The 41,498-nt window shown below is 59.5% G+C and carries 38 protein-coding genes and 1 tRNA gene; 21 read left to right on the top strand and 18 right to left on the bottom strand.

Annotated features, from left to right (window positions below; genetic code table 11):
- Positions 1 to 528: hypothetical protein (locus tag AC5RK6_RS05115; protein ID WP_493926375.1), on the bottom strand; the 528-nt coding region annotated here is incomplete at its 3' end.
- Entirely contained in the window at positions 525 to 1,151 is a 627-nt protein-coding gene (locus AC5RK6_RS05110; RefSeq protein ID WP_320753078.1) for a heme-binding beta-barrel domain-containing protein, read from the bottom strand. The genes AC5RK6_RS05115 and AC5RK6_RS05110, both read right to left, overlap by 4 nt.
- Before the next feature lie 383 nt (positions 1,152 to 1,534).
- Here AC5RK6_RS05110 and AC5RK6_RS05105 point away from each other — a divergent pair, with 383 nt between their 5' ends.
- Both AC5RK6_RS05105 and AC5RK6_RS05100 read left to right on the top strand, forming a co-directional pair.
- Entirely contained in the window at positions 1,535 to 2,161 is a 627-nt protein-coding gene (locus AC5RK6_RS05105; RefSeq protein ID WP_016442266.1) for a DUF47 domain-containing protein, read from the top strand.
- Between the two features lie 2 nt (positions 2,162 to 2,163).
- Entirely contained in the window at positions 2,164 to 3,174 is a 1,011-nt protein-coding gene (locus AC5RK6_RS05100) for an inorganic phosphate transporter (protein WP_126135450.1), read from the top strand.
- Positions 3,175 to 3,326: 152 nt separating this feature from the next.
- On the opposite strand, the gene pstB is transcribed toward AC5RK6_RS05100, so the two are convergent.
- From pstB to AC5RK6_RS05065, 7 genes are all read right to left on the bottom strand, one after another.
- The gene (gene pstB / locus AC5RK6_RS05095) at positions 3,327 to 4,106 is read right to left on the bottom strand and encodes a phosphate ABC transporter ATP-binding protein PstB (protein WP_274778621.1); all 780 of its coding nucleotides are present in this window, start codon (positions 4,104 to 4,106) and stop codon (positions 3,327 to 3,329) included.
- Positions 4,107 to 4,129: 23 nt separating this feature from the next.
- Positions 4,130 to 5,239: a phosphate ABC transporter permease PstA gene (pstA, locus tag AC5RK6_RS05090; protein WP_241227614.1), complete on the bottom strand. Its 1,110-nt coding sequence runs from the start codon at positions 5,237 to 5,239 to the stop codon at positions 4,130 to 4,132.
- An 11-nt stretch (positions 5,240 to 5,250) separates the two neighbouring features.
- On the bottom strand, positions 5,251 to 6,363 hold the full coding sequence (gene pstC / locus AC5RK6_RS05085) for a phosphate ABC transporter permease subunit PstC (RefSeq protein WP_016442261.1): 1,113 nt from the start codon (positions 6,361 to 6,363) through the stop codon (positions 5,251 to 5,253).
- 41 nt (positions 6,364 to 6,404) lie between these two features.
- Positions 6,405 to 7,517, bottom strand: a complete 1,113-nt coding sequence (gene pstS, locus AC5RK6_RS05080) for a phosphate ABC transporter substrate-binding protein PstS (RefSeq protein ID WP_039898602.1) — start codon at positions 7,515 to 7,517, stop codon at positions 6,405 to 6,407.
- Positions 7,518 to 7,759: 242 nt separating this feature from the next.
- A complete protein-coding gene (locus tag AC5RK6_RS05075; protein WP_016442259.1) occupies positions 7,760 to 8,713 on the bottom strand; it encodes an NUDIX hydrolase in 954 nt (317 codons plus the stop codon).
- A 129-nt stretch (positions 8,714 to 8,842) separates the two neighbouring features.
- Positions 8,843 to 12,082 carry an RNA degradosome polyphosphate kinase gene (locus AC5RK6_RS05070; protein ID WP_435730766.1) on the bottom strand — a complete coding sequence of 1,080 codons (3,240 nt, stop codon included), beginning with the start codon at positions 12,080 to 12,082 and terminating at the stop codon, positions 8,843 to 8,845.
- A 193-nt stretch (positions 12,083 to 12,275) separates the two neighbouring features.
- The gene (locus AC5RK6_RS05065) at positions 12,276 to 12,902 is read right to left on the bottom strand and encodes a hypothetical protein (protein WP_320757228.1); all 627 of its coding nucleotides are present in this window, start codon (positions 12,900 to 12,902) and stop codon (positions 12,276 to 12,278) included.
- A gap of 191 nt (positions 12,903 to 13,093) precedes the next feature.
- Between AC5RK6_RS05065 and AC5RK6_RS05060 the strand changes: the two genes are divergently transcribed.
- The 4 genes from AC5RK6_RS05060 (at position 13,094) to AC5RK6_RS05045 (ending at position 15,099) form a co-directional block, all read left to right on the top strand.
- Positions 13,094 to 13,170 (top strand) — tRNA-Lys (locus AC5RK6_RS05060).
- 408 nt (positions 13,171 to 13,578) lie between these two features.
- On the top strand, positions 13,579 to 13,812 hold the full coding sequence (locus tag AC5RK6_RS05055) for a helix-turn-helix domain-containing protein (protein ID WP_039898247.1): 234 nt from the start codon (positions 13,579 to 13,581) through the stop codon (positions 13,810 to 13,812).
- A 16-nt stretch (positions 13,813 to 13,828) separates the two neighbouring features.
- Positions 13,829 to 14,377 (top strand): hypothetical protein, encoded by a 549-nt coding sequence (locus AC5RK6_RS05050; protein WP_155875807.1) that lies wholly within the window; start codon positions 13,829 to 13,831, stop codon positions 14,375 to 14,377.
- The gene (locus AC5RK6_RS05045; protein ID WP_435730767.1) at positions 14,371 to 15,099 is read left to right on the top strand and encodes a hypothetical protein; all 729 of its coding nucleotides are present in this window, start codon (positions 14,371 to 14,373) and stop codon (positions 15,097 to 15,099) included. Before AC5RK6_RS05050 ends, AC5RK6_RS05045 begins: the two co-directional genes overlap by 7 nt.
- 35 nt (positions 15,100 to 15,134) lie before the next feature.
- Here AC5RK6_RS05045 and AC5RK6_RS05040 read toward each other — a convergent pair whose 3' ends face one another.
- Entirely contained in the window at positions 15,135 to 15,791 is a 657-nt protein-coding gene (locus AC5RK6_RS05040; protein WP_284905864.1) for a DUF6037 family protein, read from the bottom strand.
- A 152-nt stretch (positions 15,792 to 15,943) separates the two neighbouring features.
- Positions 15,944 to 16,261 (bottom strand): hypothetical protein, encoded by a 318-nt coding sequence (locus tag AC5RK6_RS05035; protein WP_284905862.1) that lies wholly within the window; start codon positions 16,259 to 16,261, stop codon positions 15,944 to 15,946.
- Between the two features lie 303 nt (positions 16,262 to 16,564).
- Between AC5RK6_RS05035 and AC5RK6_RS05030 the strand changes: the two genes are divergently transcribed.
- The 5 genes from AC5RK6_RS05030 to AC5RK6_RS05010 all read left to right on the top strand — a co-directional run bounded on the left by AC5RK6_RS05030 (position 16,565) and on the right by AC5RK6_RS05010 (position 24,289).
- On the top strand, positions 16,565 to 17,032 hold the full coding sequence (locus AC5RK6_RS05030; RefSeq protein ID WP_274733711.1) for a hypothetical protein: 468 nt from the start codon (positions 16,565 to 16,567) through the stop codon (positions 17,030 to 17,032).
- Positions 17,025 to 18,533 carry a hypothetical protein gene (locus tag AC5RK6_RS05025; protein ID WP_284905860.1) on the top strand — a complete coding sequence of 503 codons (1,509 nt, stop codon included), beginning with the start codon at positions 17,025 to 17,027 and terminating at the stop codon, positions 18,531 to 18,533. The genes AC5RK6_RS05030 and AC5RK6_RS05025 overlap by 8 nt, the downstream gene beginning before the upstream one ends.
- 69 nt (positions 18,534 to 18,602) lie before the next feature.
- Entirely contained in the window at positions 18,603 to 19,619 is a 1,017-nt protein-coding gene (locus AC5RK6_RS05020) for a hypothetical protein (RefSeq protein WP_284905859.1), read from the top strand.
- 382 nt (positions 19,620 to 20,001) lie between these two features.
- Complete coding sequence (locus tag AC5RK6_RS05015) at positions 20,002 to 22,797, top strand: VaFE repeat-containing surface-anchored protein (RefSeq protein WP_284905857.1); 2,796 nt, start codon at positions 20,002 to 20,004, stop codon at positions 22,795 to 22,797.
- A 184-nt stretch (positions 22,798 to 22,981) separates the two neighbouring features.
- Entirely contained in the window at positions 22,982 to 24,289 is a 1,308-nt protein-coding gene (locus AC5RK6_RS05010) for a hypothetical protein (RefSeq protein ID WP_493926374.1), read from the top strand.
- On the opposite strand, the gene AC5RK6_RS05005 is transcribed toward AC5RK6_RS05010, so the two are convergent.
- Positions 24,247 to 24,498: a hypothetical protein gene (locus tag AC5RK6_RS05005; protein ID WP_284905854.1), complete on the bottom strand. Its 252-nt coding sequence runs from the start codon at positions 24,496 to 24,498 to the stop codon at positions 24,247 to 24,249. The genes AC5RK6_RS05010 and AC5RK6_RS05005 overlap by 43 nt on opposite strands.
- 103 nt (positions 24,499 to 24,601) lie before the next feature.
- Here AC5RK6_RS05005 and AC5RK6_RS05000 point away from each other — a divergent pair, with 103 nt between their 5' ends.
- From AC5RK6_RS05000 to AC5RK6_RS04955, 10 genes are all read left to right on the top strand, one after another.
- Complete coding sequence (locus AC5RK6_RS05000) at positions 24,602 to 25,186, top strand: DUF6668 family protein (protein WP_284905852.1); 585 nt, start codon at positions 24,602 to 24,604, stop codon at positions 25,184 to 25,186.
- Between the two features lie 10 nt (positions 25,187 to 25,196).
- Positions 25,197 to 25,493, top strand: coding sequence for a hypothetical protein (locus AC5RK6_RS04995; protein WP_284905850.1), 297 nt, complete (start codon positions 25,197 to 25,199; stop codon positions 25,491 to 25,493).
- A gap of 45 nt (positions 25,494 to 25,538) precedes the next feature.
- Positions 25,539 to 26,270, top strand: coding sequence for a DUF8175 domain-containg protein (locus AC5RK6_RS04990; protein ID WP_435730769.1), 732 nt, complete (start codon positions 25,539 to 25,541; stop codon positions 26,268 to 26,270).
- A complete protein-coding gene (locus tag AC5RK6_RS04985) occupies positions 26,258 to 27,832 on the top strand; it encodes a hypothetical protein (RefSeq protein ID WP_284905846.1) in 1,575 nt (524 codons plus the stop codon). The genes AC5RK6_RS04990 and AC5RK6_RS04985 overlap by 13 nt, the downstream gene beginning before the upstream one ends.
- A complete protein-coding gene (locus AC5RK6_RS04980; RefSeq protein ID WP_284905844.1) occupies positions 27,829 to 29,322 on the top strand; it encodes an SCO6880 family protein in 1,494 nt (497 codons plus the stop codon). The genes AC5RK6_RS04985 and AC5RK6_RS04980 overlap by 4 nt, the downstream gene beginning before the upstream one ends.
- On the top strand, positions 29,319 to 30,785 hold the full coding sequence (locus AC5RK6_RS04975; RefSeq protein WP_284905841.1) for a putative type IV secretion/conjugal transfer ATPase: 1,467 nt from the start codon (positions 29,319 to 29,321) through the stop codon (positions 30,783 to 30,785). The genes AC5RK6_RS04980 and AC5RK6_RS04975 overlap by 4 nt, the downstream gene beginning before the upstream one ends.
- Positions 30,778 to 32,541: a type IV secretory system conjugative DNA transfer family protein gene (locus tag AC5RK6_RS04970; RefSeq protein ID WP_284905840.1), complete on the top strand. Its 1,764-nt coding sequence runs from the start codon at positions 30,778 to 30,780 to the stop codon at positions 32,539 to 32,541. The genes AC5RK6_RS04975 and AC5RK6_RS04970 overlap by 8 nt, the downstream gene beginning before the upstream one ends.
- A 43-nt stretch (positions 32,542 to 32,584) precedes the next feature.
- The gene (locus tag AC5RK6_RS04965; RefSeq protein WP_284905839.1) at positions 32,585 to 33,364 is read left to right on the top strand and encodes a hypothetical protein; all 780 of its coding nucleotides are present in this window, start codon (positions 32,585 to 32,587) and stop codon (positions 33,362 to 33,364) included.
- Positions 33,365 to 33,463: 99 nt separating this feature from the next.
- Positions 33,464 to 34,504 carry a DNA cytosine methyltransferase gene (locus tag AC5RK6_RS04960; protein ID WP_284905838.1) on the top strand — a complete coding sequence of 347 codons (1,041 nt, stop codon included), beginning with the start codon at positions 33,464 to 33,466 and terminating at the stop codon, positions 34,502 to 34,504.
- Between the two features lie 30 nt (positions 34,505 to 34,534).
- Positions 34,535 to 36,265 carry an ATP-binding protein gene (locus AC5RK6_RS04955; RefSeq protein ID WP_284905836.1) on the top strand — a complete coding sequence of 577 codons (1,731 nt, stop codon included), beginning with the start codon at positions 34,535 to 34,537 and terminating at the stop codon, positions 36,263 to 36,265.
- 1 nt (position 36,266) lies between these two features.
- On the opposite strand, the gene AC5RK6_RS04950 is transcribed toward AC5RK6_RS04955, so the two are convergent.
- The 6 genes from AC5RK6_RS04950 to mobC all read right to left on the bottom strand — a co-directional run.
- Positions 36,267 to 36,875: a hypothetical protein gene (locus AC5RK6_RS04950; protein WP_284905834.1), complete on the bottom strand. Its 609-nt coding sequence runs from the start codon at positions 36,873 to 36,875 to the stop codon at positions 36,267 to 36,269.
- Positions 36,876 to 37,020: 145 nt separating this feature from the next.
- Positions 37,021 to 37,458, bottom strand: coding sequence for a DUF4913 domain-containing protein (locus AC5RK6_RS04945; RefSeq protein WP_284905832.1), 438 nt, complete (start codon positions 37,456 to 37,458; stop codon positions 37,021 to 37,023).
- A gap of 22 nt (positions 37,459 to 37,480) precedes the next feature.
- Positions 37,481 to 38,239 (bottom strand): hypothetical protein, encoded by a 759-nt coding sequence (locus tag AC5RK6_RS04940; protein ID WP_284905830.1) that lies wholly within the window; start codon positions 38,237 to 38,239, stop codon positions 37,481 to 37,483.
- Positions 38,236 to 39,102: a DNA-processing protein DprA gene (locus tag AC5RK6_RS04935; RefSeq protein ID WP_435706437.1), complete on the bottom strand. Its 867-nt coding sequence runs from the start codon at positions 39,100 to 39,102 to the stop codon at positions 38,236 to 38,238. The genes AC5RK6_RS04940 and AC5RK6_RS04935 overlap by 4 nt, the downstream gene beginning before the upstream one ends.
- Positions 39,103 to 39,201: 99 nt before the next feature.
- Positions 39,202 to 41,082: a relaxase/mobilization nuclease domain-containing protein gene (locus AC5RK6_RS04930; protein WP_284905827.1), complete on the bottom strand. Its 1,881-nt coding sequence runs from the start codon at positions 41,080 to 41,082 to the stop codon at positions 39,202 to 39,204.
- A partial coding sequence (gene mobC, locus AC5RK6_RS04925) for a plasmid mobilization relaxosome protein MobC (RefSeq protein WP_493926159.1) occupies positions 41,079 to 41,498 on the bottom strand: 420 nt, incomplete at its 5' end. The genes mobC and AC5RK6_RS04930, both read right to left, overlap by 4 nt.

Raw genomic sequence — 41,498 nt, 5'->3', positions numbered from 1 at the left:
CCAGGCAAATAAACCTACCGGGCTCATGCCGGCCGCTTGCCCGGCCCGGGCAAGTACCTCAATATCCTCGACCAGGAGGATCACAATATCGCTATCCGGCCACCAGTCTTCCCAGAAAACAGTGGATAGCCCCGGCCGACCGTGCATGGCCGCACGGAGGCGCTCGGCTCCCTGCGTCGTCGTACCTATCGCGATATAGCTGGCCGGGCACATATGAGAATCGAGTCCACCCGGTGGGCTCAAGAAAACATCTTCACGACTACCCGCACAGCGCAGCAGAGCACCACGAATCCGCCCCCGGCTATCGCATTCCAGCACTTCGCGCGCGTGATGCGCGCCCGGGCACTCACTCGGCCAAGCGCCCGGCCTGCCGCGCACCACCCGCCAGTGCGAGAGGTCCACGAAGCCGCGCCCGGCCTCCAGCTCGCGCTGCTCCACATAGGGATTGGTGTAGAAAGCAGCCACCCCGGCCGCGTCCCCTTCCCCGGGAACCGCACCGGGCCAGCGCAGCAGCGGGCTGGGTTTCACGATTCCGGTTGCGCTTCGGATGGCGCAGACTTCGGCTCCGCTTCCGGGCAATCGCTCTGGCGCTGGAGGCGGCCGGCCATGTAGCTGCGCATCGGAACCCCGAAGGCGGCCATATCGTAAGCGTAGAAAAGCTCCGATTCCACGTAACCGCCCATGATTTGGCCGCCGGTATAGCTCGCGGCGGTGGGGGTGGCGGCGATGGCGTCCGCGACGATCTGGAATTGCGGGCCCTTAATGAAACCGGCCCAGGTCATGGCGTGGCCAGCGGAGGTGGCGACCATCCCTTCCAGAACGAAACGCCCCTCCGTGCCCCGGAGGTTATTCGGCGAGACACGCAGGTAGCCCTCGAAGCTGGACCACAGCTGGCCTTTGGTGAGGGCCGCGTACATCCGCCCGCCGGGAACTTCGCGATCCACCGCCCCGGCCGGCTCTTGGGAAAGCCAGGTCGCGGAGCGCAACCGCAGGTAGGGGCCGTGGTCATCATTATCGATGCGCAATTCGTGAAGGTAGCCGGCCGCGTCCACACCTTCGTATTCGAGAAGACCGGCGCCGCGCCACGTATCGACGAGCCAGGCCATCGGATAGGTTTCCGGACTGAGATTTTCAGGTATTGCAAAGACCATATGCTCAGGGTACCTGCCCCGGCCGGGTGCCGCCCACAGATCCGGGCACGCGCGACCCGAGGCGGCCGGAGCCCATAGCTAGTGATATTTTCCCACGTCGGAGCAAAAAAGTCTTCATTTTTCACGCTTGGCCCGAAAGCGCGAAGAAAAGTTTCCGATTGCCCGCACTCTTGTTATTCTGAAGCCACGGTGCCGGACCTTGAAAGCCCCGGGCTCCAACTAGCGCCGCTACGAGCGGCATTCGCGCCGTCAGGCGCTCTCAGGTCCGGCACCCTTTTCTTGCCCGATCTCACCACCGGGAAATACACGTTTCGCCCCGTAATGAACTATCCTTGAAACGAGTCGTTCATCGATTGTTCATGTCCCCGAAACGAGGAATTCACGTGGGGTTATTCTCTAAATTCTCGCGTTCCACGCGGGTTTTCGACCTTATTGGCGCCCAGGCAGCGCATCTTCCCATCGCCGCCGCGGGCCTCGCGCAGCTCATGACCGCACCGGTTCACGAGCGCGGAGAGTTGCAACAGCAGCTGCACACCATCGAAAACAATGCAGATGAGTCAAATCACGCACTCCTCAAAGTAGTAAATAGGTCTTTTGTCCTCCCTTTCGACAGGGAGGATCTTTATGCCCTGACCACCGCTATCGACAATTGCGTGGACCTCATGGACGAGGTGGGGGAAAACGTGGCCTTTATGCGCCCCCTCACCCTTCCCGATAGCGCGCCGACGGTGGTGGATATTCTTAAGACCTGCGCTCGGCTATCCTCGGATATTCTCGCGCATTTCAACCCGACGTCCCCGGATACCCGCGAATACTGGGTGGAAATTAACCAGCTGGAAAACAAGGGCGATTCCCTCTACCGTTCCACCCTCGCCTCGCTCTTTGAAAACGCCACCGACGCCATTGAATTGCTGCGTGTCAAACTGGTTGTGGACACTCTCGAGGACACCGTCGATGCTTTCGAGACGCTCGCAGCCGTGGTCGAGCGCATTGCCCTCAAGGAGTCCTGATTTTGTCCGAGTTGCTCTTTTTGGTGGGCACCGTCGTCGTCATTAGCCTCATTTTTGACTTCACTAACGGTTTTCACGACGCCGCAAATGCCATCGCCACCTCGGTAGCCACCCGCGCATTGACGCCCGGCGTGGCCCTCGCGATGGCGGCGGTCATGAACTTCCTCGGCGCGATGCTCGGCACGAAAGTGGCCGAAACAATCGGCTCCGGCATCGTTGATATTACCGAGCTGGAAAAAATAACCGGCCTGACCCTGGTACTCGGCGGGCTGGCCGGCGCGATTGGCTGGAATCTTATTACCTGGTGGCGTGGGCTGCCCTCCTCTTCTTCGCACGCGCTTATTGGCGGGCTGGCCGGCGCCGGCATCGCCTCTCTGGCCACCGTGCACTGGACGGTTATTTTCGACCGCGTGGTGGTGCCGATGGTTGTCTCCCCCGCGGTTGGTTTCCTACTGGCCTACCTCATTATGAAAGTGGTGCTGCGCCTACTGACGGAGGCTCCCTACCACACCACGATGCATCGCTTCCGTTACGCCCAGACGGTTTCCGCCGCCATGGTGGCTCTCGGGCACGGCCTCCAGGACGCCCAGAAAACCATGGGCGTGATCGTGCTGGCCCTCACGGCCGGCGGCTTCCATAATCTTGAGGACGGGATCCCCACCTGGGTGAAACTGGCTGCGGCAGCCGCTATTTCTTTGGGGACCGCGACCGGTGGCTTCCGTATTATGAAAACGCTCGGCTCAAAAATTATTGATTTGGATCCGGCCCGCGGTTTCGTTGCGGAAAGCGTGGCCGCGAGCGTTCTTTATACGACGGCGTTCGTGTGGGCCGCCCCCATTTCGACAACGCATACCATCACCTGCGCCATCATGGGTGTTGGAGCCACGAAGCGGCGCTCGGCAGTGCGCTGGTCCGTGGCCGGAAATATTGCTACCGCCTGGATCCTCACCATCCCGGCCGCCGGCGCCCTGGCAGCGGTTGCCACGTGGCTGCTGCGGTTAGTTCTCATCTAGACCGCTTCGCCGCTAACCGAGCGCTGCGTAAAAGCGAGGCGGCAGGCCGGCGCTGCGGCGTCGTGCTTATTTCGCCCCCACAACACACTGTGCCGCGCAGGATCATTCCCGCGCGGCACAGTTCGCAAGGTAAACGCTGAAATGTAGCCGGTTTAGCCGAAGCGCCCGGAGACGTAGTCTTCGGTTTCCTTATGGGTCGGGTTGGAGAAAATCTTTTCCGTCTCGTCGAACTCCACGAGGTGCCCGGGCTTGCCCGTCCCGGCGATATTGAAGAAGCCGGTCATTTCCGAGACGCGCGCAGCCTGCTGCATATTGTGCGTCACGATCACGATCGTGTATTCCTCTTTGAGGCTGTTCATGAGGTCCTCAATCGCGAGGGTGGAAATCGGGTCAAGGGCCGAGCAGGGTTCGTCCATGAGGAGCACCTCGGGCTTGACCGCAATGGCGCGGGCAATGCACAGACGCTGCTGCTGACCACCGGAAAGTGAGGACCCCGGCTTATCGAGGCGATCCTTCACTTCCTCCCAGAGGTTAGAGCCGCGCAGCGAACGTTCCACGATCTCATCGGCATCAGATTTCTTGATCTTCTGCGAATTGAGCCGCATCCCCGCGAGCACGTTGTCGCGGATGGACATCGTGGGGAAAGGATTAGCACGCTGGAACACCATGCCCACGTGCTGGCGGACGGTCACCGGGTCCACCCCGGCACCGTAGATATTATTGCCGTCGATGAAGACATCGCCGGTCACGTAAGCACCGTCGATCACTTCATGCATACGGTTGAGGGAACGCAAGAAGGTGGACTTGCCACACCCGGACGGCCCGATAAGCGCGGTCACCGAATTCGGTTTGATATCCACATTGACGTTCTCCACGGCGAGGAAATCACCGTAGTAGATGTTCTCGTTACGAACACTAATTCCCTGAGGCACTGTTTTTCCTTTCGGCTGCCGCGTTAGCGGCCCTTCGGGGCGAAGATATGAGCAATCAAGCGCGCCAGCAAGTTGAATACCAGCACGATAAATACCAAGACGAGCGCGCCGCCCCAGGCCAGCTCGAGGTTATTGGCCTTGAACTGCGAGTAGACGAAGACCGGGAGCGTCATCATCGGGCCGTTGAACAAGGAGTAGTTGAACGTATCCGAGACGGAGGCGGTAATCATGAGCGGTGCCGATTCACCGATCACGCGAGCGATGGCGATCACGCAACCGGAAACGATACCCGGAAGCGCGGTGCGCAGCACCACCTTGATAATAGTGCGGGACTTCGTCACGCCCAGCGCGTAAGAAGCTTCACGCAATTCGTTGGAGACGATGCGCAGCATTTCTTCGGTATTACGTACCACGATCGGCGTCATCAAAACGACGAGCGCGACGGCGCCCATGATGCCATTGCGGAAACCGAGCGCGGGGGCAAGCACCGGAACAATCGCGGCGGCGAAGAGGCCCGCCACGATGGAGGGGATACCCGTCATAATATCGACCAGGAAGGTCACCGAGCGCCCGAACCAGCCGCCCCTGTTGTATTCCACCAGGTAGATGGCCGTCAGAATACCGAGCGGGATGGCGATAAGCGCCGTAATACCGGTAATAATGAGCGTGCCCACGATGGCGTGGCCGAGGCCGGGCTGAGCGCCCGGTAGAGACATGCCAAGGGTGGAATTGTTGAGGAAGGAGTAGCTGAGAACCGGGAGAGCTTCCACAATCACCGTGTACAGCAGTGAGAGCAGCGGGAGAACCGCGAGCGCGAAGGCACTGGTGATGAGCACTGTTGCCATGCGATTGGCACCGCGGCGCGGGCCTTCCACCGCGTATCCGACAATGCGGATGACGAGGAAGAAGAGAATAAGACCCACCAGGACCGCACCGAAGAGCGACTCCGCTTTGAAACCGAAGTGGAAAAGCAGCCAGGAGGCCAGCATGCACACAACGAGCACGGCCCAGTTGAAGAACTTGGGCAGGCGGCCGTATTCGGAGGCGAAGATCGGAGTGCCTTCGCTGACAGCCGGCTCGGCCGGAATCGCGTGCGCGCCGCCATCGGGCTGGCTGGCTGGGTTCTGTGTCACGTCAGTACTCATTAGGCATTCGCTCCTGAGAATTCTGCGTACCGGGCCAGTACGCGCCGCGCCAACCAATTGACCACGAAGGTCAGGGCGAAGAGCATGAGGCCGATACCGATAAGGACCTGGCGCTGCAGACCGGGGTGAGCTTCAGGGAAGTTCAGGGCGATCTGGGAGGCGATGGTGGAATGCTGGCCCGGGGAGAAGAGGTTGAAGTTCACCTGCAGGCCGGCCGAGAGCACCATGAGAAGCGCCATCGTTTCACCCAGGGCGCGCCCCAGGCCCAGCATCGCCGCGGAGACGATACCGGAACGCCCCACCGGGAGCACGGTCATCTTGATCATTTCCCAGCGGGTGGCGCCCAGGCCAAGGGCCGCTTCTTCCAGTAGCTTCGGCGTCTGGAGGAACACTTCGCGGCACAGCGAGGTGATAATCGGGAGGATCATAATGGCCAGTACCAGGCCGCCCATCATGATGTTACGGGCCGGCGGCGTGAAAGCCACCAGGCTGGGCTGCAAGGGCCACCAGTCAAATTGGGCCAGTCCGCCTTCTTCACCCATGAATGGAACGTGATCCACCCACCACTGAAGAGGCGGGGTGAGCACATTGGAGACCCATTCGAAAACGGGGCGCACAATCGGTTCGAGAGTGCGGATACCCCACAGGCCGAAAACCACCGAGGGAATGGCCGCGAGCAGGTCAATAATGTAACCGAGGACGGAGGCGAAGCGCCGGTGCGCGAAATGCGAAATGAACAGCGCAATCGCCACCGCGAAGGGCACGGCAAGGGCGAGAGCCAGGAGTGCGGAAAGCACGGTGCCGAAGAGGGCTGCCCCGGCGTATTGCCAGAACCCCATCCCCTTCGTAAAATCTGCTGTCCCTGAGATTTCTTCCTTACCGGCAATGAATGCCGGATATGACTCGAGGAGCAGGAAGATGAAAACGGCACCCAGGATGAGGATGATGAATGCTCCAGCACCGATGGCTAGGCCGTTGAAGGTTGTGTCTGCAACGCGGCGACGCGCGCGTTTGCTCGGGCGGGCCGGCACTGCAGTCTGACCCACCTCCGGGGAGGTTTCCTGAGCATTACGCTCAAGAACCTCCCCGGCTGCGTTATCTCGTTCAGTCATATCGACTTTCAGATAGAGGTATTCGGTTGTCTAACCGGTGCTTACTTGATGGTATCGATGACGGCCATAGCCTGCGTGCGCAGGGTTTCCGAAATCGGGGCGTTACCACCGTTGGCGGCGAAAGCGGCCTTCTGGCCCTCTTCAGAGACGACGTAGGTGAAGAACGCCTTGACCAGTTCACCGGTGGAGGCATCCTTGTATTCCTGGCAGCCGATGAGGTAGGAGAGCATGACGACCGGGTAGGCACCCTTGACGGAGCCGTCACGCTTGAGGTCCTTGTTGAGGAGGGTATCCGTAGCACCTTCGGCGGCCGGGGAGTCATCCACCACGCGGGCGGCGGCTTCCGGTTCGGGACCGATGAACTCATCGCCAACCTTGACCTTCACCGGGGTGAGAGTTTCAATCTGGGAGTAGTCGGCGTAGATGATTGAGTTCGGGGTGGAAAGCGCCAGCTGGACCACGCCGGAGGTGGATTCGGCGGACTGACCGCCCTGGATCGGCCAGGTTTCTTCCGAGCCGTAGGTCCAGACCTCAGGGGCAGCTTCTTCCAGGTAGGACTGGAAGTTACCGGTGGTGCCGGACTTTTCCGCGCGGTGGATCGGAATAATGGTTTCGTCCGGGAGCTTGACGCCGGAGTTGGTGGCGGCAATCGCCGGGTCGTTCCACTTCTCAATCTGGCCGGAGAAGATCTTCGCGATGGTGGGGGCATCGAGCTTGAGCTCCTTGACGCCTTCGAGGTTCACGGCGATCGCGATGGGGGAAATGTAGACGGGCAGTTCCACGGCCACATCGGTCTTGCAGGCGTTGGAGACCTTGGTAAGTTCTTCGGCTTTGAGGGCCGAGTCGGTGCCGGCGTACTGCACCTGGCCGGAGAGGAACTGCTGGCGGCCGGTGCCCGAGCCGGTGGGCTCGTAATTGACGGTCACGCCCGAGTTAGCAATGGTGAAGTTATCGCGCCAGGCCTGCTGCGCCTTCTGCTGCGAGGAGGCACCGGAACCGGAGATAGTACCCGAGAGGTTCGAGCCGCTATCCGCGGCCTGGGTGGTGGTGTCACCCTTGGCGGCTTCGGTGGTGGCAGAAGTCGTTGCGTCCCCGCCACAGGCGGAAAGGGTCAGAGCAAGAGCGGTGGCACCCGCAAGTGCCGAGATCTTCATGGTCTTCACTGTTTAATCCTTGCGTGTTCAGGAACGCCCGTTTCGGCGCTCGCTGGTTCGAGCCTAGGAAGCGTGGGTTACGGTGACCCGCACCGGAGGTAAACAGAAGGTTAACGAGCTTGTAGCATGTCTCACAGGGCGCTCTGGGTATGTGGATGGCTGTGCGGGCCCGTTGGACACACGGGGTACGCAGGGCACGCTCACGGGAACAGCCTGCACGCTGGTCGCTAGACACACGGCCGCTAAAGCTCGGTGTGGACGGGGCGGAAGCGTTCGACGTCTACCGCGTGCTTGTCTTTCATATGGACGACGAGGATTTCTCCGGTTTTGAGGTAGGGGTCTTCCTCGGGGAGCTTTTCGCGCACGTGGTGGCCGCCGTGTTTTTTAACGACGTCGATAACAGTGCTCAAGGTGGGGCGATGCAAGCTGACCGCCGCGGGAGCGCCGCTGTCTGTTAGTACCCCTTCGATGGTTTTACGCACTCCGCCGGGGTTCTTCGCGTGGGAGTGTTCGGTGAGGGCGGCGACGCAGGTGAGGGAAACTCCAGAGGCCTGCGCGTAGGGGGCGATGGTGGCGGTGCAGCGCTGCCAGGGGGAGGAAACGAGCCGGTCCACGCCGTATACGCTGAGCACCGCGCTGATGGTGCGGGCCCGCGCGGCTCCGTGCGGGGTGAGGGGCCGGGTTTTTTCACTTCCATTCCAGGCCGAGCGTTTTTGGGCGCGGGCGTGGCGCACTAGCAGCACCGCACGGGTGGTGAGTTCCCCGCGTTCCCAGTATTTCAGGACGCGTTTGAGCATGGCACGTTCGTCTTTATAACTGAGTTTTTCGAGGGCGGTTTCCGCGTTCATCCAGCGTGATCGGGTGATTTCCCCGGGGTGGGCCTTAGGGAATTCCGGGCGGGCGGCGACCGGCCGGGAGCGCGGTGTGAGCGGGCGGGCCACCCAGTAAAAGACCCGTTTCTTTTTCCCCGAGGAGAGGGTGTAGCCAATGGAGGGCAGGGGGCGCTGCAGGGCGATATATTCGCCGGTTTCTTCGTAGACTTCCCGTACGGCTGCCATGCGAGGGCCTTCGCCGGGCTTGTATTTACCTTTGGGGAAAGACCAGTCTTTATAGCTATCCCGGCGTACGAGCAGCACCTGGAATTCGCCCGCCTTTTTGCGCCATACAACGGCGCCCGCAGCATGAACGCTGCCCATCACTCCCCCTTCGGCATAGTCGTTACGGATATGTGCGCACCCGCGGTTGTCCCGCGAGGCCCTGGCCGCGGCTTACCCGGCAAATTCTGGGCCGGACCCCTGCCGGCGGGCCGGGCCGGCCCAGGTTTTCTAGTCCCCTCCTGCCACGCGTGAGCGTGCTTGCTTCATGAGCAGCTCCTGGATATCGACGAGCGGGCGGCCCTTCGGGCTGAGGTTGTGACGCACCCACCCGTCCGGGCCCAGGTGCCACGAGCTGGTGGTATCCGCGGTGGCGACATCCACAAGCTCTACCAGGCGATCCACCATATCCGGGTCCGTGATCTTGATAAGGGCTTCGATACGCCGATCTAGGTTGCGATGCATGAGATCGGCGGAGCCGATGAAGACATCCGCGTCGCCGTCGTTACAGAACGCGTAGATACGCGAGTGCTCGAGGTAGCGCCCCAGAATGGAACGAGCCTTGATGTTATCCGAGAGCCCGGGGATGCCGGCACGCAGGGCGCAGATTCCGCGCACCTGGATGCTGACTTTCACGCCAGCTTGGCTGGCCCGGTAGAGGGCGTCGATCATGGCTTCGTCCACGATGGAGTTGACTTTGAATTTCACCCACGCGGGTTTGCCGGCGTTCTTGTTTTCAATTTCGCGTTCGATCCGGTCGATAAGCCCGGAGCGGATGCCGGTGGGCGCCACGAGGAGCCGGTGGAAGCGTTCCTGCCGGGAGTAGCCGGAAAGCTGGTTGAACAGCCGGGTGAGATCCTGGCCTACATCCCGGTTGGAGGTGAGCAGGCCCAGATCCTCATAGCCGCGGGCGGTTTTCGGGTTGTAGTTCCCGGTACCCACGTGGCAGTAGCGGCGCAGGCCATCGGATTCTTGGCGGACCACCAGCGCGAGCTTGCAGTGAGTTTTCAGCCCGATCATCCCGTAGACCACGTGGACCCCGGCGCGCTCTAGCTTGCGTGCCCACTCAATATTGCGCTGCTCATCGAAACGTGCCTTGATCTCCACGATGGCGAGGACCTGTTTCCCGGCGCGGGCCGCGCGGATGAGCGAATTGACGATGGGGGAATCCCCCGACGTGCGGTACAGGGTTTGTTTAATCGCCAGGACTTGCGGATCCGCGGCTGCCTGGGCGATGAATTGCTGCACCGAGGTGGAGAAAGATTCGTAGGGATGGTGAAGCAGCACATCATGATCACGCAGCTTGGCAAAGAAATCCGCGGGTTTGGCCGATTCGGCATCGGTGAGCCCCGTAGGCGTGACCGGAACGTACTTGGGGTATTTGAGCCCGGGCCGATCCAGATCGTGGAGCTGCTCCAGGGATTGTAAATCCAAGGGTGCGGGTAGGCGGTAGGTATCAGAGGAGCTCACGCTCATTTCCTTCTGGAGGAAGCTGAGGGTGGCATCATCCATATCCTCATCTACTTCCAGGCGCACCACCGGCCCGAAGCGCCGCCGGAGCAATTCGCGTTCCAGCGCGGTGAGGAGGTTTTCTGCGTCATCTTCTTCGACTTCGAGGTCCTCATTACGGGTGACCCGGAAGGTGGCGTAGCTCTGCACATCCATACCGGGGAAGAGCTCACCCAGGTGGTGCCCGATAAGTTCCTCCAGGGGCAGGAATTCAATATCGCTACCGGCCTCCACCGGAACGTTTTCCGGACTGTAGGCAGTGCCATCTTCTCCGATCATGAGGAAACGCGGGAGCAAATCCGGCACTTTCACCCGCGCAAAAGCGGAGGAGCCGCGCCGATCCTTGAGGACGACGGCGAGGTTGAGGGACAGACCTGAGATATACGGGAAGGGATGGGAGGGATCCACCGCGAGCGGGGTGAGGACAGGGAAGATCTCATCCTTGAATAGCTTGGAGAAGCGCTGCTGTACCTGCGCATCTAGCTCATTCCAGCGGCGGATGAAAACGCCCTGGCCTTCGAGTTTAGGCTTGATATCCTCCGAATAGACTTTCGCTTGACGCGCGGTCAGTTCATGGGTGCGTTCCGCGATGCCTTTCATCACCTGGCGCGGGGTGAGGCCGGATGCGGCCACCACTCCGATGCCGGTATCAATACGGCGCTTGAGACCAGCCACCCGCACCATGAAGAACTCATCGAGGTTCGAGGAGAAAATGGAGAGGAACCAGGCGCGTTCCAAGAGCGGCAGGGTTTCATCTTCTGCCTGCTCCAGCACCCGCTCATTGAAAGCCAGCCAGGAGAGTTCCCGATCCGCGAAGCGACCTTCAGGAAGCTGGGATTCCTCCGGGGCTTTCGCGGAGCGCTTGGCGAGTTTGCGGGATTCCTTAGCCATATCCGTAAGGGATTTCGTGGAGACCGGGGAGCCGAGCCGCACCGCCTGCAGGAAAGTTTCGTGCGGGGTGGGTTCCACAGCGCTGGCACCCTCCCGGGCCGCTAGGCGAGCACGGGTGGCGGAGAGGGCCGGTTCGGGTTGCAATTCATAGCGAACATGCCGTTCCGCCTGCGTGAACCCAGCTTTTCCGTAGACGTGCACCGCGGCGGAATTCGCGGCATCAACGTAGAGAATGCAGCGCGAGAAGCCCCGCGAGCCAGTGGTGACAAGGGCCCAGGCGGTCAGGAGCTTCCCGATACCCTTGCCGCGGTGTTCCGGTGCCACCGCGAGAACGTAGAGTTCCAGCACATTCGCTTCGCTCCGTTCGCTGGCCGCATTGGCTTCACCCGCAGCCGATTCGCCAGCTGTGCCCGCAGCACCAGAGCCACCCCCAAGCACATTCGGCTTGAGCCACACAAAACCAACGAGTTCACCTTGGGAGCGCGCCGTTACTAGGAGTTCCGGCGTGAACCAGGGCGCTTCCATACGTTCGCGCAGATCCTCCGCGGTGAGCTGGCCCTGATCGGGCAGATCTGCAAAAGCCTCCGCATTGAGGCGCGCAATATCCTCCAAATCAGCGGCAGGATCCACCGGAGCCAGTACGATCCCCGGCAAAGTCCACAGCGCGGGAGCAGGATTTTCTTCCGTAACCGGACGTTCCAAAACGAGGAGGGTACGCCCTGGGTAGAGCTGGGAAGATGCCGCGAGTTCCTGCGCGGCGGGCAGATCCCCGTGCGCCCACACCGCGGTTTCCCCCGCATCCAGAACGGTGCGCAGCAATTCCTTACCGACACCCTTGCCGCGGGCCTCCGGACGCACGGCCAATTCCACATCCCCGGTGCGCCCGGAATGAGCCACCCCGACCACGGGTTCCCCGAGAGTCCACACCCGCGAACTTTCCGCACCCGCGGCAATATCAAGAAGGGTTTGCTCACTGAAAGGCACAACACCATCCGCCGCGAAGCATTCCTGGGCGAGCTGATTAAAAAGCGCGGCCTGGTCCGGCTGCGGTGATCCGCTAACGATACTCATAGGAGGGCTCCTTTTTCCTGCTACCTCTTAACCGTAGTCGATCACTACGACAGAAAAGTTACGTCCAAGCAAACGAACGACGGCGCGGCGCCCCTCCGCCAGAGGGGCGCCCTCCCCGAGACCGTGAATTCCCACGCGGGTCAGCCCCGCCACACGAACCGGCCCACGCCACTGCGTGAACCGGGCAGCTCCGCTACGAGAGCGTGCCGCGCACCGCGCGGGCCCCGGCCGCGCGGAACTCCCGCGCTGTTTCCAGCAGCGCAGCATCGCGGCGCGTCACCGGCGTAGCCAGCGGGTGCTCATCACTGGGGATCCAAAGCGGATCCACTTCGGCAAGGGTGTCACACAGGCGAGCCGAGCTGGCTAGCACCTCCGCGAAGTCCCCGCTGAAAGAACCGGCGAACACCTCATCCCAGCTGGATTGCACTTCCCCGAGAGTGGGGGTTTTCTCCAGTTTCTCCACTCCATCAGCTCCCTGGGAGCCGAGCTTTTCCCGCGCGGCGGTGAGCCGCGCGGCGGCGTCGTTCGGGAAACGCCGCAACCATTCGCGCAGCAAGTAGCCGCGCCACAGCATTCCGGGAAGGGTGTCTTCCGGGGAGCGGGCCCATGCTTCGGCGATGACGTCGATACCTTCGGTGGCGACGAGGTCGAGCACGCGGGCACGTACCTCCGGATCTTCGGTGTGGTAACCGGAGCCGGGCAGCAGCGCCTGGGCCGCGGTGTGGGCAAGCTCGCTGTGGTAGGCGACGTCCGCTTCACCTTCGATCGACTCGAGCTGGTCCGGTTTCATCTGGGCCGGACGGCGAAAACTGCTAGCCATAATTTTTCCTCCACTCGCTCGGGGCGCGCCAGTGCGCTCGCTCACTCTTCTATTGTCGCACCTCAAAGCGGGCCTTAGTGCGGCTTTGAGCTGTTTTCCGCCGATTACGTAAAGGAGTTCAGGGATGCGGATTTCCACACAAATTCGACCCTACTTTTACCAGCGGGCCAAAGCGCGCTACACTACTTCGTGGGCCTCTAGCTCCAACGGTCAGAGCACTGGACTTTTAATCCAAGGGTTGTGGGTTCGAATCCCACGGGGCCTACCATTTTCCTCTAGCGAGCGGTCGCGCTCTTTTTGAGCGATCTCCACCGATTCTTCCGGCATAAGCTCACTCAACGGAACGCCTAGGAACGCGGCAGTCCAAGCCAAATCCCTAGCAGACCATCCAACATGGCCACTTACTTTCCGGCTAATAACCGCTTTTTTCAAGCCTAAATATTCACCGAGTTGCACCTGCGTTTTCCCGCATCGCTTAAGCCAAATCATTACCCGCTCACCGATGTACTGATCGGTATTAACGGTACTCAAGTAGGAATCACTAACAACACTCATGAGACCATGATACCAAATGGGTTTACTTTTACGAAACCTCCTTGCTTGACTTAAAATTTTCGCACTTGCACAATAGAGTCATCGAGATTATTCAGAATAAACTTACTTATGAGGTGTGATTATGGGTCTTTTGACTTCAGTAGAATTCGCTGAGGCAATCGGCGTAAGTCGCGCTTCGGTGTGGAATTGGTGTAGGTCGGGCCGAATTTCCGCAGTACAACTGCCCGGCGGCCAGTGGCGGATCCCCCAGTCGGAATTGGACCGGATTCTTGCACCAGTTTCTAAAACAGCCCCATCCACGACAAATAAAGGGACAGCCGCAGAGGTTCCGGGCCAGTTGGAAATTTTCGGGTAGGCACCAGATGGAAGCCGTGGACGAGCTTGGACAGCCGGTTGTTATCCAGTGCTGGAATTTGAATATCGCCGATGAGGGCGCGTATTCACCAGAATTGGGCGCACGAGCGCACGCCCCGTGGGTGTATGTAGCTTTCGACGTGGACGGGATACCCGAAGAGCGCTTCGATAAAGCGTGCCGGGTGCTTGAGCATTTCAAGGTGCGCGTGGAGGGCGGCGAGATTCGCCTGGGCTACAACCTCGACACACTCCCCAAGGAACTATGGGGTTGGTGTTTGCCGTGGCTAGTGTGTGGCCTGGCCTATCGCACGACCCCGGCGTTTGGCCCCAACGCTAGCGATGGTGAGGATATGTATGTTTCCCACTCTCAGATTGACCCGCTTGTGGGACTTATAGTCGCGAACCACACGGATACATGTATTGGTACGTGGCTTGGTGGGGAATGCCTGAAAGTAGCGGCTTTCACGTCGCCGGGCATTCTTACCCGGGAGTCGGTTTTCCCGCCCGCATCCTCGCAGATCTCTTCGGGGGATCTAGCTGAGTGGCTGGAGATAATCCCATGGTAAAAACACTACAAGCAGTGCTTCCCGAGCCAGGCTCGGTTTTTGACTTGGTGGTTATTGAGGGTTTGCATGTGGCCGATTGGGATATCGAGGTCCCGTCTGTGTTGAGTTTCCGCCACTGGAATTTCTCCGAAGAGTCCTGGCGCGAGCAAGCTCGCGCTAAGGTCGAGGATTTTTACGGGCGACGCCTACGCTACTTCCAAACACTAACCGGTATTACCGAGAGCGCCGTTACTGCTTTGTATGGCAGGCCGGGTGTCTCTTATCGGGCGACGTGTATCAGGCTCGCCGTGGATATGGGCTGTGAATTGCATGGCGACCTAGACGAGCCAGCCGTATTGCAAAAACTCCTGGATACCACGGCGTTCACCGCGATAACCCGAGCATACAGCGCCGTGCCAGGGCTGGTGCTTGCTGGCGGAATTCGGGTGCGGAAAGACCCGGAAGTGTTCAAGGTAGGTAATCCACCTCTCGAGTGGGTGCTCGCCTACGGGCTGCTTTCGGCAGCCTACATGATCGGTCTTCTTATTACGAGATGGCCGTGCTATCGCACGCCCGAGCACCCGGACGGGCTGATGTGTGCGGTTCATATCGCGCCGCTTGGCGGAGAGTGTGATGAGCGTGGTTTTGTGCCCGTCAATGAGCGCACGATGGAGCTTGCCGGTTTTTCCGTGCCTACGCGCGAAGACGAGCAATACATCCGTGTTGGGGGTCTGCTCTCATGACGCTAACAACTATTGCGACGCGGCCGCTTTGCCGGCTAACGCGACCAGCCCGGAGGCAGCGGCCTTTGTTTGTTTGCTTCACGGCTGGCGGGGCTGGGGCGGTCTGTCCATCTGCTACTAATGTTGTTGGTCTTGCAAAAACGAGCAATGTCCAGGCCGAGGAGACGTGCGGTTTTGTCCAGGTTCGCTGCGGTGACATGGCGGCCGGCGTTTTCGGTTTGGTGGTCGAGCCATCCGTAGAAGTAGATTTTCTCGGATTCTTCAACGTTGCGGCGCAGCGAGGGTGGAATGTTTTGCGGGGGTACCCATTCGCGGACGTTTTGCCGTGCTGCGGCGTTACTGGCGGCCTTGACAATGTTTCCGATAGGGAGTTTTACGGTTCCGCCGTGGCCGCCGATTCCCAAGGCTTGCAGAAGTGGCCCGTAGTCATCTCCCAGGTAGGTCTCCGTTGCCAGAACTCCCTTCGCGATTTCTTCTACCTCGTAGATGTGACACCAGGGGATTGGTGTTTTGTGGGTGGCGATGAGGAGCTTGTAAGGGGGCTGGGGTGCTCCTACGAACAGGCAGTCGAAAGTGTAGGGCCGGTAGGTTCCGTCTTCTTCCAGGTTCGTGGTGAACGTGAAAAGGATCCGGTAAACGCCATGAGCCTTGTGCTTCTTCCATGCGTGGCTCAGGCCTTCGAGTCTAATCATGTCTTCCCTTCCATCGACGCTGATAGTTGGTTTGCTGCTTCTATTATGCGCGAGATGGTTAGGGTAGTGCGCGCTTCCCATTGGCGCGCGGGTCGACTGGCCCTTGGTACTCCTAGAGAGCCAGCCGACCCTATATTCCTCAGCCGGGTTGGCTACGCGGCCGTTTCTCGGGTGTCACCGTCACTTTGGTCGCTGTCCCGGGTGGATGGCGTCGGGCCTGCCTTCGGGTTGTTGGTGATGAATACCGAGTCGCCCGTGATGATAACGCGCTCGGCGTTGATAACCATCCCAGGACTGTATACGCCTGGCGTGATTGGCATGTCCGGCACGCGTGATGTCTCCGATATGGGTGGCGTCTGCGATGTGGTCGGTGTGGCGGGTTTTGGTCCGTATCCCCACAGGGTGAGGGTGCCTGCCCAGGCGGACATGGCGTTACTAACAGCGCTGACAAACAGGAAAATGATTTCCATAGTCTTTCCTTTCGGATGTTACAAGGGGAGCACGGGCGGGATTGCTCGCACTCGGAGGGAAACGGTCTGCGTTTTTGTTTCCCTCTGCTTAACTAGTGCGCTTTGCACGCACAACGTGCGGGCGTGTGTTCCGTCTCGTGTTTTGGTGAAGAAAGGGAGGCGCCACCGGTGGTGGTGTGGCTCGCCGCGGTCTCCATGGCGGCGGGCGGGCATGGGCAGGGTCGGTGCGGGCACATTGGGTTCGCGCCGGCCGGCCCAGCCTAATGGCGGCCCGCGCCCAGTGCGCCGCAAGGAGGTGGCAGCATGACCGACACGGGACTGTTTTTCTCGGTTCGTTCTTATCCGGTTCTTCTTGAGCGCGAGGTGGTTCTTGACCCTGATCTTTCTTATGAGGCGCTTAGTGTGTGGGTGGTATTGCTGGCCATGCCTAAAAACAGCGAACGCACCGTGAATGCTTTGGTTGGGCGTGGTTTTGGGCGCGACCGGGTTACCCGCGCGATAAGCGAGCTTGAACGTTATGGGCTGGTTTATCGCTGGGAGAGGCGCGTGCCTGAGGGCCACGGGTTGCTCACGCAGGTGTTCGAGCGTCCAGCGGTGCCGCTGTCGGCGTTTCGGTGTTTGCCGGTGAAAATCCGCCCGTTTGTCACCGAATGCTTATCAGTAGTGGGCGTGGATGTTGGTGAGTTGCGGGCTAGCCTGGCCGCCGCACACACGCCCGGCACAAATACGCCTGTGGTTGCTGGTAGTGATCTGGGGGTGTGTCATGGGTGAGTATTTTGCGGTGCGGCGGGGTGCTACGGCGCTACCGAACTCCATGATCTTCAACCGCGCGCTCACGTATGACGCATTGGCGTTGGCGACCGTGTCGCTCTCGTTACCGCCGAATGCTCCGGTGGGTTATCGCGATCTCATGGGCCGGGATATGGGCGAACACCGCGCCAGGAAAGCTTTGGCACTCCTGGAAGCGGAGCATTATCGGTTCCGTTTCCGCACCCGCGCTAGCGGGCAGATCCGTGAACTGGTCGTCATGTTCGACACCCCAGTAAGCGTGGGTGAGGCGCTTTGTGAAATCCAGGGGCGGATGGAAAGCGGGGCGATCACGGCCCGCCAGGTAGTGGCGTGTCCGAGCCACCCCAGCGAGTTCACGCGCAGTGCCCCGGCTGGTGAGTTCGGCATGGAAGATGAGATGCGCCTCGATGAGGCACCGGCGCCTTCCATGGCGCCCATGCCGGCAGTGTCTTCCGTCCTCATGGAAGGCGCGGGCGAGGCTATTCCGGTCGCCACAGCGGGTGTCGATCTTGTGGATACCCCCGGAATATCCACCGCCGAGCCTGTGGATAACTGTGAAACGCCCGCTTCGAACTGTCGGACAGTTACAAATTCCGGGAGTGACCCAGGCGACAAAGGCGGGGCGGATTTTCACCGTGCCTGGAAAACCTCGGCACGGTGGGAACCGCGAGATTCCGCGGTAGTTGAAACAGATAGCGAGTTATCCACAGGGTCTCACCGTGCGGGGATTACCGGAGCACGGTGGACCGGAGCACGGTCAGCCCAGGCGCATATATCTAAAGATATATCCAACAATTCCTCACTACGTTCGGAATTAACCAACCAACCAACGCAGCCCGAATTTTTATCGGAAGCTTCTGGCATGGTTGGTGTGGTGGATTCCCAGGTTGAGCACCCCGCGCCGGCCGCGGTAACTCCGGTTCGCCGTGAGCCTGTCCCAGCCGTCGAAGATCAAGCCCGGCGTGAGCCAGCGCCGGGGGGTTCGGGGCGGCCGGATGCCGGGCAGGCTAGCGCGCCGCCTGGCAGCTGGCCGACATCAAGCACTGCGCAGACGCAAGGCTCGCGGCAGGCATGGGCAGCTAGCCTGATTGGTGAATGCGTGCCACGTGACCTGGTGCGTTTCCTGGCACCCGCGCGCTTCGTCGCGGTTGCCCGGGATCTCCAAGTTGCGCTTGATTCGGGCTGGCAGCGCGCGGAGATACGTGCCCAGCTCGCGGGTAACGCGCTTGGTGCTACGCGCAATCCTGGTGGTGTCATCGCACATCGCATCCGCGATATCGCGCTGGCCAGCCCGCCCAGGCCACCACGTCCGCGCACTGCCGTGGTGGTGGATACCAGGCCTGATCCGGGTGAGGTTTGCGCGATGCCTGAGGGGCTGCGGGCAAGGGTTTCCCGCCCGCACCCGCCGGCCCCGCAGCCGGCCTCGACCGGGCCGCCGGGTGAGGCCGGTGTGGTGCGGTGTAGGGGTTCTGGCGAGACCTAGCGCCGGGTTAGGCTGAAGAAAAACAACCCGCAAGTTTTTGAAAGTTTTTAGCGAAAAGGAGGGCAAGCCATGAGCGAGCAAACAACCACACCCGACGGCGCTGTTGCTGTTGCCGGCGACGAGGTCACTACCGAGCAGGGCCGGGCGCGTGGTAGGCGTGTGTGGCTGTGGCCGAGCGTGGCTATCGCTGCGGCGATCGTGGCCGGTACTGGTGTTTACCTGGCAGGGCGCTCAGGTGGCACCGACGAGGCCCGGGCGGCCTATTCGGAGGCCGTGACGCTCAACGAGCAAGCCCGCGCCGCGCTGCAGACAGCCGTTGACGGTATCGGGTTCACGACCGAGCAATGCGTGGCTGATGGTGGCGCGCCCGCGGACTGCCAGGCTTTGGCACAGGCTGTGGAAGCTGCACGCGCCGGGCTTGCTGAGCCTTTCAAGGCGGCAGACGCTAAGGATCTGGACGCTGATTCAGCGCGTTCCCAGGCCGAGGCTTTGCGGGCTACGGCGAAGGATTTTGAGGCGCAGGCGGCCCAGATCAAGGATGCGACCGGCAAGCTCAACGAACAGTTCGAGGCTGCCACGTCGGCGTACTTGAGTGGCGATGCGGCGAGTTTCGCGGCGTCCTGCGAGGCTGCCACGACCACCGCCCGCGGTGTCGAAAGTCTTGCCGGCGAGGCTGATGGGTTAGCTGCGGATTGCAAGAGCTTCGCGGCTTCCGAGGGGAGCGCGCGGTTGTCCGTCCTCAAGGAAAAGACAGCAGCTCTCCAAGCCCGTGTTGATGCTTTGAACAACAAGGTGGCGGCCGCACAAACTCCGGCGGCGGTTCCCGCGCCGGCGGTATCGTCCGGCGGTGGTTCGGAAGATGCGGGCGGGTATTCGGATTCGGGATATTCCGCAACGGAAAGCGGCTCGTCGTGGTCAGATAGTTCGTATGAGGCACCCGCACCCGAGCCGGCCGCTCCTGCACCTGATCCGGCTCCCGCAGACAACGGCGGCGGATGGGTAGACAGCGGCTGGACGATGGACGGCCCCCCTGTTTGCAGCGAGGGTGATACCAACGGCAACTCGTGGTTTGTCCCCTGTCCGTAAAAGTAAAGGTGGCTCGGTGCTTGTTCGCGCAAGCACCGAGCCGGAATCCCCTCAATTTTTCGTAATGCTCCAACATTCGACTCAATGAAAGGACTCGTTTCCTATTATGGCAGCGACCACACACGCCCGGCCAGGTGGCCGGACTCTCGCCGCGCTCCTTGCGGCATTTACTCTGATAATTTCAAGTTTGCTTGGCGGTAGCGCCATGGCGGCTTATGACTCAACGGTCGGGCGCGGTATCGATCTCGTCGGTATTAATGCGTCGGGTGCGTTGCGGCTTGGCCCGCACATTAATCAGACTCCGCAGATTGGCGGGACAGCTATTGATGCATCCCCTCAATGGTGCATTGATGGCAAGAAAGCCGACCCGGGCCCGAACGATTTGACTTCGATTGCGACCCTGACGGATTCCGCACAGCATGTGCCAGAACTGGCTTTGACGACGCCGCAGGCAGCCTGGCTTTTGAATAAATACCAGGGCAACACGACAGATAACGTGAATTTGGCTGCCCTGGGTCTGCTGATGCATTCGAACTTCGAGAACACTCCGGCGGTGGCTCATGAAATCGCCGGAGCTACGCAAACCCAACAGCCCGATGTCTGGGCGCGCGCATTACAGTACGTTTCCGAGGCCCGTAACAGTGCAGCCGTCGGCTACGAAGGTGGCCAGGTGGAAGGCGATGGCCAACGCACCGGTAATATTCACGGAATCGTCGTCACGAATGGCAACGGAGTTCCAGTCGCGGGCGTTCCAGTTTCTTTGCAACTTTCCGGCCCTGCCGTCTTTGACGCTACTGGCACGAGCTCCTGGGCAGGGACTTCGGCTGCGGAACCGATCACCCTGAAGTGGACTGCCACGGGAAACGGTGATGTGTCCTATTCGATGCAAGCAGCAACTTCCGGTCGGCGGACTCTGACAAAGTACGGTTCGGATGGGTCGATTCAAGACATGATCACTACTGGTAATCGTGATCTCGCTTCTGACCCGGAGACGGTTACGGTTCCGGGACCGTCGTGGCGTGTGATTTTTGATTTCCAACCCACCGGAACCAGCCAAGCCACCAGCCAGGAGATCAACCTCGACGGTTCGATCACCGACACTCTCACCACGAGCGTGGACAAGTCTTATGGTGATGGGCAGTGGACGCAAGTCAACGGCGCTCCCGTGCCGGTGATGTATACCGCGACCGCGTATTGGGCGGGCCGTGAAAAGCCCGCAACCAGCACCACCATCCCGGCAGACGCCGAAGTCCTCGGCAGCGTGGACGTGACCGCGACGGGCGAGGGCCAGAAACTCGAAGCGAAGCTCACCACACCCAAGCGCGGCTACGTGAGCTGGGTTTGGTCGGTTGATAAGGCCAAGCAAGGCAATAACTCGCAGTATGTTCACCAGAACTGGGCGGATTCGTACGGCCTGGAAGCAGAAACGACATCGGAGAATTTCGACTTCCGTCCCCTGGGCATCTCGAACGTGGACACCGCGAAAGTAATCGACAAGGGCACTGTTCTCTCTGACACGTTCGATGCCAAGGCCGACCCGGCCTACCGGGATGGTGAATGGACACGCATCGTTGCTCCTGGCACATCATTTGACGAGGGCACGTACGTGCCGGTGACCTACCGTGCTTCCGCTTACTATGTTTCCCCGACCGAACTGCCCGCCACTGTGGCCACGGTTCCGGCGTCGGCGGAGCTGATTGAGTCTGTCACCGTCGTAGCTAATGGGCCGGGCCAGATCAAGGCCACGCTCTCGCAGCCCACAGTAAAGGCCGGGTTCGTGACGTGGGTTTGGGAAGTCAAGGCTGAAGACCAGCCCGCGGATTCCGCGAAGTGGATTAAGGCCGGATGGGCCGACCAGTTCGGCCTCCCGGACGAGACCACGTCGGTGCGTTACCCCGCACAGATCGACTCGACGCTCTCGATTCGCGACACCAAGAGCGGCACGTATCTCGTGGATGATGTTTTCGTGACGGGCCTTCCGAAGAACCATCCTGACTTCCAAGGCGGGATGGGTTTCAAGGCCGATGCTCAGGTGATTGAGCATGAGGTGTTGTTCTTCCCGCACGGTCTCGCCGTGACAGAAGCAAACCGGAGCCAGGCGGAAAAGATCGGCGAGACAGTCACGATTCCGGCGAAGAACGGGTTCTACCCGTCTATCGGTGAGACCTCGTGGTTGGTGAAGCAAGACGCTAACGGTAAAAATCTGCCGGGCACCTATGTTTTCGTTTCGTCGTTTGCTGGTGATGATCGCGTCCAACCGCTCACGACGAGCGTTGAGGACACGCGTGAGCAGTTCACCATCACCCCTGAGCCGTCGATTCACACCACTTTGACGCATGAGAACACGCACGTGGCGCCGAATACCGACAAGGTGGAGCTTGTCGATACGGTCTCTTATCAGAACCTGACGCCTGGTAAGGAATACCAGCTCGAGGGTACGTTGATGGATAAGGCGACCGGCGAAGCGCTCGTGGACGCGAATGGCGACAAGGTGACATCGCAGGCTACTTTTGTGCCGGAGACTCCGAACGGTACCGCCACGGTGACTTTCGTGGTGGATGGTTCGCTGTTTGCGGGTAAGCAGACCGTGGCTTTCGAGAAGCTCACGCAAGACGGTCGTGAAATCGCCGTACATACGGACATCAACGACGAGAACCAGACCGTTGTGTTCTCGAAGCTCCAGACGACTGCAACCGATAAGAGCGATGGTGACAAGACCATCGCGCCGGTGCCTAACGCCGTAATCACCGACCGGGTGTGCGATGTCGCCGGCACTCTCGTGCCGGGTACCGAGTATGAAATCACGACCGCGTTGATGCTAGATAACGGCGACGCCTTGCTCGACGCTTCGGGCAAGCCCGTAACAGTTACACGCAAGTTTATTCCGGCGGCCGCGAATGACTGCGCGAGCATCGATATCACTTTCGATGCGAGCAAGCTCGCCGGCAAGAAAGTCGTCGTGTTCGAGACCGTGACCCAAGACGGCAAGACCGTTTCGGTTCACCACGATCTCAAGGACTCCGAGCAGACCGTGTCGGTGGAGATTCCAGGCGATGGGGATAACGACAAGGCGAAGCGGCGGCTAACCCGCACCGGAGCAAGCGTCCTCGGCGGCGGTGTCCTAGCGCTTGGGTTTATCGGCGTTGGCGTGGCTGCGCTGCGTCGTCGTAACAACTAACCAAAAAATCCACCTACATCAGTAGGTAAGTGATAGTGGTGTGCCCGCACTCTAGGTGTGGGTGCGGGCACACCACACCTCCCCCATCCACTCTCGGCGGGGTGGCCATTTCTCTTCCCTTTCTTTTCCTTATCTTTTTCTTTCCTTTTTATTACCCCGATATGTCCGTGAGGAGGTGGCGCTGATGGGTGAGCGGCTTGGCGTGTGGGCACTTGAGCAAGGCGGACGCATCAGCGCAAACTCCCTCGCGCTCCTCGGCGTCGTCGCGTTGTTTGCTGATCCGGCCGGGGTATGTATCCTGACGCCTACGGATTTACAGGCACGCGCGGGCCTGAGCGAAAAAACCTTTAACACAGTGCTTACCGAGCTTGTTGATGCGGGTCTTATTTCGGCGCAAGAATCCACCACCGGCACTGCTTTTAGTGTTCTTGCTCCTCGCGCGTATTTAGACGATGCCACCAGGCCGGTCTCGGCGGCCGGTGAGTTAGAGCGCGGTCTGCGGATTATTTCGACAACACTCACCACTACCGCTAGCGGTACTGGCATGGCTGGAATGGCTGGCACTGCTGGCACTGCTGGCACTGCTGGCACTGCTGGCACTGCTGGCACTGCTGGCACTGCTGGCACTGCTGGCACTGCTGGCACTGCTGGCACTGCTGGCACTGCTGGCACTGACCAGGTGACTATCACGCCGCCGCATATTAAGGTGGCTGATCCTCTCACAAACGAAGGCTTGGCCATGGTTTTGAAGTATTTGGATGGGTGTGGTTGGGGTGATGAGGCTGTTGTGGAGCGCCTTTCGGTGGCGATTGGGGTGCGGGCGCGCTCTCGTCTGGCGGTTCTTGTTAGGCAGTACCCGTGGCTTGGTTTTGATGAAGTGGTAGGGGATCTCATCTCGCGGGTGTGGGAGGTTATGCGTACGCGTACGCGTGCGGTGGTGGGTGCGCGTTTTCGGTGGGCGTATGCGATCAGCCGGGCGGTACGGCAATTCTTGGAAGCCGATATGCCGGCCGAGCCGGTGGACTATGGGGGCACTGGTTTCGAGGAACAGGCTGGTGGGCTTGGGGCGCGGAGGGCAGATTACGAGCATGGGGATTCTCGGGTTTTGCTTGAGGATGCTGCGGGGTGGAGTGCGGGCGCGCAGTTCTTGGTCGGCGAGCTGGTGGCACGCGGTGTTGACCAGGGTGTCGCCTGGCATGGAATGCGGCGGATGCTTGAGCTTTCCGCACAGTGGGGTTTTCACACCCGGACGACTCATGCTCGGGAAGACCGTGAACTGGCGCGTTTAGGGATTAGCAAAAATGCTATCGGTGCGTGGATGGGGCTTATTAACGGGTCACGTCGAGAAGGCGCGAAAGGTTCTTTTTTACTAGGTTTCGCGCGTGGGCGCCGCTCGTTCACCGAGAAGGAAGAATTCCGGTTGAAGATCATTGTGGAAGGGTGTCCTTCTCAACTTTCCTCAGATTCTCCCGCATCGGGGGTGGTCTCGTGAATCTCCCATTCGCTGATAGAAACGGTGGTGACCAGGCTGCTCGTCCACACAACCCCGGCGGTTTTGCGTGCTGCGGCTCGGGCCTCGTCCAGGCTCGTATACCAGGTGGCTTCCTGAACGAAGGGCGGGAGCCGATCGCCAGTGACGGCGTAGACCGTTTCGATGGTGGTTTCGACCTCGCGTGGCCATCCCATTTTTTCCTGACTCATGAGCATCCTCCTTTTCTTGATGCACTGCTCTGTTTTGCGGTGCTACTAACTAGGGGGCTTTGCACGCACACGACCAATGAGTTTTCCCAGGAGGTGGGCACTGGTGCGTAAACACAAAACTCAACCCGCGCGGGCTGGTCTTGCCCTGCCCTGGGGTCAGCTTCCTGACCTTCCCGGTGAAGGGAGCGTCCTGCCGTGTGTATGGACGGATCCGAGCACGGCGGTGTTTGCGGTGGGCGCGAGTGGTGGCGTGGGCACGACGACTATCGCCGCGTTGTGTGGGTTGGTTGATTTTGGGCGCGTCTGGCCTGTGTCTGCTCCGCAGCCGGCGCGGTGTGTGGTGGTTGCCCGCCCCACCGCTACCGGTATGGCGGCGGCGCGTGAGTGCGCGGGCGCGTTGTTCGGTGGGCGCGTGGCCGGCGTCGAGTGCGTCGGGCTTGTGCTTGTTGCCGATCAGCCCGGGCGCTTGCCGCGTGAGCTGGCGCGTGCGCGTGCGCTCACCGAGAGTGTGTTTCCGGCCGTGTGGCGCCTCCCTTACAGCCAGGCACTAAGGCTCGGGCGAGACGACCCTCAGCTCGCCGCACACAAGGCCGTCCAAGACCTGCGCTCCCTGGCAAGCGCGGGCGAAGAACCAGAAGTTTTTATTGATGACATTCCCGCTGTCGGTGGGGTGTCCCTAGATATCTAAAGGAGAAAACATGTTTACCCAACTATCAACCCTGGAAGCCTACCTTCATGCGGCGCTTTTGCCGTTTATTGAGGTGACGCCGACTCAGCCTCCGGGAACGGAGAAGATTACCCAGATTTTGGGATACGTGGCCTGGGGTGCAGGCGTGTTGTGTTTGCTCGGGATTTTCATTGTTGCGGGCAAGCTCGCCATCAACGCAAGGCATGGGGAAGGTCTTGAGGAAGCCAAAGGCTTGCTTTGGGTCTTGGCGGCGCTCGTATTAATTGGTTCGGCTACCTCGCTTATCGGCGCTTTCATCACCCTATAAGCAGCCCGCAGCAAAAAGACGATACAAGGATTGGAGGGGACAGGCATGGGTAAAGACAATAAGCCAGGCAGTAAGGGGCTGGGTGTAGGGCTAACTATCGGCGGTCTGCTCGTGGTTGCGGGCATTGTGGCGGTGGTGTGGGCGCTCATCGCACCCGCGAATACTCACACAGACCCTACGCCGGTCCCCTCCATATCTACTGCTCCGCCTTCGCCGCAGGCGTCAGCGTCGGCGACGCCTGGGTGTGGTCTGGATTTTAGTGACATGTCGCTACCAGACCGGAATTTCACGCCCGTGTGGCAGGACGGCCCGCTTGGGGTGCGCCTAGCCACGCTCCCGGGCGCGGGGCCGTGCGAGCAGACCCCTGCGGCTCGTGGCTATACGAATACCCCAAAAGCCGCAGTTTTAGCGGCGCTTAATTACGTGTCGTTGTCGTCTGTTGGCGGCCCAAACGCACAAGCTGTCCTCGACGAGTTATTGGCGGACGGCCCGGACAAAAAGGTGTTGCTTGAGGCGGCCGGTGAGCTGGCCGGGCGGGTGCTCCCTGCCCCGCGTCTGGTGGGTTTCCAGGTCTTCGACTACGACCTCGAGCGGGCGAGTATTGGGGTGGCGTTCATGCTGGACGCACAGCCTGGCGTGGTGTTTGGGCGCAGCCTCGACCTCACCTACGACAAGAAAACACAGATGTGGCGGACGCGGCCGGTGGCGGACATGTCCACGGTACTCACGGTGGTTGATCGGCCCTTGTCTACGGGGTGGACGTTATGGACGCGGTAGTGTTTGCTGATTACCTCGCGCCTCTACCTGCGTGGGTGCCCGGCGGCCCGACACCGACGGTCTGCGTGACGGATGTGTGTGGTTGGAATATTTTGAACCCGCTCGCCTGGGTCGGCAAAGGGTTTTCAACGCTCGTCGGCTCCGTCATTGAGCTACTGGCTGAAGCAATGGCTAGCGCCTCCATGTGGCTCCTGGAGTTCCTCGTAGGCTTCGTATCCTCCAATCCGCGCCTGAACTTGCAGGATACGGAGGCGATCACCTGGATCCACGACTCGCTTTCCTATGCAACCGGCTTGTTTATGCTCTTGGGGGTGCTTGTGGGTGCGGGGTCGATGGCTTGGCATCGACGCGGCGAACCCCTACGCGACATGCTCCAATCAGTCATCCAACTCGTTATTGTTTCGGGTGCGGGCGTGACAGTGATCCAACTCTTGATGGAGGCATCCTCCCTTTTCTCAAGCTGGCTACTCAGCTCTTCGGGGTCGATGGAGAGCGTTCAGGCCGCTATCAATGTGATGATTGATGAGGGCACAAATTTAGCGATCCTGACGATCTTCTTGCTCGCGGCGATGCTGCTCGGCACCCTCCTCGCATTGATTTTGCTGTTGTGTCGGGATTCTTTCCTCGTGCTCTTGATCGGTATTTTGCCTCTTTCGGCAGCGGCCACCAACACGGCCGTGGGGCGGCAGTGGTTTGAGAAAACAAAAACCTGGATTATCGCTTTTTTGCTGTATAAGCCAGCTTTCGCCATCATCCTCTCTATCGGTATGAGGCTGATTTCCTCTGGTAGTCCGCCGACGATGACCGCGCGCGTGGAGCAAGCCTGCGGGACCTTCGACGAAGCGAAACTCGAGGAGTACCAGAAGTGTGTCCTGGAGCAGATGAAAACCGCCATCGGAGACGACTCTTCGCTGACGAACTCCGTCACCACTATTCTCGTGGGCGTCGGGGTGTTGGTGTTGGCGGGGTTTGCTATGCCCGCGCTCATGCGTTTCGTAGTCCCCGCAACCGCCTCCATGTCAAGCGGCGCTGGGATGAGTGGGATAGCGGCCGGCCTGGGAGGCGCGGCCGGGGCACTCGTTGCGTCGGGTGCTATTAAGGTTGCGCGCGGCGGGGTAGCCGCAGCGCGGGGCGGGGTCTCGAAAGTCCGGGCTGCCCGCGCCACAAAAACAAGTGCCAGTAGCACGGCGAGTGGTAGTGGTGGTGTGGGTGCGACCGGCGCAGCAACCACCGGAACCACCGGGACAAGCAGGAGCGGCCCGGCGAGTAGGAGTGGCGCGGCTAGTGGCGCTACCAGCGCACCCGCTAATACAGGCAGTGCGAAGAAAACACCGCGGCGTGCGCGGGCGGCGAAGAAGCAGGCACAGACACCCATGCCTTCGGTGTCGGCGGGTAGTCAGGCTAGTGGCGCGGCCCCCACACCCCCATCCAAGCCGGCCTCACCTTTCGCCCTACCCACAAAGCAGCCCGGGCGCGGCGCTTTCGATAAAGCCCGCCAGACCGGCGCCTTCACGTCGAATCTAGCAAGCGGCGCAGATAGTGAGAGCGAGGAAAACGCATGAGCACACCCAGAACCTATGGCCACTGGCGGCGGCCCCAAGCCCCGGGTATCGGGCGGCTTTCCGGGGCGCTGACGGTCGGCGTCTTCGCCCTCCTGATCTTGATGGTTCTTGTGCAGATTATTGCCGGAATCATCCCCGCGTTGGTACTCGGGAGCATCTGCGGCTCGCTTGGTTTGTTGTTTGCCCGCAAAGACATGCATGGGGTGTCACTCGCGGGGAAGATTGGAGAAAGAATGCGATTTTGGCGCTCGCGCAGCCGCGGTGAGAATCTCTACCGCTCCGGCCCACTCGGGGTAACAGGTGGACCTTTCATGCTCCCGGGTATTCTCGCACCTACGAGGGTGGCTGATTTTGTGGATGGTTTCGGGCGTGACTTCGCCGTCATCACCACCGGAAAAACGGGCACCTTCGCTGTCGTCTTCGCCTGCGAAAGTGAAGGAGCATCCCTGGTCACTCAAGACCAGATCGACACGTGGGTGGCGCGCTGGGGGCAGTTTTTAGCGCGCCTGGGCGAAGAACCAGGCCTTATCGGTGCGAGCGTCGTCGTGGAATCCGCACCCGATACCGGCTCGCGCCTTCAGCGTGAAATCACCGCAAACAAGCAAGAAAACATCCCCAACTTGGCCGAACAGATGCTCAGCGAAGTGAGCCAGTTATACCCCTACGGGTCCGCGTCGCTGCGCGCCTACGTGACCCTCACCTTCGAAAACCATTTGGGTAAAGGTAGCGGGAAAACACTCGATTTGGCGGCGGCCGGTCAGGAACTGGCGACTCGTCTACCGTCATTGTCTCAGGCATTGACTGGGACGGGTGCGGGCTTTGTGCGTCCTTTAGATGCCGCGGGTGTGGGGCGGGTGGTGCGTTTGGCGTATGACCCGGATGCGCAAGAGATTTTCGACGACGCACTAGCCAGCAGCGAGGCAGTTACCTTGGAGTGGAATGAGGTTGGCCCGAGTGCCACGCAAGCTAACTGGGACAACCTCATCCACGACAACGCGGTGTCGGTGTCGTGGGTTATGAGCGCCGCACCACGCGGCATCGTCCAATCAAACATCCTTGCCTCGCTGCTGGCGCCGTCTCCTCGTATTGCCCGCAAACGGGTCGCCTTGCTTTATCGACCTATCGAGGCTGGGCGGGCCGGGGAGATCGTGGAGAAAGATAAAAACGCCGCTTCCGTGCGGGTCTCGTCATCCGCGAATGTGCGGGCACGCGATGAGGTCGCACTTGCTCACGCGGTAGCCTCCGCTGCCGAGGAAGCGGCCGGTGCGGGGCTGGAGAATTTCGGGATGGTGATTACCGCAACCACCATGCGCGATGCCGGAGACGTGAAAGACATGGCCGACGCGGTCGGCTCACTAGCATCGTCGGCGCGGATTCGGATCCGGAAATGCTATGGCGGGCAAGACTCCGCCTTCGCCATCTCTCTACCGCTCGGGGTGATTCCGGGCCGGTATTCGGTGATTAGTGAGAGTGTTCGGGAGGCACTATGACCAGCCAAAGCAATACCACGAGCACTATGAACGGGCGGGGGCCTGGTTCGCGTGGGTTTACCGGACGCGGGGGCGGCCGCCAATCCTATGTTCCGGCACTCCCCCAATGGCGCGGCACCTCGGTGCAGGTATGTGGCCTGTGGCCGTTTGCTAGTGGCGCGCCAGCCCCGCTTATTGGGGTGCCGTTCGGGCAGTGCGAGAAAGGCGGCAGCCTCTCCCCCGTTTGTTTCGACCCGATTAGTTGGTTTCGGGCGGGCATGATCTCCAACCCGAGCATGTTCGTCCTCGGCCTGCCCGGCCTAGGCAAGTCTTCGGCAGTGCGGCACATTAGTTTGGGTCTGGCCGGGTTCGGTGTCTCGACAATGGTTCTTGGTGATTTGAAACCGGATTACGTGGATTTGGTGGAGGCTATGGGAGGCCAATGCATTACTATCGGCCGCGGCGGGGTGAGCCTGAATCCGCTAGACACCGGAAACACCCACCAGGCAGCACAAGCACTCTCTGGCCAAGCCCGCCTCGATCTATTGAATAGTGCTCATGCTCGCCAGCTTACGATGCTTTCGTCTCTTGTTGAGCTGGTGCGCGGCGGCCGCATCACCGACCGGGAAAGGACCATCCTTGACCGGGCGCTGCGCGTGTGGGATACCCACAACCCCACCACCGTCCCCATCATTAGCGACATCCTCGCTATTGTTCGGGCGGCACCCGACGACGTACGTTTGGCGGCACTTGATCGCGGTTCCATCGACCGCTACTTGCAAGTCACGGAAGCTCTCGAGGCATCACTCATGGCACTACTCGGGGGCCGTTTTGGGCAAATATTCGCAGCCCCCACCACAACTCCTATGCGGATGGACCGGTCCGTCGTCTTCGATGTCTCCGCGGTGTCGGGTGCGGATGAAGCCCTACAAGCCGCAGTGCTCTTGGCGTGCTGGTCGTACGGGTTCGGGAATATCACGACCTCGAACACCCTCGCCGATAACAACCTCGCCAGCCGTCGGCTGTTTTTCGTGGTCATGGATGAGTTATGGCGCGTGCTGCGGGCCGGGGAGGGCATGGTTGACTCCGTCGACGCCCTCACACGCCTCAACCGCCAATGGGCGGTGGGCCAGGCCATGATCACCCACACCATGAGCGACCTCGAGGCCCTAGCGTCCGAGCAAGCCCGGGCCAAGGCACGCGGGTTCGTGGAGCGCGCCGGAGTGTGCCTCCTTGGCGGCCTACCTGAACGGGAAATGGGTTTGCTGCGCGGTGCGGTGAGGCTGAATTCCGCGGAGGAAGACGTACTCACAAGCTGGCAAGACCCGGGAAGCCTTGACCCTGATACGGGGCGCTTATCTGCGCCGGTGGGGCGTGGGCGGTTCCTCATCAAAGTCGGCCGGCAGCCCGGTATTCCGGCCGAATGCGTCCTCACGCCCTGTGAGCGCGACCTTAGTGATACTTCGTGGAGGTGGCATGAATAATAAGCCTGGAACAACCGGGAATACCGGCACGCTCATCGCCACGTTGGCTGCTATTGGCGTCGGCGCGTGTCTGTGTGCATCCCTTTTCCTCGCCGGCCTCATCACCGGCGAAGCGGTGCCGTTTAACCCGCTCGTTCTCGTCATCTACCTCGCAACCGGCAAGCTACACCTGAGCAGCGTGACGTGGGTGATAGCCGGGATTTTCTCCGCAATCGTCATGAGCATTGCCGGCCTAGTTTCCTGGCGCGTGTTGAAAGTGCGGGGGCGGCGGGTTCGAGGAGACAACAAAGCCAGATTGACCGGCGGGCGCTCTGCTCGCCAAGCTCTCCAACGCAGCGTGGTTGCTGAGAAAGCCCAGCGCCTCGGCATCAGCGGAGATACCCCTGTAGGGTACAAGCTTGGGCGGGCGGTAGACACCGGCGAACTACTCTATGGCGACTTTGAGAGTGTCTCGCTCATGCTCTCCGGGCCACGTGGTGGTAAAACAGCCGGCTACGCCATCCCCTTACTTCTGGAAGCACCGGGAGCCGTATTGGCGACGTCGAATAAACGCGACCTCGTCGACGCCACCCGCTATGCACGCGAGCAACTGGGCGAGAAAGCATGGGTGTTTGACCCCTGCAACATCCTCGGCCGGCCCGGCACGATGTGGTGGAATCCCCTCACCTACCTCACCAGTCCTGCTTATGGCGGGAGCCTCTTCTCGCGCGCCACCCACCTAGCGAAAGTATTGGGGGACGCGGCCCGCGCCGGCACCGCAACCAAAGCATATGACGGCTTTTGGGATGGCGGCGGAGAACAAATCCGCGCCTGCCTGCTAGCCGCGGCCGCACTCGAGCACCGCTCCATGGCCGATGTCTATGCATGGGTGCAATCCACCCTGGATGAAACACCTATCGACATTCTGCGTAACCACGGCATGAGCGAACTCGCCGCGCTACTCCGGGCACAAATGGACCTCCCCAGCGTTACTAAGGGTGGTATGTGGGCACATGCGCGTAGTGGCTTGGAATGGGTGGGCGACCCCGAAACCAGGACCTGGTGGGCCGGGGGTGGGGCAGAATTCAACCCAGCCACTTTCGTGCAAACCCGCGAAGCCTTGTTCTCGATGTCCGTCGACGGAGCAGCAATCTCACCCTTGGTCGCGGCGCTGACGGCCGTGACGTGTTTGGCGGCTGAAAACTACGCGCAGAGTCAGCACGGCGGACGGCTTGCCACGCCGATGATGGTCGTGCTCGATGAAGCCGCGAACGTGTGCCCGTGGCGCGAGCTTCCGCGGCTTTATTCTCATTTCGGGTCGAAAGGCATCTGCCTCCACACGATTTTGCAGTCCTGGTCGCAAGGCGTGAGCGTGTGGGGCGAAGCGGGCATGAACATGCTCTGGTCGGCCGCGAATAACGTGCTTTATGCGGGTGGTGTGAAAGAGACGGAGATCCTGGCGAAAATATCGAAGCTCATCGGCACTTACCGCACATCCCAACGCTCCACATCACTGTCGAAGGGTGTGCGATCGACCTCCATCTCCCAAAACTCGCTCGAAGTACCTATAGCGAGTGAAGCCGAGCTAGCGGCGTTGCCGGCGTGGCGTGCCTGGCTGTTTGCTTCAAAATCCCGACCCACACTCATAAAGCTCCTCCCCTGGTTCGAGGGAGAAAATCAAGAGCTGGTGGAGGAGTCTATTGCCCGCTACGGCTCGAACGCCACACCTAGTAGCAGTGCTGCGCTTGGTGGGGTGCGTGATGCCTGGACCAACTAACCAACAACCACATTTTTTCATCAACACAGAGAGGTAAGAGATTATGAGTGAACAGACTGAAGATGTCATGGACGAGACCGTTGAGTCCCTTGCGGCCTTAGTGAAGGCGGCGTCGATGATTGTCGCCCGCGTACAGACGGAGTATGCCGCGCATTTGCAGCGCTCGGCGCAGCGCGCAGCCACCGCCCAGCAGGCTTTCACTGCGCAGCTTGGTGTGGCGCGTCCTTTCCTCGCCCAAGCAAGTAATGAACGCTGGTGGGACTCAGCTAGCGCGATGGATATTGCTCGCATGTATGGCCTATCGAAGAAATATGCAGGGGCTGATCCATTGGCCGCGCAAGCACATGCACGTGTCGCGTCTTTCCTGGAAGACCACGGAATCACACCCGACATGATCGACGGCGCCGACACCGACTCACTCTCCCAGGAGCAGGTAGACAGGCTCACCGCAGCCCTCGACTCCCGTCCTGACGTAGCGACGTCGGACAAGACACCAGCGGACACCACTCGTGCGGCCGCGACCACCCCGAGGGTTGGTATGCCGGGGGCTGGTGTGGAGCACGAGGCAGCAGTAGAACCGGTAGCCCCGGTCTTGGGCATTGAAGCGATGAAACAGAGGATAGCGCAGATGCGGGAGAAAGCCGCAGCAGCCGGCATTACTTTCGGCGATGCTACCGGCGAAGGCGCCATCATCGGAGAATTGAGCGTCCAGGCCGCGTGCCCGGGTAACCCTGCCGCGCGAGCGGCCGCTGTCGCGATGCCTGGCAAGAAGAAGCCGAAGGCAGAAAACGTGGCGAGCGAGCAAGCCGCCAAAGCCCAATAACAATACTGAGCCGTGAGTTTTCGCGTGTTTGTTGCTGTGGTCTATTTACTCGCGGGTAGGTGAGGGCTTGACGTGTCTATTTTTATTAGGATGTGAATCGTGAGTATTCCTCGAATTGGTGCCGTGGACCTGTTTTGCGGGGCAGGTGGACTATCGTGCGGCCTGAGCCAGGCCGGTATCCGCGTGCTCGGCGGAGTGGATATGGACGAGAAATGCCGGTTTCCTTTCGAGGAGAACATCGGCGCGAAATTCGTATGCCAATCAGTTACCGAGGTAAGCAAGAAAGACCTGGAAAAACTCTGGGGTAAAAGCAAAGTTCGTCTCCTGGCAGGGTGTGCTCCATGCCAGCCTTTTTCTTCCCAGCGACGCGGTGCGGACACGAGCCGTGAGAAAGAATGGGGGCTGTTGGGTGAGTTTGAGCGCCTTGTAGAAGAAACGCTGCCCGATTACGTGACAATGGAAAACGTTACGGGCCTGCAACGCCAGCCCGTATTCGCTAGCTTCGTGACGAAACTCGAATCGTTGGGTTACTCGGTGGACTATAAGGTTCTCAAGGGCGAAAATTTCGGGCTACCCCAACGTCGACGCCGACTCGTTTTAGCCGCCTCTGCCCACGGGCCACTGTCTTTACCAACATCACAAGAAGGTGCGGCCGTGAGTGTTGGCGAAGCCCTCGCCGGCCTTCCAAAGCTCAAGGCCGGTGAACATGATCAAAGCGACCCACTCCATAAAGCGCGCGCGTTAAGCCCGTTGAATCTTGCTCGCCGTCGGGCCTCACGTCCGGGCGGTACATGGCTTGACTGGCCTGAAGATTTACGCGCGCCATGCCAGAGACGGGATAGTGGGCAGAGTTTTAAATCCTTCTACGGCGTTATGAACCCGGCCGAGCCTTCCCCAACCATCACGACCCAGTTCTTCAATTATGGGTCTGGACGTTTTGGTCATCCTTTCCAGGAACGTACGATTACGCCGCGGGAGGCTGCTATTTTGCAGGGTTTCCCGCGCGATTATCGTTTCGTTGAGCCTGGTAGCGAGATCACTTTCAAGGGATTGGGAAAGATGATCGGTAACGCTGTTCCTCCGGTTTTTGGGAAGTTGGTCGGCGAGCTTTTCACACGCGATCTTCAACGACGCCGGTGACGTGTTCACTGGTATGTCATGATTAGAGCTATGAACCAAGAAGCTGAATATCAGTTCGTGTTTTCCCTGACGACGCTTGACCATTTAGGTCGTGGTCTTTACCGGAATTTCATCACGATCCTGGGCGAGGCGATTTCTAATGCGTGGGATGCCGACGCCACTAATGTATGGATCACGTTTGACCGGAAAAATGATGTGATGACCATCAAGGATGATGGTATTGGGATGACATCGGATGACATCCAGAATAAGTTCTTGAAGATTGGTTATTCCAAGCGCAAGGAACGCGGACGTCTTTCGGGTAAGAAACGCCCGTTTATTGGAGCCAAAGGTATCGGAAAATTGGCGTTGCTTTCGTGCGCCGATAAAGTCACGGTGTCCTCGAAACCGGCAGGCGGGCCGGTTTCTGGGTGCGTGATTGATAACCAGGTAGTTGATAATGCTATCGTGGAAGATAAAACACAGTACGAGCTGAATCTTCCGAGTATTACAGATTCAGTCCGAGACGACTTCGACTACCTTAAGCACGGAACGCTTTTAAAATTCGAGGGCAATAAAGCGAAAAACTCTACCGACATTTTTCTGCGTAAGGCTCTGGCTTTAGATTTTCGCTTCTCACTGCTAGATCCGAGCTTCACGATATTTTTCAAGGGCAAGCCTATCGGGCCGGGCGATGCGCGCGAACTCAGCGACGCAACGCAGTTTTTATGGAGGATCGGGAAGGATTTTGAGGACCCGTTCGTGAGCAGCATTCAGGCTTCCCGTAATGACACCCTGGAGTTCTCCAGTGTTGCGAATGTACGTGGTTTTATCGCTAGCGTGAGAAAGCCTGAAAGTCTCAATGTTTTCGGTACCGGTAAGCGTATCGGAGTAGATCTATTCGTCAACGGTAGGTTACGTGAACGCGATATCCTATCGCGGCGACCATCCGCACGAGTCCCGGAACAATACTTGTACGGACAAATCCACCTTGACGCACTTGACGGCGAGTTCTCGGATTCCGATCCTTTTACCTCTTCGCGTGAGGGTGTTCAGGAAGATGAGCCGCTCTTGAATGCATTCCTAGACGAGTGGGCACAAGACATACGTCGGAAAGTGTACGACCAATGGGATAAGTGGCGTCTCGAGCTCAAAGAAGAAGGCGACCCCGAGCAGACAGGTCGCCGGAGTGCTGCTCAGCGTGCGGCCGATAAATACATCAAGGAAGAGAATAAGGAGTTCGCGAAACGCTCGCCCGAATACAAGGACCGGATCGTTAAAGAGCTTGAAAACCCGCGCATGACCGAGGGGCTGCACCAGAATCTTGCGCATTATGGCGACCTTTATCGGTTAGAGAATCTAGTCCGAGACCTGCACCGCAAACTCCAGATAACTCTCAGTGAAAGATCGCGCACCCGAGTGGAAAAGTACCGCAACCAGGAAAAGAAAAACGAAAAAGATGCCGGCTACGTAGAACCGTGTCGTACACCGCAAGAAGACCTGTACTATCTCGGATTCACCGACCTTCTGAAAGAAGCTTCTTCTTCGCTTGAAGACTCCTGCGTTACGGACGATTTTCAATGCAAGATATCGCCGTTGCGTAATATTGTCATGCATACGGCGCAGCTGACGCCTTACGCGACCCGGCATTTCACCGAAAACACCAATAAAGCACTGGTTTACTACACCCATCTCGCATATGACCTAAACGAGGAAAACGGTCAAACTGCAATGCTTTCACGCAAAGACGGAGGAGATGAGTCAGCCGCCACTCAGGAGTAGCCTACGTTCGATTTCGAGCCGAAAGCGAGCGCCCAGCTCTGAAACCGCGCTCGAAATCGCCGCTGTGGTTTGCTGCATCTGATCCTGCAAACCACAGCGGGAATGCCAGTACTACGTAGACAAAAGTAACCAAGATTCCGATGATCGCCATTAATAGAGTTTCTCCCCCGTCTATCCGAAAAAGCACGTAGAGGGCCACGCTAATGCCTCCCAGCGCATAAATGCAGGCTGTCCCAGGGGAGATAAAATCGACCCAGAGAGCCCAAATACAGGCAGCTGCGAAAGCAGAATTCGGTACAAAGTTTGATGGAGCTCCATTCTTGTAATCAGCTACAAAAGAAAAACATATCAAAATGAGCCATATCGTAAAAACAAACTCCAGCGCAGATTCGGGGATTTCAGATTTGAGTGATTGGTAAGTGTTCTCAATCCAGTCTCCCAGTGCGACAAGTTGAAAGGAACGCGCAACGCCGGCGAAATTAGAAAATCCGGATTCCCCGAATCTGAAAAACGACAAGATTGAAGCCAGGAGATAAGACGAAACCACAAGGTTTACGAGGGTTCGAAATTTAAAACCGAACCCGGTGAGCAAGTTTTCCCAGGCGATCATTTTTGGCCTTTCTAAATGGTGATTGCTTGCGATGAACCATTTTAAGTAGCCAACCAATATGAGCCGCTACTTTGGATCCATACTGCCTGTAAGGTTTCGTAGGGGAAAGAATAGGTCGAGGAACCCCGGCACCGCGAGGACGGATCTAGCTCATTACCGGAAAGTAGATAGCTGGTGCCGTTTCCCTTTGCCCGGGAACATTTTCGCGCCGGGTTGCTATTTCTTCACCTGTTTCCTGTGTGAAAGAAACGAACGGCAACGAAAGGTCCCTGCCCGAGCGTGCGTAGTGCGTCGTTGCGGTACATCCTTTGAAAACGTTGTTCGGGTCGAGGAGGACGCGCATCATCGGGTCTGCGACGTCGGTGAACCATGCCGCGAGGCCGCCTACGGGCCGCTCGAAGCGGTAGATTTCCCAGGCTTCCCACATGGCCCTAACCCGGGTTCTAGCTTCGGGGTGGTCCCACCATAAGGGGCACCATACGCAGCCGGTGGTGATGGAGCGGCGGTAGTTTGGGGCGAGCCATTTCTCGAAGAAAGCGAATTCATCGGCATACATGGGTTTGAATTTTTGTTTTCCGGGCATGAAAATCCTCTCCTCACTTAACTTATAGCCATGGGCAGTAGTGAACGGCGTGGCCGATATGCGTCTTTTCGGCCGTCTCAAGGATGGTTTTCCCGTTATAGAAGTCGGGATTAATCATGCGTGCAAGACACAATGTGGAGACGTGCCGGGTTCCGTATTCACGCAGGCGTGCTGCGACCGAGAAGATATGGGAACCGGATACCCAGGTGTCGTCGATGACGAGGACTCTCGGCGGGGTTGGGCGTATAGCGAATTCGTATCTGTTTGGACTTACTTGGCGTGGATCGCTGCCGGTGTCGAGGCTTCGGATAGGCAGGTAGGGAAGGTCTTCATTCAGGCGGATAGTGTTGGTGAGGATGTGGTAAAGGGGGTGGGCAGTGCCTTCTTCTGGAGCGCGTTTAGTTGAGGGAACGAGTGTCCAGGCATCGTAGCCTCGGATTATTTTCCCGCATGTGCAATCTAGATGATTGTTTAGCTGGATGCCCAGGATCATGCATAGTGCTGGTCGTGCCAGGCCCTGCTTGATCTGATTCCCGCGTGCCTTGTAGTCATACATGTAGCGCAAGAGCTGGCCACCCTTAGATACGTAGGTACAAAAGCCAGTCTCGTCGATAAGCTTTGGGTAGTGACGGCAGCGCGGGCAGTACTTGTATCGAGGGTCGAGAGGGCCGCGGCACACCGCACATACGTATGGTTCTAAATCAGCGGAAATATAGTCAAGGTTCCCAATGGTCGGGCCGGCTTGTGCCCAGATAAGGGAGAGTTCCTGCCGGGTAATCATGTCAGGGCAAAGAGGTTGTAGGCACGCGCGATATTCTCCAATGCCTGGCGAATTTCCTTCATGGTCGACGCGATATACACGCCCGGGTTATCCGCGAGCTTGCTTGCCCATTGTGTTTGACGAACGACGGGCGCGAGCAGGATAACGCTGCGCCCGTGCGCTAGTGCGGCGCGTACTTGGTTGCGGGTTCCAGAGTATTCGCCAGCGGCCACCACTATGGTCGCTTGGGAATATCCGGACATGGTGGCATTGCGCATCGGGAACGACACCTTGGTTGGCGGAGCGCCTGGCTCGAATTGGGTGAGAACCAGGCCCCCACTCTCAACAATTCTCGAACGTAACTGCCCGTTCTCGGGCGGATATGTAATGTCGATACCGGTTCCCATGACGGCGATGGTGCGCCCACCAGCCTCCAAGGTGCCTTCGTGAGCTGCGGTGTCGATACCGCGCGCGAGTCCGCTGGCGACGCTATAGCCTTGCTCAACCACTAGGTGGGCGATCACTCGCGCGCGCTCACAGTCCTCTCGTGTGGCTTGGCGTGAGCCAACAATAGCGACCGCTCGGTCTACAGGATTGATCTCGCCTTCGTAGTAGATGAGCAAGGGAGCATCGCGTGCTTGGGCGAGGTATTGGGGATAGTCGTGATCTAAGACCGAGAGGATATTGATGCCACGCTCTTGCCAGGTAGTAATATCGCGGGTGGCTTGTTCGCGCTCTATCTGGCATGGCTGGAGCGCTCCGGGGTCGACCTCCATAAAGGCTGCGTCAATCCCCTCATAAAGCAGGGTGGCGAGGCGTACCGGTTGCGTGATCTTCTTATTGGTTTTACGCGCGAGAGCAAGAATGTCCGCTAGCTGACTCATCGTTGTTGCCACCTCCTGTTCTTGATTGCAATCTTAGCGTTACCACCATATTCGTAAAGGGGAAGCGTCACTGGAAACGACCATGCCAGGCGTGCAACCTTAGGCATTCCAGTTTCCTTCTCCGAGACTTGGCGCATTTCCATAACTAGCTTCGCTTCCCTTACCTTTACGCAGGTCTATCTGTCCATCCAGCGTTAGCCCACTCCAATCGGGCTGCCCGTATTCCACTCCAGGAAGCCGACTACCGGCGTCGGTGCGTGGTTCGGGCGCGGCGAGTGTTGCGAGGGCGGTCTTGGTTTCTTTTAGCGTGCGGCGGGCGAGTGTTAGTTCGCCGTGGGCGGTCTGGAGCCGGTTAATACCGGTGACGATACGTTCCATTGAGTCCATGACTTGGTTGCTGACCCATGCGGCGCGGCTACGCGGCCGGCTCAAAGCGCTGAGCGCCCGCAACCCGCTCGTAAACGCGGGCGAGTAGCGATGAGGCGCAGGTGTGTGTTTGGTTTGGGCGCGCCGGCCTAGGACTTGGGATGCACGGGCGAAGGCGCGGCCTTGTTCTGGGCCGTAGGCGTTTGCGAGGCCGGCGAAGAGTGCGGATGCACGAGCGCAGCTATCGGCCACTGCCATGCAATCGCTGGTGTCGGCGCGCTCAATGTCGGTAATGGTTTGGGTGAGTGCTTTTCCGAACTCACTCCATACCTGTGCCTCATCATTGTCACGTGTGCGGGAGGCGGGTTTCCAGATCGCTACCGCGCTTGATCGCGTAAGCGGGTTGTCCCACCACGTCTCGCGCAACACCGACAAAGCGACGTCGGCCGACATACGGCTTGAAGAGTACCAGGTGGGTTTGTGTCCGGGTTCGGGTTTAGCGGCCACCGAATACGAGATTGCTTCACTTGCTTCGTCGTTGAGGCGTGCGGATACGAGCAGGCCCGATGCACGCAACCGGGTGGCGAAGTCGCTCTCACTGGCGACGCTGCCGGCGATGTCTCGGATTTTTTCTTCAAGCATCCGTGCTTGCGCGGGCGTATGCGGTGCCGGGTCTCTGAGCGGGTTCCATAGGTCAGCTGCCTTGCGACGCTCCTCTAGGGTGTCGTTCCACTGGGCGCGTAGGCGGGTGAGGGTGAGGTCGCGGGCCACACGTCCTCCGCCAATCCAGATAGCGCGTTTACCGGGCTCGGTTTTGGTGACGGTGTAGGCGACAACGCCTTGGCCCTTGGCGTAGCGGGGCCGGAACTGTATGCCGTGGCGCGTGAGTTCTTCGAGGTATTCGCTTTCGGTAGAGGCCGCACCGGCTGCCAGGCGCATCGCTGCCTCTAAATCGAGACGCAGCTCCTTGTTGTCTTCGGTTTTGTAGCCCCGGGAAGCGTAGTTGTGTTTGCGTGATTCGAGGACCGCGAGACCGTATTTTTCTTCCAAAGCCGTGCAGAGTTTTTGGGAGCGCTTATAGTCGAGCCAAGTATTGCCTTTGGTCCCATCTTCACGCACGAGCACGAGCGCGATATGAATGTGGTCGCCACCGTTCTTGGTGAATCCGTGGCGCACAGCTATCCACTGGCACGGCGACTTCGAGGTTGTTGCTCGGTTGTCGAATTCCATTCCCTCCACAAAATCGCGCGCAATATTCGCCCATGTTTCGTCACTCAAAGGTTCTTCATCCGGATGCAAGGAGAGCGAGCAGTGCCAGACGTGGGCGGGTGTTTTTTCTTTCGACACGGGGATAGCACGTTCTTCTTTATAGTCCCAGCGGGTGACTTCACCGAGAATCTGAGTGCCGTGCTCAAGGCGGTTTTGGTCGAGGAGTTTCGCGACGATTCTTTTTTCGTCTTGCTCGAGGACGCGCCCGCCATAAGCCCACTCGGAAGCGATGTCTTCACTGCCCGCAACAATATGCTGATCACTGTGTTCGTTGGCGCGCCCCGGCCCAAACAAGTAACGCACTAAGCCGCCGATATCTCCGCCGCGCATGATGTTCGGGATCATAAAAGCTCCACCAACTTAATGCGCAGTAAGTTGATCGCGTTGACTTGGGAGCGCAGTTGCGCAGCGACTTCACGTGCCTCCGCGGGGAAGGCTTGTTCACTGTTTGCCCAGTGTGCGATCTGGTTAATGTTGGTGGCTTCGCCTTGGATTTGCCGACGCAGTTTGCGTAGCTCAGCGAGCACTTCGCGTATCTCACCGGCGCTGACTTGCTCAACCTTCCGGCCCAATCCGAAGCGCACGAGGTAGTCCGACATGGACACTCGCGCGCCGGCCGCTTTCATTTTCAGTTCTTCATATTGAGAGTGCTTGAGTTTGAGGTGGAAGGAGCGGCGCGGGTCGTCTTTCGGCGCGGTCGAGGCGTACGTGATCGGCGCGCGCACCGACTCCGTGTTGCTCGCCACCGCTCCACCTCCCTC

It is taken from the genome of Actinotignum sp. usb-actsch-213 (assembly GCF_059085665.1).
This window is presented reverse-complemented; position numbering and strand designations above follow the sequence as displayed.

What these genes read in the sequence shown, in the direction of transcription:
- AC5RK6_RS05110 (WP_320753078.1), bottom strand. Translation starts at nt 1,151, where the DNA reads ATGGTCTTTGCAATACCTGAAAATCTCAGTCCGGAAACCTATCCGATG.
- pstC (WP_016442261.1), bottom strand. Translation starts at nt 6,363, where the DNA reads ATGACTGAACGAGATAACGCAGCCGGGGAGGTTCTTGAGCGTAATGCT.
- pstS (WP_039898602.1), bottom strand. Translation starts at nt 7,517, where the DNA reads ATGAAGATCTCGGCACTTGCGGGTGCCACCGCTCTTGCTCTGACCCTT.
- AC5RK6_RS05075 (WP_016442259.1), bottom strand. Translation starts at nt 8,713, where the DNA reads ATGGGCAGCGTTCATGCTGCGGGCGCCGTTGTATGGCGCAAAAAGGCG.
- AC5RK6_RS05070 (WP_435730766.1), bottom strand. Translation starts at nt 12,082, where the DNA reads ATGAGTATCGTTAGCGGATCACCGCAGCCGGACCAGGCCGCGCTTTTT.
- AC5RK6_RS05065 (WP_320757228.1), bottom strand. Translation starts at nt 12,902, where the DNA reads ATGGCTAGCAGTTTTCGCCGTCCGGCCCAGATGAAACCGGACCAGCTC.
- AC5RK6_RS05055 (WP_039898247.1), top strand. Translation starts at nt 13,579, where the DNA reads ATGGGTCTTTTGACTTCAGTAGAATTCGCTGAGGCAATCGGCGTAAGT.
- AC5RK6_RS05045 (WP_435730767.1), top strand. Translation starts at nt 14,371, where the DNA reads ATGGTAAAAACACTACAAGCAGTGCTTCCCGAGCCAGGCTCGGTTTTT.
- AC5RK6_RS05040 (WP_284905864.1), bottom strand. Translation starts at nt 15,791, where the DNA reads ATGATTAGACTCGAAGGCCTGAGCCACGCATGGAAGAAGCACAAGGCT.
- AC5RK6_RS05035 (WP_284905862.1), bottom strand. Translation starts at nt 16,261, where the DNA reads ATGGAAATCATTTTCCTGTTTGTCAGCGCTGTTAGTAACGCCATGTCC.
- AC5RK6_RS05030 (WP_274733711.1), top strand. Translation starts at nt 16,565, where the DNA reads ATGACCGACACGGGACTGTTTTTCTCGGTTCGTTCTTATCCGGTTCTT.
- AC5RK6_RS05025 (WP_284905860.1), top strand. Translation starts at nt 17,025, where the DNA reads ATGGGTGAGTATTTTGCGGTGCGGCGGGGTGCTACGGCGCTACCGAAC.
- AC5RK6_RS05020 (WP_284905859.1), top strand. Translation starts at nt 18,603, where the DNA reads ATGAGCGAGCAAACAACCACACCCGACGGCGCTGTTGCTGTTGCCGGC.
- AC5RK6_RS05010 (WP_493926374.1), top strand. Translation starts at nt 22,982, where the DNA reads ATGGGTGAGCGGCTTGGCGTGTGGGCACTTGAGCAAGGCGGACGCATC.
- AC5RK6_RS05005 (WP_284905854.1), bottom strand. Translation starts at nt 24,498, where the DNA reads ATGAGTCAGGAAAAAATGGGATGGCCACGCGAGGTCGAAACCACCATC.
- AC5RK6_RS04995 (WP_284905850.1), top strand. Translation starts at nt 25,197, where the DNA reads ATGTTTACCCAACTATCAACCCTGGAAGCCTACCTTCATGCGGCGCTT.
- AC5RK6_RS04990 (WP_435730769.1), top strand. Translation starts at nt 25,539, where the DNA reads ATGGGTAAAGACAATAAGCCAGGCAGTAAGGGGCTGGGTGTAGGGCTA.
- AC5RK6_RS04985 (WP_284905846.1), top strand. Translation starts at nt 26,258, where the DNA reads ATGGACGCGGTAGTGTTTGCTGATTACCTCGCGCCTCTACCTGCGTGG.
- AC5RK6_RS04980 (WP_284905844.1), top strand. Translation starts at nt 27,829, where the DNA reads ATGAGCACACCCAGAACCTATGGCCACTGGCGGCGGCCCCAAGCCCCG.
- AC5RK6_RS04975 (WP_284905841.1), top strand. Translation starts at nt 29,319, where the DNA reads ATGACCAGCCAAAGCAATACCACGAGCACTATGAACGGGCGGGGGCCT.
- AC5RK6_RS04970 (WP_284905840.1), top strand. Translation starts at nt 30,778, where the DNA reads ATGAATAATAAGCCTGGAACAACCGGGAATACCGGCACGCTCATCGCC.
- AC5RK6_RS04965 (WP_284905839.1), top strand. Translation starts at nt 32,585, where the DNA reads ATGAGTGAACAGACTGAAGATGTCATGGACGAGACCGTTGAGTCCCTT.
- AC5RK6_RS04955 (WP_284905836.1), top strand. Translation starts at nt 34,535, where the DNA reads ATGAACCAAGAAGCTGAATATCAGTTCGTGTTTTCCCTGACGACGCTT.
- AC5RK6_RS04950 (WP_284905834.1), bottom strand. Translation starts at nt 36,875, where the DNA reads ATGATCGCCTGGGAAAACTTGCTCACCGGGTTCGGTTTTAAATTTCGA.
- AC5RK6_RS04945 (WP_284905832.1), bottom strand. Translation starts at nt 37,458, where the DNA reads ATGCCCGGAAAACAAAAATTCAAACCCATGTATGCCGATGAATTCGCT.
- AC5RK6_RS04940 (WP_284905830.1), bottom strand. Translation starts at nt 38,239, where the DNA reads ATGATTACCCGGCAGGAACTCTCCCTTATCTGGGCACAAGCCGGCCCG.
- AC5RK6_RS04935 (WP_435706437.1), bottom strand. Translation starts at nt 39,102, where the DNA reads ATGAGTCAGCTAGCGGACATTCTTGCTCTCGCGCGTAAAACCAATAAG.
- AC5RK6_RS04930 (WP_284905827.1), bottom strand. Translation starts at nt 41,082, where the DNA reads ATGATCCCGAACATCATGCGCGGCGGAGATATCGGCGGCTTAGTGCGT.